The organism is Marinobacter sp. DSM 26671 (assembly GCF_900112835.1).
Taxonomy (GTDB): domain Bacteria; phylum Pseudomonadota; class Gammaproteobacteria; order Pseudomonadales; family Oleiphilaceae; genus Marinobacter; species Marinobacter flavimaris.
This window is the reverse complement of record NZ_FONF01000013.1, coordinates 57,151-114,821: the sequence shown is the minus strand read 5'-3', so window position 1 is coordinate 114,821 and position 57,671 is coordinate 57,151. Positions and strand designations below refer to the sequence as shown.

At 57.2% G+C, this 57,671-nt stretch carries 46 protein-coding genes and 2 tRNA genes (1 of these 48 running past the window's edge); 18 read left to right on the top strand and 30 right to left on the bottom strand.

What is annotated here, in order from left to right; translation table 11 throughout:
* Window positions 1-156 precede the first annotated feature (156 nt).
* The 3 genes from flgA to BM035_RS14935 all read left to right on the top strand — a co-directional run bounded on the left by flgA (window position 157) and on the right by BM035_RS14935 (window position 1,836).
* On the top strand, window positions 157-858 hold the full coding sequence (gene flgA / locus BM035_RS14945; RefSeq protein ID WP_008174432.1) for a flagellar basal body P-ring formation chaperone FlgA: 702 nt from the start codon (window positions 157-159) through the stop codon (window positions 856-858).
* A 173-nt stretch (window positions 859-1,031) separates the two neighbouring features.
* Complete coding sequence (flgM, locus tag BM035_RS14940) at window positions 1,032-1,358, top strand: flagellar biosynthesis anti-sigma factor FlgM (protein WP_008174429.1); 327 nt, start codon at window positions 1,032-1,034, stop codon at window positions 1,356-1,358.
* Between the two features lie 7 nt (window positions 1,359-1,365).
* Window positions 1,366-1,836 (top strand): flagella synthesis protein FlgN, encoded by a 471-nt coding sequence (locus BM035_RS14935; protein ID WP_008174427.1) that lies wholly within the window; start codon window positions 1,366-1,368, stop codon window positions 1,834-1,836.
* A gap of 38 nt (window positions 1,837-1,874) precedes the next feature.
* Here the strand turns inward: BM035_RS14935 and BM035_RS14930 are convergent, their stop codons facing one another.
* Window positions 1,875-2,624, bottom strand: coding sequence for a hypothetical protein (locus BM035_RS14930; RefSeq protein ID WP_053115040.1), 750 nt, complete (start codon window positions 2,622-2,624; stop codon window positions 1,875-1,877).
* Window positions 2,625-2,851: 227 nt separating this feature from the next.
* Between BM035_RS14930 and BM035_RS14925 the strand changes: the two genes are divergently transcribed.
* From BM035_RS14925 to BM035_RS14915, 3 genes are all read left to right on the top strand, one after another.
* On the top strand, window positions 2,852-3,463 hold the full coding sequence (locus BM035_RS14925; protein ID WP_441295080.1) for a peptidylprolyl isomerase: 612 nt from the start codon (window positions 2,852-2,854) through the stop codon (window positions 3,461-3,463).
* Window positions 3,464-3,467: 4 nt separating this feature from the next.
* The gene (gene mnmC / locus BM035_RS14920) at window positions 3,468-5,351 is read left to right on the top strand and encodes a bifunctional tRNA (5-methylaminomethyl-2-thiouridine)(34)-methyltransferase MnmD/FAD-dependent 5-carboxymethylaminomethyl-2-thiouridine(34) oxidoreductase MnmC (protein WP_092032899.1); all 1,884 of its coding nucleotides are present in this window, start codon (window positions 3,468-3,470) and stop codon (window positions 5,349-5,351) included.
* Window positions 5,352-5,424: 73 nt separating this feature from the next.
* Complete coding sequence (locus BM035_RS14915; RefSeq protein ID WP_092032896.1) at window positions 5,425-6,057, top strand: CBS domain-containing protein; 633 nt, start codon at window positions 5,425-5,427, stop codon at window positions 6,055-6,057.
* Between the two features lie 12 nt (window positions 6,058-6,069).
* Here BM035_RS14915 and BM035_RS14910 read toward each other — a convergent pair whose 3' ends face one another.
* The 5 genes from BM035_RS14910 to BM035_RS14890 form a co-directional block, all read right to left on the bottom strand.
* The gene (locus BM035_RS14910) at window positions 6,070-8,820 is read right to left on the bottom strand and encodes a hypothetical protein (protein WP_092032894.1); all 2,751 of its coding nucleotides are present in this window, start codon (window positions 8,818-8,820) and stop codon (window positions 6,070-6,072) included.
* A 145-nt stretch (window positions 8,821-8,965) separates the two neighbouring features.
* Window positions 8,966-11,002 (bottom strand): NAD-dependent DNA ligase LigA, encoded by a 2,037-nt coding sequence (ligA, locus tag BM035_RS14905; RefSeq protein WP_092032891.1) that lies wholly within the window; start codon window positions 11,000-11,002, stop codon window positions 8,966-8,968.
* 73 nt (window positions 11,003-11,075) lie between these two features.
* Window positions 11,076-12,089 carry a cell division protein ZipA gene (zipA, locus tag BM035_RS14900; RefSeq protein ID WP_092032889.1) on the bottom strand — a complete coding sequence of 338 codons (1,014 nt, stop codon included), beginning with the start codon at window positions 12,087-12,089 and terminating at the stop codon, window positions 11,076-11,078.
* A 122-nt stretch (window positions 12,090-12,211) separates the two neighbouring features.
* Window positions 12,212-15,706, bottom strand: a complete 3,495-nt coding sequence (gene smc / locus BM035_RS14895; protein ID WP_092032887.1) for a chromosome segregation protein SMC — start codon at window positions 15,704-15,706, stop codon at window positions 12,212-12,214.
* A 1-nt stretch (window position 15,707) separates the two neighbouring features.
* A complete protein-coding gene (locus tag BM035_RS14890; protein ID WP_092032883.1) occupies window positions 15,708-16,391 on the bottom strand; it encodes a GntR family transcriptional regulator in 684 nt (227 codons plus the stop codon).
* Window positions 16,392-16,675: 284 nt separating this feature from the next.
* On the opposite strand from BM035_RS14890, the gene BM035_RS14885 reads away from it, so the two are divergent.
* Window positions 16,676-17,602, top strand: coding sequence for a GGDEF domain-containing protein (locus BM035_RS14885; RefSeq protein ID WP_092032880.1), 927 nt, complete (start codon window positions 16,676-16,678; stop codon window positions 17,600-17,602).
* A 3-nt stretch (window positions 17,603-17,605) separates the two neighbouring features.
* Here BM035_RS14885 and rluB read toward each other — a convergent pair whose 3' ends face one another.
* From rluB to sdhC, 13 genes are all read right to left on the bottom strand, one after another.
* On the bottom strand, window positions 17,606-18,589 hold the full coding sequence (gene rluB, locus BM035_RS14880) for a 23S rRNA pseudouridine(2605) synthase RluB (protein WP_092032877.1): 984 nt from the start codon (window positions 18,587-18,589) through the stop codon (window positions 17,606-17,608).
* Between the two features lie 39 nt (window positions 18,590-18,628).
* Entirely contained in the window at window positions 18,629-19,267 is a 639-nt protein-coding gene (scpB, locus tag BM035_RS14875; RefSeq protein ID WP_008174401.1) for an SMC-Scp complex subunit ScpB, read from the bottom strand.
* Between the two features lie 42 nt (window positions 19,268-19,309).
* On the bottom strand, window positions 19,310-20,143 hold the full coding sequence (locus BM035_RS14870) for a segregation and condensation protein A (RefSeq protein ID WP_092032874.1): 834 nt from the start codon (window positions 20,141-20,143) through the stop codon (window positions 19,310-19,312).
* Between the two features lie 59 nt (window positions 20,144-20,202).
* Window positions 20,203-21,417, bottom strand: coding sequence for a tryptophan--tRNA ligase (locus tag BM035_RS14865; RefSeq protein ID WP_075267709.1), 1,215 nt, complete (start codon window positions 21,415-21,417; stop codon window positions 20,203-20,205).
* A gap of 120 nt (window positions 21,418-21,537) precedes the next feature.
* Window positions 21,538-22,410 (bottom strand): succinate--CoA ligase subunit alpha, encoded by an 873-nt coding sequence (gene sucD / locus BM035_RS14860; protein WP_008174394.1) that lies wholly within the window; start codon window positions 22,408-22,410, stop codon window positions 21,538-21,540.
* Window positions 22,410-23,576 carry an ADP-forming succinate--CoA ligase subunit beta gene (sucC, locus tag BM035_RS14855; protein WP_092032871.1) on the bottom strand — a complete coding sequence of 389 codons (1,167 nt, stop codon included), beginning with the start codon at window positions 23,574-23,576 and terminating at the stop codon, window positions 22,410-22,412. The genes sucD and sucC overlap by 1 nt, the downstream gene beginning before the upstream one ends.
* A 36-nt stretch (window positions 23,577-23,612) precedes the next feature.
* A complete protein-coding gene (gene lpdA / locus BM035_RS14850; protein ID WP_092032868.1) occupies window positions 23,613-25,055 on the bottom strand; it encodes a dihydrolipoyl dehydrogenase in 1,443 nt (480 codons plus the stop codon).
* A 35-nt stretch (window positions 25,056-25,090) separates the two neighbouring features.
* A complete protein-coding gene (gene odhB, locus BM035_RS14845) occupies window positions 25,091-26,320 on the bottom strand; it encodes a 2-oxoglutarate dehydrogenase complex dihydrolipoyllysine-residue succinyltransferase (RefSeq protein WP_014576927.1) in 1,230 nt (409 codons plus the stop codon).
* Window positions 26,321-26,345: 25 nt separating this feature from the next.
* Window positions 26,346-29,183 carry a 2-oxoglutarate dehydrogenase E1 component gene (locus BM035_RS14840; protein ID WP_092032865.1) on the bottom strand — a complete coding sequence of 946 codons (2,838 nt, stop codon included), beginning with the start codon at window positions 29,181-29,183 and terminating at the stop codon, window positions 26,346-26,348.
* Between the two features lie 312 nt (window positions 29,184-29,495).
* A complete protein-coding gene (locus BM035_RS14835) occupies window positions 29,496-30,200 on the bottom strand; it encodes a succinate dehydrogenase iron-sulfur subunit (protein WP_092032863.1) in 705 nt (234 codons plus the stop codon).
* A 14-nt stretch (window positions 30,201-30,214) separates the two neighbouring features.
* Complete coding sequence (sdhA, locus tag BM035_RS14830) at window positions 30,215-31,987, bottom strand: succinate dehydrogenase flavoprotein subunit (protein ID WP_092032860.1); 1,773 nt, start codon at window positions 31,985-31,987, stop codon at window positions 30,215-30,217.
* Between the two features lie 3 nt (window positions 31,988-31,990).
* Complete coding sequence (sdhD, locus tag BM035_RS14825; RefSeq protein ID WP_092032857.1) at window positions 31,991-32,335, bottom strand: succinate dehydrogenase, hydrophobic membrane anchor protein; 345 nt, start codon at window positions 32,333-32,335, stop codon at window positions 31,991-31,993.
* Entirely contained in the window at window positions 32,329-32,703 is a 375-nt protein-coding gene (gene sdhC, locus BM035_RS14820; protein ID WP_092032854.1) for a succinate dehydrogenase, cytochrome b556 subunit, read from the bottom strand. The genes sdhD and sdhC overlap by 7 nt, the downstream gene beginning before the upstream one ends.
* A 545-nt stretch (window positions 32,704-33,248) precedes the next feature.
* On the opposite strand from sdhC, the gene gltA reads away from it, so the two are divergent.
* Complete coding sequence (gene gltA, locus BM035_RS14815) at window positions 33,249-34,523, top strand: citrate synthase (RefSeq protein WP_092032851.1); 1,275 nt, start codon at window positions 33,249-33,251, stop codon at window positions 34,521-34,523.
* A gap of 116 nt (window positions 34,524-34,639) precedes the next feature.
* Window positions 34,640-35,512 carry an NAD(P)-dependent oxidoreductase gene (locus BM035_RS14810; RefSeq protein ID WP_092032848.1) on the top strand — a complete coding sequence of 291 codons (873 nt, stop codon included), beginning with the start codon at window positions 34,640-34,642 and terminating at the stop codon, window positions 35,510-35,512.
* A 55-nt stretch (window positions 35,513-35,567) separates the two neighbouring features.
* On the opposite strand, the gene topA is transcribed toward BM035_RS14810, so the two are convergent.
* The 3 genes from topA to fadB form a co-directional block, all read right to left on the bottom strand.
* Entirely contained in the window at window positions 35,568-38,210 is a 2,643-nt protein-coding gene (topA, locus tag BM035_RS14805) for a type I DNA topoisomerase (protein ID WP_092032845.1), read from the bottom strand.
* Window positions 38,211-38,482: 272 nt separating this feature from the next.
* Window positions 38,483-39,658, bottom strand: a complete 1,176-nt coding sequence (gene fadA, locus BM035_RS14800) for an acetyl-CoA C-acyltransferase FadA (RefSeq protein ID WP_062784509.1) — start codon at window positions 39,656-39,658, stop codon at window positions 38,483-38,485.
* A 33-nt stretch (window positions 39,659-39,691) separates the two neighbouring features.
* The gene (fadB, locus tag BM035_RS14795; protein ID WP_008174367.1) at window positions 39,692-41,839 is read right to left on the bottom strand and encodes a fatty acid oxidation complex subunit alpha FadB; all 2,148 of its coding nucleotides are present in this window, start codon (window positions 41,837-41,839) and stop codon (window positions 39,692-39,694) included.
* A 150-nt stretch (window positions 41,840-41,989) separates the two neighbouring features.
* Here fadB and BM035_RS14790 point away from each other — a divergent pair, with 150 nt between their 5' ends.
* The 3 genes from BM035_RS14790 (at window position 41,990) to BM035_RS14780 (ending at window position 43,678) form a co-directional block, all read left to right on the top strand.
* Window positions 41,990-42,205 (top strand): hypothetical protein, encoded by a 216-nt coding sequence (locus BM035_RS14790; protein WP_008174365.1) that lies wholly within the window; start codon window positions 41,990-41,992, stop codon window positions 42,203-42,205.
* 70 nt (window positions 42,206-42,275) lie between these two features.
* Complete coding sequence (locus BM035_RS14785) at window positions 42,276-43,094, top strand: hypothetical protein (RefSeq protein WP_092032843.1); 819 nt, start codon at window positions 42,276-42,278, stop codon at window positions 43,092-43,094.
* 152 nt (window positions 43,095-43,246) lie between these two features.
* Window positions 43,247-43,678 (top strand): universal stress protein, encoded by a 432-nt coding sequence (locus BM035_RS14780; protein WP_008174363.1) that lies wholly within the window; start codon window positions 43,247-43,249, stop codon window positions 43,676-43,678.
* A 61-nt stretch (window positions 43,679-43,739) separates the two neighbouring features.
* On the opposite strand, the gene BM035_RS14775 is transcribed toward BM035_RS14780, so the two are convergent.
* The 6 genes from BM035_RS14775 to BM035_RS14750 all read right to left on the bottom strand — a co-directional run bounded on the left by BM035_RS14775 (window position 43,740) and on the right by BM035_RS14750 (window position 48,903).
* On the bottom strand, window positions 43,740-44,408 hold the full coding sequence (locus tag BM035_RS14775) for a DUF6901 family protein (protein ID WP_092032840.1): 669 nt from the start codon (window positions 44,406-44,408) through the stop codon (window positions 43,740-43,742).
* On the bottom strand, window positions 44,405-46,357 hold the full coding sequence (locus BM035_RS14770) for an ATP-binding cassette domain-containing protein (protein ID WP_053115028.1): 1,953 nt from the start codon (window positions 46,355-46,357) through the stop codon (window positions 44,405-44,407). The genes BM035_RS14775 and BM035_RS14770 overlap by 4 nt, the downstream gene beginning before the upstream one ends.
* Before the next feature lie 8 nt (window positions 46,358-46,365).
* Window positions 46,366-47,160: an MOSC domain-containing protein gene (locus BM035_RS14765; RefSeq protein WP_053115027.1), complete on the bottom strand. Its 795-nt coding sequence runs from the start codon at window positions 47,158-47,160 to the stop codon at window positions 46,366-46,368.
* Window positions 47,161-47,294: 134 nt separating this feature from the next.
* Window positions 47,295-47,370 (bottom strand) — tRNA-Gly (locus tag BM035_RS14760).
* A 58-nt stretch (window positions 47,371-47,428) separates the two neighbouring features.
* A complete protein-coding gene (locus tag BM035_RS14755; RefSeq protein ID WP_053115026.1) occupies window positions 47,429-48,145 on the bottom strand; it encodes a murein L,D-transpeptidase catalytic domain family protein in 717 nt (238 codons plus the stop codon).
* Between the two features lie 155 nt (window positions 48,146-48,300).
* Window positions 48,301-48,903: a DUF924 family protein gene (locus BM035_RS14750; RefSeq protein ID WP_053115025.1), complete on the bottom strand. Its 603-nt coding sequence runs from the start codon at window positions 48,901-48,903 to the stop codon at window positions 48,301-48,303.
* Window positions 48,904-49,003: 100 nt separating this feature from the next.
* Between BM035_RS14750 and BM035_RS14745 the strand changes: the two genes are divergently transcribed.
* From BM035_RS14745 to BM035_RS14735, 3 genes are all read left to right on the top strand, one after another.
* Window positions 49,004-49,378 (top strand): sirohydrochlorin chelatase, encoded by a 375-nt coding sequence (locus BM035_RS14745; protein ID WP_053115024.1) that lies wholly within the window; start codon window positions 49,004-49,006, stop codon window positions 49,376-49,378.
* A gap of 54 nt (window positions 49,379-49,432) precedes the next feature.
* Complete coding sequence (locus tag BM035_RS14740) at window positions 49,433-50,350, top strand: TIGR01777 family oxidoreductase (protein ID WP_053115023.1); 918 nt, start codon at window positions 49,433-49,435, stop codon at window positions 50,348-50,350.
* Between the two features lie 86 nt (window positions 50,351-50,436).
* Window positions 50,437-50,512: transfer RNA gene (locus BM035_RS14735), tRNA-Glu, on the top strand.
* A 50-nt stretch (window positions 50,513-50,562) separates the two neighbouring features.
* Here the strand turns inward: BM035_RS14735 and ccoM are convergent.
* Window positions 50,563-50,715 carry a cytochrome c oxidase subunit CcoM gene (gene ccoM / locus BM035_RS23285; protein WP_175497402.1) on the bottom strand — a complete coding sequence of 51 codons (153 nt, stop codon included), beginning with the start codon at window positions 50,713-50,715 and terminating at the stop codon, window positions 50,563-50,565.
* Between the two features lie 239 nt (window positions 50,716-50,954).
* On the opposite strand from ccoM, the gene BM035_RS14730 reads away from it, so the two are divergent.
* Genes BM035_RS14730 through pta form a run of 3 tightly spaced genes read left to right on the top strand, consistent with a single transcriptional unit; the run spans window position 50,955 to window position 56,780 of the window.
* Entirely contained in the window at window positions 50,955-53,366 is a 2,412-nt protein-coding gene (locus BM035_RS14730) for a bifunctional diguanylate cyclase/phosphodiesterase (RefSeq protein ID WP_053115570.1), read from the top strand.
* A 27-nt stretch (window positions 53,367-53,393) separates the two neighbouring features.
* Window positions 53,394-54,590 (top strand): acetate/propionate family kinase, encoded by a 1,197-nt coding sequence (locus tag BM035_RS14725; RefSeq protein WP_092032837.1) that lies wholly within the window; start codon window positions 53,394-53,396, stop codon window positions 54,588-54,590.
* Window positions 54,591-54,617: 27 nt separating this feature from the next.
* Window positions 54,618-56,780, top strand: a complete 2,163-nt coding sequence (gene pta / locus BM035_RS14720) for a phosphate acetyltransferase (RefSeq protein ID WP_053115021.1) — start codon at window positions 54,618-54,620, stop codon at window positions 56,778-56,780.
* Window positions 56,781-56,801: 21 nt separating this feature from the next.
* On the opposite strand, the gene der is transcribed toward pta, so the two are convergent.
* Window positions 56,802-57,671, bottom strand: the 3' portion of a protein-coding gene (gene der, locus BM035_RS14715) for a ribosome biogenesis GTPase Der (RefSeq protein ID WP_053115020.1). Its footprint extends 552 nt past the window's final position; the window shows 870 of its 1,422 coding nt (coding positions 553-1,422); its start codon lies beyond the right edge, outside the window; it ends in the stop codon at window positions 56,802-56,804.

Genomic DNA, 57,671 nt, shown 5'->3' with positions numbered 1-57,671 from the left:
GCATATATCTTGCTGTTCACTGAATAATAGCCTGATCGACGGAAACCCGTCATATCAGGGGTGGGTCAGCCCATTTAACGGCCACTTTTACCGAATCCTTAGCCTGATTCGGGCTTTTCTGCCCTGTTGTTGACAGCATAGGACAAACTGATACGTATGCGCATCACGAATTTCGCCCTACTACTGCTAATGTCTGGCCTGAGCACGCCGCTCCTTGCTGGAACGACGGCTGAACAGATTCAGAAAGCAACCCTGGCGTTTCTGGACAGCTTTGCGTCTGAACAGGCCGAGCATGGCTACACCGTTTCCTTCGAACCCGGTTCCATCGACAGCCGCCTCGCTCTCGCCGAGTGCGAAAAGCCTTTGAGTGTAGAGTTCAGCGGGGATCCATGGAAAAGCACCAGCCCGTCGTTGCAGGTAGCCTGCGAAGGAACCCGCCCATGGCGAATGTTTGTTACCGCTTCAGTCTCTATCCATGGGCCAGCCCTGGTGGCAGCGAGGCCACTCACACGTGGAGAGCGAATAACCGAAGGGCTGCTTGCGAAGCAGTCTGTTGAAATCAATTCATCCAGACGGGGCGTGATTACCGACTCGAAGCAGGCGATTGGCATGGAAGTGCGGCGCGCAGTGAATGCCGGATCGCTCGTTACACCAGACATGCTTTCGGCCCCGAATGCGGTCGAACGAGGCGATCATGTTATCATCACCGCCAAAACCGGTGGATTTTCAGTACGTTCCCGGGGCAAAGCCCTGGCAAGCGCCAGCGTTGGCGAACAGGTTCTGGTTGAGAATCTGCGCTCATCGCGCACGATAAGAGCCAGCGTTGTCGCGCCGGGCCACGTGGAGATTCCGATGTGAGCCGCGTGCGGCAGAGGCTTGCCGGAGCGGCAAGTGAATGCCGCAAAACCGGTCGTAAAAGCAGATGAAAAAAAGTGCTAAAAGTACTAAAGGTTTTCGCGGCGCCGCCGTTAAGAAGACATAAACTCGAGTAAGCGCCGCATTCGTGGCGCGACAGGCAAGCAGGTACAGATATGTCAGTTGACTTAAATGGAATTGGCCCCGGCCAGGTCAACACCCAGAGAACCACGGCCGACAAAAGCTCCGGCGCACAGAATACCCAGCCGGCATCCAACGAACAGGCGAAGACACAGGCCCAGGGGGCCCGTGGTGAGAACGTCAGCCTGAGCAATCAGGCAAAGAATCTGAAGCAGCTCGAACAAAAGCTGGGCGATTATCCGGAAATGGATGACGACCGCATCGAGCAGATCCGTTCCGCCCTCGAAAATGGCACGTACAAGATTGACGCCGAGAAGCTGGCCCAGAAAATGCTTGAGATGGATGAAAGCATTTTCGGGTGAGTAGACCATGGCCGCAATTGATGATTTGAAGACCCTTCTTTCCCAGGATATCAGCCAGCTTGAAACACTGGCTGACGTTCTCGGCAAGGAAAAGACCTGCCTTGCGAATTCCGACCTCCGCCAGCTGGACGCCCTGACCAGAGAGAAGAACGATCTCCTCGGTGCAGTCCGCGAACGCGCCAAACAGAAAATCCGAACGCTCGTACAAATGGGATATCGCCCCGAAAGTGGCGAGCCTTCCCGCTTTATTCGCAGCGCCGGATTCTCGGATCTCTTCGAACTCTGGCAGGAAGCGGACCAGAAGCTGCGAACCTGTCAGACGCTGAACCAGACCAACGGTCGCGTAATCAGCCACTTGCAAAAGCGTTTGTCGAGGCTCACAGATATTTTCCGCGGCGCCACCGGCCAGCAAAAGCTGTACGGTGCACAGGGTCAGCAGACCACGGTATCAAGCAGCACGGTGCTCGCCAGCGCCTGAGCCCGGACGCATGGCTCTGCCGAGCCATGCTTTCCACTTCATCGGGTGTAGATGGTCATCTGGGAGTCGGGATGAAACCGGATGTCGTGAATGCTCACGTTGCCCATTGAAGCTCCCTGGCCTCCCGTAACCCGTATATTGTCCATCCGAATTTCCTCGATGCGCTCAGGGAACGCCAGCATCAGGGCGCCATCTTCTCTTACCCGATAACGTGGCTCCCCTTCACGATAATGCACACCGGAAATGCTGAGATCTGAATCCAGGAAGTTCAGAACCGGCACGAAGATATTGGCGGAAAGCTTGAGACCTTCAATAACATCTGCGGATGCCTCGGAGCCCTGCTCCCCATTTCCTGCGGGGTTCTCCGCCATCTTGCTGACAATACCAATGCGCTGCAGCAAGGTCGGATCGCCCTGACCGGAAATCGCCGCCAGCTCGGCTTCGCTCATGGGGGCAAGATTGCCTCTGTCATAAAGTTCGCCGGCTTCCAGTATTGCCTGTGACGCCTCGGCCGAATTGCTGGCCGCAAAGGTTACCAGGGGCTGGAATGGCAGCGTGACCGCTGTTACCAGGGCGGCAGCGTTGCGATAGCGGGACTGGTGCTTGAGGACACGGTGCAGCTCCTTCTCGCTGATCCAGCCCGCCTGGATAAATACCTCACCCAGGCGCTGTCCCGATTCGCGCTGAAGCCTGAGGCCTTCGTTAACCTGCCCCTCAGACAGATACCCACGATTGATAAGCAATCGCCCGAGGCGTGATTTCTCTTCAAATCCCTGACGGATTCTCACCCAGTGTCTCCTTTTAAACAGTGAAAACCGTACAACCCGGCCCGGCCAGTGTGATCCATGACTTCCGATATCGGGAAGGTTAGCCGATCACACAACAATGTGCGTGGATGCAGTGCCCGTTTTACCATCACCATCTGGTAAGATCTGGCACCTGATAACAGAATTCGCCGAATTGTCGCAGGAAACACACCTGCTAATAACACGGAGAACGGCTGCAAATGACAAACATGGTAAAACCCCTGAAAACTGTGACACCCGTATTGCTTATGGCACTCGCCCTGCTCATGCCGACTGCCGCGGTGCAGGCGCAAACCAATGAGCAACTGGCCAGTGATCCTCTTCCGAAGGTCCGCATGGTGACCAGTGAAGGCGCTATCGAGCTTCAGCTTCGCCCGGATGTTGCGCCCGAAACGGTCGACAATTTCCTGCAGTACGCCGAAGACGGTTTTTTCGACGGCACCATCTTCCATCGTGTTATACCCGGGTTCATGATTCAGGGCGGCGGTTTCACCCGGGATCTCTCCCGCAAGTCCACTCGGGCCCCTATCCGCAATGAAGCGAAAGAAACACTGCTGAACCTTCGTGGAACCATTGCGATGGCTCGCACCAGTGCGCCTGATTCCGCCACGTCCCAGTTCTTTATCAACCTTTCCGACAACGGGTTCCTGAACGCCGGAGTTCGCGGCCCGGGTTATGCGGTTTTTGGCAAGGTGACCGAGGGCATGGGCGTTGTCGATGCCATTGCCCGCAAACAGACCACCCGGAAACAGGGGATGGCCGATGTGCCGGTTGAACCTGTGATCATCGAAACCGTCACCGTGGTCGACCCCGAAGGCTGACACCGTGGACCGTGCTCCCCTGCCGCCCGGAATAGAGCCCGCTGAACTGGCTTGGCACGACGGCGTCCCGGAGTCCATCCGGTTCGGCGATGTCTATTTCAGCCCTGACAATGGTCTCGAGGAAACACGCTACGTTTTCCTGCAACACAACCAGTTGCCCGAACGTTTCGCACAGATTCCCGAGGGCGGCAATTTCGTTATTGCCGAAAACGGCTTTGGAACCGGCCTGAACTTTCTCGCTGCCTGGCAAGCCTGGCAGCGACACGCTCCGGCCCATGCGGCGACGCTGCACTTCGTTTCCGTTGAACGTTTCCCCCTCACCCATGAGGACCTCGCCCGGGCCCTGGCAAAGTGGCCCGAACTGGCGGCGCTGGCCGACGAACTGCTTCTGCATTACCCACCCCTGGTGCGCGGGGTACACAGGCTGGTCCTGGCCGGGGGGCAGGTTCGACTGACGCTGTTTTTCGGCGACATTACCGACGCCTGGCAATCCCTGGATTTTCAAGCCGACGCCTGGTTTCTGGACGGGTTCGCTCCGTCCCGCAACCCGGATATGTGGCTGGAAAACATCATCAACAAGATCCGTGCACACAGCAGGCCGGGCACAACTCTGGCGACCTTTACCTCCGTTGGCCGGATTCGTCGGGCCTTGATGGAGGCCGGATTCCGGATGGAAAAAACCGTCGGATACGGTCGCAAACGGGATATGCTGAAAGGCGTTCTTGTCTCGGAGAACCCGGCACCCACCGAACAACAGGAATCGATCGCAATCATTGGCGCAGGTGTTGCCGGCTGCGCACTGGCAAGAAACCTGGCAGACCGGGGCTACCCGGTAACACTGATCGACGCCCATGGCCCGGGTACAGCGGCCTCCGGCAACGCCCAGGGCGCCCTGTATGTGAAGCTGGGCGTAGAGTTCAACGACCAGACCGAGCTGGCGCTCACATCCCTCACGTTCGCACAGCGCTTCTACCACAACTGGCGCGACCAGCACTGGCATCCGACCGGCCTGCTACAGCTGGCCCACAATCCCCAGGAAGCGGACCGGCAGCGGAGGTTTCTCCAAAGGAACGACTACCCCCGGAGTATCTTTTACCCGGTGACCCGGGAACAGGCCAGCGCCCTGACAGGCGTGCCAACGGAATCGGGCGGGCTCTGGTTCCCCGGCAGTGGCTGGCTCGAACCCGCACACCTTTGCAAGGAACTGGCGAACCACCCGCTGATATCCACACTGTTCCATAGCGAGGTCAACAATCTTCGGCGTTCGGCCGGAACATGGAGCATTTCGACGGAAAACAACAGATCGATCACCGCTGACCGGGTGGTCATCTGCTCGGGCCATCTCAGCCCGGAGCTTATCCCGACAAAGGGTCGTTTCCGGCTGAAAGCCATTCGTGGCCAGGTTAGCCACCTGCCAGCCACAGCTCTCAGAGGCCCAACGGCCGTTATCTGTGGGAACCGGTACCTGAACCCTGCACTGGGCGAGTTTGCCGTAACCGGCGCAACCTTCGATCTACGCGATAACAACCCATCGCCCACGGTGGAAAGTCATAACGAGAACATCGACGAACTCGGCTCGATGCTGCCTGCGGTGTTTTCCAATGAAAGCAATGCGCTTCGCGGCGAGGAACTGAATGGCCGGGTTGCCTTCCGATGCACCACCCATGACTACCAGCCGGTGGCCGGACCCGTTTTCGACGGCGAGACCGGCGATCTCGATAGCCTTTACCTGCTTACTGGCCTGGGCAGCAAAGGACTAACCTACGCACCGCTCCTGGCCGAATATCTAGGTGACTTGCTTACCGGACAACCTCCCTGCCTTCCCGCGAACCTGGCCAAACGCCTTGAAACGCGACGCCTCTATCAGACGAATGTGGTGGTTTCGTAATAAACTCCAGCTGAAGTTTCCGGTCAGACTGCCGATAACCACTGAAATAGTGGCATAGTCACGGAGAGAACCCATGTCCATTTATGTCAGCGAGCCCGGCCGCCCGATCGGAACCAGGCTACCGGAAACATTCCGGGCAAGGCCCGTGGGTGATGTTACAGAGCTGGCAGAAACCCAGAGCATCAATCCTGGCCGAAGTGAGGCAACGGACGCCGAGTTCCAGCAGGCCGCCAATGCCGGTCGCTACAAAGCACTGGAGGAATACGGCGCGGCGGCCGCTGGCGAGCGCCGTGAAGACCGCCCGTATCTGCCGGTATCCAGCATCTCGTCTCAAACCCTGTATTCCGTTCCGGCGTCTGCAACGATTTCTGAGGCTTTAACCGTCATGGACGAGCACCAGGTGCACCACCTTGTGATCATGGCGGACAACAACGTTGCCGGCCTTGTCGACCTGCGTTGGCTCCTGGGCTGGCTTCACGAGAATGAAGCCGATGCCATGAGCCAGAGCCTGGTTCACATCGAGTTGCCCGCCTTCCTGACAGCCTCACCCGAAACCGATGCCCACCAGCTTGCCAGACTTATGCTGGCCCACCAGCTCAATGCAGCCCTGGTGGTAGATGCGAAAGGCGCCGCCTCCGGAATTGTGACCAGCACGGACTACCTGCGACTCTACGCCAGCTCAGGCCGCCATCAGGGAACGGTGTAGCCCCCACGTTCCCTAATTCAGAGGCGTCAACAGTTCTCCCTCTGGACTGAAGAGAAGCACATACCAGTTGTTGCCTATTCGGGTTAATGCCGGTATTTCGTCATCCCGGTAGTTTTCCAGATCCAAGATCGCAGAGTCATCCGCTGCAAGCTGGTATCGCCAGTTGTTTCTGAATTCCGACTCTTCATCTTCCGTCTCGGGTTCTGGAACCAGCGATACCCGGGCAGCGATGCCCTGCTCCATTCCGGACACCACACCGCCGCTGGCGAAGTCGCCGTTCGTGGTACCAGCCACAACCATGTCGCCATCGAAATTAGCCAACCCAAGAAATGCCTCGCTGGACTGATCGTCTTCGTCATTCAGGGTGAAGGCCCGACTGACATTCCCGGCGGCTGAATATCCCAGCAGGAACCCGGCCGCACTGGAAAGCGCCTCCCTCTCCAGAACGGGGTCTTCCTCGTCCTGCTCCAGCACAGAATAGGATCCATCACTGGCACCAATCAGCCAGAGCGTGCTACCGGTATACAGTCCGTTGGAAACCGGTTCATCGCCAGTGGTGCCAACCTGTTTGACATCAAGTTCGCTGGTGGCACTGGAGGCGTTAAAGAAGAAGGCATCAATGCCGCCGATAACTGAAGCGCCTTCCACAGATCCCGCGGCCGAACCAAACAACCCGGGGTTCACAGATTCTGTGCTGCCGCCGGCAACACGGTCATCGGCTGCTGAGCCGGCCTGGCGGGTCCAGGCAACCGCAGGCTGCTGCGTGTTGCCGTCCAGTTCAGTATCAATTCGCTGCAGGAAGCTGTCCCTGCCGCCCGATCCCTGCTGCTGATCAAACACACCTTCCGTTTCCCCGGCCAGGATGACATAGCCGGTGTCACGGTTGATTCCGGCCCAGCGAACCTGATCATCAGCATCCGTTCCGGTCCGGATGGTCCAGGTGGGAACGTATTCGCCACCGTTGGTGGCGGAATCAAACCAGTAAAGCGATGTCACTGAATCCAGGCGGCCCAGACCGGACGTTCCCGCCACCGACTGATCGGTGCTGTAGGCCACGACAAATTCGAACCGGTCTACCTTGGTCCCACCCTCGGTCACCTTCCGCTGCACCACGTTTATGACCGGATCCGGAGCGCTCAGGCTGTCGCTCGCAGAGGATATGTCAACCTGCTGCAACTGAGTGCCTCGTTGGTCAAAAATCCGCACCAGCACCCGGTCGTTATCCTGGGTGTCGTAGCCGGCAACGAACAGCCTGCCGTCATGGCCCATCGAGATGTCTGTGGCCACAAAGCCGTCGCCAGGGTTCAGAGCAAGCGGAGACGTCAGCTCGTTGAGGCTGACCCGGATCAGGTTTTCAGCCTCCGCCCGGGCATAATCCTCTCGACCGGCCTGGAAGTTCTCGTTGAGGCCCAGCAGGATAAACCGGTCACTGAAGGCCGGGTTGGCATAGCCAGCCTCCGGTACCCGAATCCGGAAAGGCACTTCATCGGTCCCTTCTGGAAAAATCAGTTCGTCATTCTCAACCCAGTTTCCGTCTTCCAGTCGCTCGATAACGAACTCGGATTCGAGACGTGCGGTGGAGTCTTCGGTGTGGCTCAGCTTCGCAAAAATATCCCGGTCTCTGTCTCCAGAGAGTCTCGCGACGTATTCGCGCACAGCACCCACGTTCAGCGTATCCCTGCCGCCACCGTTTACAGTTTCCAGCGACAGAACCGGCTCGTTGTCCTGAATGGACAAATTGGTAACGACACCACCGTTACCGCTGCCAAGACCGGCCAGACCGGATCGCACTTCTGTCAGTGCCAGGCGAAGGGACTCGACGGGCTCGGCAAAGCTGTCCTCGACCACCTCCAATGGCAGATAACACTCGGTAATACCCGGCTCAAGTGTGATCACACCGCGCGTATAGAAACCCTGTTCGTCAAGCTCATAGTCGATATAGTCCAGCTCGCTTTCCCCCGTCTCATCGGGAGGCAATGAACTGTTGCTGCCCAACCCGACAATGTCCGTGCCGAGGATGGCATCTCCCGCATTGGAGGCACTGTGATCGCAGTTCTGGTGTGGAGGCGAGAATCCGACGTCGCAACTGGATGCGTCATAGTCAGACAAAAGCTCAAAGGCTACCGCTACCCGGGTTACCGACGGTTGATCCAGGGTAACCGTGACGAAGACGCGGCGCGTCGGAAGTGTCAGATCCCTGGTGCCCGATACGGAGCCGTCATCGTTGTAGAGATTGATGGTAACGCTGTGCTCACCCTCGGTTTCAAGATCGGGCAAGGTGCATTGTTCACGGTTACTGGCAGGGATTTCCGGGCTTTCACCTTCCGTAAACGGCTCTGCATCCAGAGACATGACATTGTATTTCACATCAATATCGAACGGCTGGGCGCCAGCCATGCGGCCGTCGGTTGTTACCAGATTGATGCCTTCGGTCTTGCCAAGGTCCGCTTCTCCTCGACTACCGCCGGTGAGACCGGGGACGCCGCGCATAATGATGCCCTGGCGGGCCTTGTTACTGGTGTCCTCGAGCGCAAGCCAGGACGGCGCATTGGTCAGGGAATAATCAAGGATATCTTCGCCACCGTAGGCCCCGAAGTTGTAGGAGTATTCAACACCGAGATAGGCGAACACCGGGGGTACACCAAGGATTGTGGGCTGGTCGGGATCCTTTTCCGTCTTGCACGCAGCAAGGCCCAGTGAAAGCAGGGCCAGAACGGCAAGTTGGCGAACAGGATGAATGCGGGAGTGAAAATCGGCGCCCATGAAAAAAATCCGTTTCTATCGTTGTTGTTATGGTAGCGACCGCCCGGATGAAACATGAACACCGGGCGGTTTACACACCGTTACAGAACAACGCCATGGTAGCCAATTTGATACGCAGGGGATCTGCGCGAGTTCTCAGATTCGGTTAGCCCGCGCCCAGGCCGTGCTCTTCCAGCAACGCCACCAGCCCGGCTTCATCAAGAACAGACACATCTAACTGTTCAGCCTTGGCCAGTTTGGAACCGGCGGCCTCGCCAGCCACCACGCAGGCCGTCTTTTTAGAAACGCTTCCGGCCACCTTGGCTCCAAGGGATTCCAGCTTCTCTTTGGCTTCGTCCCGTGTCATTCCGGAAAGCGTACCGGTCAGCACCCAGGTCTGGCCTTTCAGAGGCTTCTCTCCCTCCCGGACTTCCTCTTCCTGCCACCTCACACCGGCTTCACGCAGGGCATCCAGGGTTTCGCGATTGTGGGTCTGCTCGAAAAAGCTACAGATATGACCCGCAACGATCGGCCCGACATCCGGAACCGTTTGAAGGCTCTCTTCATCCGCTGCAGCAATGGCCTCCAGAGTTCCGAAGTGGCCCGCCAGGGCTTTAGCGGTGGCCTCCCCCACCTCCCGGATGCCAAGGGCATAAAGGAACCGCCAGAGCACGGGGTTTCTGGCCCGATCAATGGCAGCCACCAGATTGGCCGCCGACTTTTCTCCCATTCGCTCAAGTTTCACCAGGTCGTCGGTGGTCAGGCGATACAGATCGGCAACGGTTTCCACCATGCCCTGATCCACCATGATATCTATCCACTTGTCTCCAAGGCCCTCAATATCGAGGGCTTTGCGGGAGGCATAGTGGCGAATGGCTTCCTTTCGCTGCGCGGGGCAGAACAGGCCCCCAGAGCAGCGGGCAACGGCTTCACCTTCGATCTGGATAACATCCGAGTCGCACACCGGGCACTGTCGGGGCAATTCTACTTCCCGGGCGCCTGAGGGGCGTTTTTCGGCCACCACTTTGACTACCTGCGGAATCACATCTCCGGCGCGGCGAATGAACACGGTATCGCCGATATGAACATCCAGTCGGCGAATTTCGTCCATGTTATGGAGGGTGGCGTTGCTCACCGTTACACCGCCCACGAACACGGGTTTTAACCTCGCAACCGGGGTAACCGCGCCAGTACGACCGACCTGGAATTCCACGTCCTCGATAACCGTGAGTTCCTCCTGAGCCGGAAACTTCTGGGCAATCGCCCAACGAGGGGCCCGGGATACAAAACCCAGGGCCTTTTGCTGGTCAAGCCGGTTCACCTTGAAGACGATACCGTCGATTTCGTAGGGGAGTCCGTCCCGTTTGTCCATCAGCTCGCTGTAGGCTTCAAGGCATTCCTCCGCGCCCTTGGCCTTGCGCATCTCGGGATTAATACGGAAACCCCAGCTCTGGACTCTCTTGAGCCCCTCCCACTGGGTATCCGGCAAGAGGCTTTCGTCGGTTACCGCAACGCTGTAGGCGCACATTTCGAGAGGGCGTCTGGCGGTTACCGTCGACTTTTTCTGCCGGAGGCTGCCGGCCGCCGCATTACGGGGATTAACGAAGGTCTTCTCGCCACGCTCCGCCAGGCGGCGATTAAGCTGCTCGAAACCGTCCTTCGGCATGTAGACTTCGCCGCGAACCTCCACCAGATCGGGCACGTCGTCGCCACGGAGCTTCAGCGGCACCGAGGGAATGGTTCGGATATTGGCGGTTATGTCCTCCCCGGAATAGCCATCCCCCCGGGTGGCGGCGGTAGTCAGGGCGCCATTCTCGTAGTGCAGGCTCACCGCCAGCCCGTCCAGCTTCGGTTCACAGACATACTCCACGTCCTCAGTGATACCGAGCCGATCTTTTACCCGCCGGTCAAAGTCACGAAGTTCGTCCTCGCTGAACGCATTATCCAGCGACAGCATGGGCAGCCTGTGCACTACCTCCTCAAAGCTGGTTTCCGCGGCGCTGCCAACCCGCCGCGTGGGCGACGTGTCCGAAGCCAACTCTGGATAATCGGTTTCCAGGCCCTGTAATTCCCGGAACAGCCGGTCGTATTCCGCATCTGGAACACGCGGGTCATCCAGCACGTAATAGCGGTAGTTATGGTCATCAATCGCCGAACGCAGTTCTTCAACACGCTGAATGATGTCGGGCGTGGCTTTGCTCATGGACTGGCACTCTCGTCTCTCAAAAAAATGCCCGGAACAAACCGGGCATCTGGCCTTCTTTTACCGCCTGGTTTCAGACTCGCTGGGAACGTTGCTTGCGCTCGAACTCCCGAATCCTCTGGCGGCAGTGCTCGATTGTTTGAGGGGTCATCACGCTCCGGCGCTCATCCTTAAGCTCGCCACCAAGGTTACGAACCACGGCCTGGGCTGTCTCAAGCATGAAGTCAAACGCCTGCAGCGCATTGGTGGGCCCGGGCATACTCATGAAGAAACTGATACCGGGCGTGGCCAGGGTCGGCATATCGCCCGGCTTGAACGTGCCGGGTTCCACGGCATTGGCAACACTGAACTGGACCGGGCTGGTGGTATCGGACTCCTCGTGCCGGTGATAAATGTCCATATCACCGTGCTCCAGACCACAGGCTTCGAACAACTTCTTCAGGGCCACCCCCTTGAAGTCTTCACCGCTCTTGGCCAGGACATTGATCACAATCACTTCCCGGGCTTCAGGGCGATTCGCACCTGCCAGCGGCTGACCACTGACCGCTCGGGAAGGTTCACGCCGTGCCGTGTCTTCCTCTACTTCGGTTGTTACCGTAGGCGGGACTGCTTCCGCCTCATCTTCGATGGCCCCCCAACCTGATTCGAGCTCGGTTTCTTCAGGCTCATGACTGGACAACCTGAAATCGGGATCCGACTCAACGGGTTCATCGTGATACCCGGCAGCCGGCTCGCTTTCCGGCTCCGGATGCAGATCCGGTTCTGGCGACTCCCGATGTTCTTCCCTGGCAGCAGCTGTTACCGGGCGGGTCGGTTTGGGTTTCGGAGAACCAAATCGGCTGGGCTTTTCACGCTTTACATAGCCACGTTCTTCGAGTGTGTCGCGGGAGATGGTTCGTGCGCCGCCGTTGGGCAACTCCGGGTTGTACTCGTCATCGAGTGGCGAATCCTCGAGCTCATCGGCGCCCATGCCCGATGAGATTGCCATGGATTCCTTCCGGGCACGCCGCATGCGGCGCACGCCATCAATGACAATGCCGATAATAACCAGGGTACCGATGGCAATTAACCATTCCCTAAGTGACATAGTGCTGCTGTCCTGTTTGCAGATCCCGTAACGTTGCTACTCTAAGAAAAGCCCGTAATGAATACAACGCACACCCGGGCCAGATGGCGTTTTTGTCATGGTTGCCCGATTTCTGACCAGCCTCAAGCCTCCGCCAGCGCCGCAGCCTCGTCCACGTCCACCGACACCAGGCGCGAGCAACCCGGTTCATGCATGGTTACCCCCATCAACTGATCCGCCATCTCCATGGCAATCTTGTTGTGGGTAATGTAGATGAACTGAACCTGTTTCGACATTTCCTTGACCATGTTGGCATAGCGACCCACGTTGGCATCATCCAGCGGCGCATCTACCTCATCCAGCATACAGAAGGGTGCCGGGTTCAGCTGGAAAATCGAAAAAACCAGGGCGATAGCCGTGAGGGCCTTTTCACCACCTGACAACAGGTGGATGGTGCTGTTCTTCTTGCCGGGCGGCCTGGCCATGATCGCAACGCCGGTTTCAAGAAGATCCTCGCCGGTTAGCTCCAGATAGGCGTTACCGCCTCCGAAAACCTTCGGGAACAGCGCCTGCAGACCGCCGTTCACCTGGTCAAAGGTTTCCTTGAAGCGTTGCCGGGTTTCCCGGTCAATCTTCCGTATGGCGTTGTCCAGTGTTTCCAGGGCTTCCATCAGGTCTTCATGCTGGGAATCCAGGTAGGTCTTGCGCTCACTCTGAACCTGATATTCCTCGATGGCCGCCAGGTTAATCGCGCCCAGGCGCTGAATTCGGTTGCCGATTCGCTCCAGTTCGTCTGCCCAGTCTTTTTCATTCGCACCCTCGGGCAACTGGGCGAGGATATCCTGAAGTTTTACGTCCAGCTCCTTGAGCTGATCGACATGGTTCCCGGAACGGATTTCCAGGGCCTGGGACTCCATTTTCAGTTTTTCGAGTCGGGACCGGACTTCCTGAATGCGATGATCGGTTCCGCTTCTGCCCTGTTCCTTTTCCCGCACTTCCCGATCAATCTCTTCCAGCGCGTCGCGAGCAGCGCCCAGCTTTTCCTCTTCCGCCAATCGCCGGTCCAGCAGCCCTTCGAGCTGCATCTGCAGGTCTTCGATGGGCTCTTCGGCGCTTTCCCGGGACTCCCTCAGAATCTCCAGGCGCTCGTCGATACGCTCCTTCTGCAACTGCATCCGATCAATCGTCTGCCTGAGGCCGTCACGTTGACTGTGCAGGGTCTGCAGCTGGAGCTGCAGCTGATGCGCGTGGTCGCGGTCGTGCCGGGCCTCCTGGCGAAGCCGATCCAGGCTTTCGCGCAAGGTATCGCGCTGCTCCAGCAACCGCTCTTTCTCTTCATCGCTGTCTTCGGTGGAAGCCAGCGCCAGTTGCCAGTCTTCCCGGGCATCCTGAAGACTCTCTTTCTGGCCCTCGAGGTTTTCGGACACGTCCTGGATATCGTCCCGGATTCGCTGCAGACGGGCATCAATCTGCTCGGCACGTGCTCGTAGGCCGCTGACCCTGGACGCCAGGGTGCTCAGTTCACGATCTGCCTCGCTCAGACGGGTCTGGGCCTCATCCCGGGCTGCTTCCGAACGCTCTGCCCGTTCCTGGAGCTCTTCCAGCCGTTCGGTAGCCGCCTCCAGCGACTCCTCCGCCTCGGCCAGTTGCGCGGTCAGTTCGGTCACCTTCTTCTGCCGCTCAATCACCCCGACCTGGCCGGCGTCAGAGTCCGGCATCAGGACCCACTCCCGGGATATCCAGACGCCCTGGTGTGTCATCAGGCTTTGACCGTCCCGAAGCCCCGATCGCATACCCATGGCGTCAGAGACGGTTTCCACGGTATCAATGCCGCGAAGCAGCGAGGCGATTCCCGGCACGCCGGATACCTTGGCCGCCAACCCGGAACGCTCACTGCCATCTGTGGCTTCTGCCTCCACCAGCGCCAAGCCCTTTGGCGCTTCTTTCATGGCGGATGAGAGCTGATCAATATCGGGAAGGCAGAGACCCTGGGTAAAACGCCCGATAACCTGTTCGACAGCAAACTCCCAGCCATCGGTAATCTGAAGCTGGCTGGCCACCCGGGGCATATCGCTGAGGGCGTTCTGTGACAGCCAGGATTGCAGAACATCATCCCCGGCCCCCATCTGCTCATCCAGAAGGGATTGCTGGGACTCCAGGGACGCACGAAGGCTCTGCACCCGTTGGCGTTCTTCAGAGAGCGCCTGCTCGGCATCACGCTGTTGCTGCCGGGCTTCGTAGAGCTCGTCCTGAACTGAAGCAATCCGTTCGGCCGCCTCTTCGCGCTTCAGCTCCAGCGTTTCCTGCTGTTCCAGCAGCTCTTCGAGCTCGGCGCGGTCCATCTGACCTTCCAGCAATTCCTGTTCGTCCTGAAGCTTGCGTTGGCGGGCCAGCAGTTGCTCAATGGCATCCTCAAGCGAGCGGATTCTGGACTGGGCCAGCTCTGCCTGGCGCCGCGCGTCCGATGAACGGGCACTGAAGTCTTCCCACTGGTGCTGCCAGTCACTCATTGCGTCTTCGGCCTGCTGCAACTTCTCACCAGACTCCTCGGAGCGAATTGCCAGCGCTTCCTGCTCCGGCTCCATCATGTCGAGTTCTTCCTGGATTCCCGCAAGCTTGTCCTCATCCTGCTCCAGCTCGCGGGCCAGTTCTCTCTGGTTCGCCATGGCCTGGTCCAGCTCAGCCGCCATTTGCCGGCTGCGTTCACGCTGGTGTTCGAGGCTCTGCTCAATACGGGCGATATCGGCCCCGGCTTCGTAATAGCGTGCCTGTGCCCGGTTGAAATGCTCGGTCCGTTCCTGGTGATTGTCGCGCAGGGATTCCAGGGAGGTCTCCAGGCTGACCCGCTCGGTGAGGTATTTCTCAAGCTCGAGCTCGGTATCCCGGATCTTGCCTCGCCAGGCTTGCAAGTCATTGTCGAGGGATTGCCAGCGCAGCACCGTCAGTTCGGCTTTTTTCTGGCGCTCTTCCTGCTTGTAGGCCTTGTACTTCTCGGCTGCGGCTGCCTGACGCTCCAGGTGTTGCAGTTGGCGGCCCAGCTCTTCCCTCAAATCGGTCAGACGCTCCAGGTTTTCCTGGGTCCGGCGGATACGGTTCTCCGTTTCCCGGCGCCGCTCCTTGTATTTTGAAATGCCGGCCGCTTCTTCAATATAGATCCGAAGCTCTTCCGGTTTGGCCTCAATCAGCCGGGAAATCATGCCCTGTTCAATGATGGCATAGCTCCGCGGGCCGAGACCGGTGCCGAGGAACAGGCCTGTAATGTCGCGACGCCGGCACTTGGAGCCATTCAGGAAATATTCGGACTGCCCTTCCCGGGAAACGCGGCGGCGAACGGAGATTTCGTTGAATTTCACGAATTCACCGGGCGCGGAACCATCGCTGTTATCAAACACCAGTTCGATAGAGGCCTGTCCCACAGGCTTTCTTGCACTGGAACCATTGAAAATAACGTCTGTCATGGATTCGCCGCGCAGGTACTTGGCGGAGCTCTCGCCCATGACCCAACGCACCGCATCGATGATGTTGGACTTGCCGCACCCATTGGGGCCGACCACGGCCGTCATGTTGGAGGGGAACGGAACCGTGGTGGGATCTACGAACGATTTGAAGCCGGACAGTTTGATGGACTTCAGACGCATATCAGGCGCTCGCTTCCTGCCGGAGGATCGTCAACACCTGCTGCCGCTGGTGCTCCCCAAAGGCCTGGATAACGGCTTGCAGCCGATCAGTGTCGTCGTTGACGGCGGCATCCGCCAGTTGCCGAAAGAAGGTAGCAGTTTCACCGATTTCTTCCCGGAAGTGTTCCAGCGCCACAAAATAGGTGCGGCTGATGGCCGGTCTGAAATTCTCGAGGGTTTCTTCCAGAAACGGGTTTTCGACCAGGCCGTAGGCGTAACGCATAACCCCGAAACCCGCATCAATAACCTGCTCGGCGGCGTCGGCACTGGTGGCGTTAAGGGCATCAATGACTGCCTGTAATTCACGGACCTGGCCCATGACACCGCCGAGCTCCCTGCCAGACCAGCGCTCAAGTACCTTGCGCCCAAGCATGCAGAGGAGGTCGATATAGATGTCGTAGAGGCTGTTGACGCTTTCTGGCGTCAGGCTGGACACCACCGCACCCCGCCGGGGGAAAATCTCGATCAGATGACGGCGTTCCAGAATGAGCAGTGCTTCCCGAACGGAGCCACGGCTGACATTCAGTTCTCCCGACACCTTCAATTCCTGAATGCGTTCGCCGGGCTTGAGATCTCGCGTGATGATTCGTTGACCCAGATGCTGGGCAATTTGTTCAGACAGACTTTCCGGGGCCTGAAACCTCATAAAGTTGGTCACTCATTCCTGAAGACGGCACGATTTCAAACGCAGAAGTTTACCACAGGGAATCTATAGCCCCACCCCTTGTCTGACATTTTGCACAGCCCGGGAACATCGCGGCAAATCACTGCCGGTTTTTTGACGGCAAATCAGGAACGACAGCCGAAAAATCAGAAACCAAGTGATTTTAGCCTCGTTACTCGCTGTTTTTGTTCAATTTTAATGACTGGGCACGGTTTCTGCTTTGCATACGCAAAGCACTGTAAACTTCTGCGACAGAGTGAACCGTAGTGAAAAACATACCGTCGATCCATCAGTCTCCTTCCCAGCCCCAGAAACTGGCCGCGCTGCGTCAGGCACACCAGGACTGGAACAATACGCCGGATGTACTCACCAGGCTGACGCGCCGGCTGTCCACCACCCTGTCGCTGGAACAGCAGCTGGCGATCCTGGCCGAAGAGCTGGTCGCTATTGTTCCATTCAGTGCGCTCAACTACCGGCACCGGATCGGGAAACAGGATTTCGTCTATGCCACAGGCATGGGGGGCCCACACCGCTGCGAGTACCGGCTGAGTCTCGAAGGTGTCAATTATGGGACCCTGGTACTGCAACGTCGGCAGAGGTTCTCGGAACAGGAGCTGGAAGGCGTCGAAATGGTTCTGAGTGCGGCGATCTGCCCGATTCGCAACGCCTGCCAGTACGTGGCCATTGAGCAGGCATCTCTGACAGATTCCCTGACCGGCATACCCAACAAACGCGCCCTGGACGACGCTCTGCAACGCTCCAGCCTGTTATCAGAGCGCCATGGCGAGCCCTACTCGCTCGTCCTCTGCGATCTGGACCACTTCAAGACGGTGAACGACACTCACGGCCATGTGGTTGGAGACCATCTTCTGCAATTGGCCGCATGCGAGATCGAAAAGTCGATCCGAACCTCGGATTCAGTCTACCGCTTTGGCGGCGAGGAGTTTGCTATCCTGCTCCCGCATACCTCGGAGCAGGATGCCAGGGATGTTGCAGAGCGCGTTCGCGAGGCGATCGCCGCTATCCGGGTTGATGGCGGAGAGAAGGAACTGAGGGTCACAACGAGTTGTGGCGTTGCCACCTTCCTGCCCAAGGAGGCACCCCAGGCCTGGCTGGCAAGGGCGGACGAGGCCCTCTATCGTGCCAAACACCAGGGCCGTAACTGCACCCGGGTGTTTGCCACTATTTCGTAACGCTCAGCCCCGGGGCGTCTTGCTTCGGGCTCTATCTGGCCGGGGAGCACGCCCGGCTGGTTTGGCAGGTTTGGTGTCGCTGACAGCCCATTTGTTACCGGGTGTTTTCTTACCGGACCGGCCAGGGCTTTTCCGCCTCTGACGGTCGTGGGCCGCTTTCTCATTTGGTGTTTTCTGCGGAATTTCAACCGCTTCGAGACCAACCGTGCGGCTCAGGGTGTCTACTGCGCGCTGATCCAGCTCTTCCCATTTTCCTACGATCAGCCTGCTCGGCAGGAAGATCGGCCCGTAGCGCACGCGCTTCAGCCGACTGACGCGAACACCCTGGGATTCCCAAAGACGACGCACTTCCCGATTGCGCCCTTCCAGCAAGGTCACGTGGAACCAGCGATTTATACCGCTACCGCCGGCCGGAGAGATATCGGTGAACTTGGCCATGCCATCTTCCAGGAGAACGCCCTGAAGCAGGCGCTCGATCATCGCATCGTCCACTTCCCCGAAGATCCGTACCGCGTATTCCCGATCAATCTGGTTGGACGGGTGCATCAGGCGATTCGCCAACTCGCCGTCTGTGGTGAAGAGCACCAGACCCGTGGTATTGATATCCAGCCGTCCGATGGAAATCCACCGGTGCTCCTTGAGGCGTGGCAAACGATCAAACACCGTCGGCCGCCCCTCAGGATCCTTTCGAGTGGTAACCTCACCCTCCGGCTTGTTATAAATCAGTACCCGGCGCATCACTTCCGCCGCACCGGACACTTCAAGTCGCTTGCCGTCGAGTTCGAAGCGATCCTCAACAGTCGCTTTTTGCCCGGGCGCCACAGGTTGCCCGTTGACCAGCAGGCGGCCGGCTTCCATCCAGCCTTCAATTTCCCGGCGCGAACCGATGCCCGCGCGGGCAAGCAATTTCTGAATACGCTCTGGCCCATCCTGGCTCGCGTTGTCCTTGGCTGGTCTGGCTGGTTTGTTGGGGCGTTCTGCCGCCATGAAATCAATCCTTAGTATCTGACTGACACCCGAATGGCGTCAGTGAAGTGTCTGGCTCGAAGATTCGTCGTCGTTCTCGGCAGTCGTTGATTCGAACTCGATCTCCGCCTGCATGTTCTTTTCAATTTCCCGGCCGATCTCTTCAAGATCGCGGACTTCATTCAGGGGCGGCATCTGATCCAGGCCCGTGAGGTTAAAGTAGTCCAGAAACTGTTTCGTAGTCGCATACATGGCCGGACGGCCGGGAACATCCCGATGCCCAACGACGCGAACCCACTCTCGCTCAAGCAGGGTGCGAATGATATTGCTGCTTACCGTAACACCCCGAATATCCTCGATTTCACCCCGGGTGATGGGCTGCCGGTAGGCGATCAAGGCCAGGGTTTCAAGCAACGCCCGGGAATAGCGCTGGGGCTTTTCCTCAAACAAACGCCCGACCCAGGGCGCGAATTCCTCGCGCACCTGAATACGGTAGCCGCTGGCAACCTTCTTCAATTCAAAACCGCGCCCTTCGCAGGCCGCTTCCAGAAGTACCATGACATGTTCCATTACCTGGCGTGCGGGGCGCTCCTCTTCACTGAACAGGTCCCGGAGCTGGTCGAGAGACAAGGGTTTGCCCGCAGCCAGCAGGGCAGCTTCGGCGATCGCCTGTATTCTCAGCAGGTGTTCTTCGTTCATGGTGTCTGATCCGTATTTCCGTGCTTTGAACGTTGGGAGGCCCTAGCTGGCTGCCCTGGCTCGAACATGAATCGGGCCCAGAACCTCGGCCTGAACAACCTCGATCAGCTGCTCTTTGACCAGCTCAAGCGTGGCCAGGAAGGTCACCACGACGCCGAGCCGGCCCTCTTCAATCGTAAACAGGCTTTCGAATGTCACAAAATGATCGTCCTGAAGCACCGACAGGATTGCGGACATGCGCTCCCGGGTCGAAAGCCTTTCCCGTTCAACATGGTGACTGGTAAACAGGTCTGCCCGCTGAAGCACGCCTTGCAGAGCCAGCAGCATTTCCCGCAAGTCTACATCCGGATGGGGCTGACTGGAGGGCATCTTCGGCAGCGCGGCGGAGGCGGCAAAGGTATCGCGTTCCAGGCGCGGTAATTCATCAATGTCCTCGGCAGCCTGCTTGAACCGTTCGTATTGCTGAAGCCGGCGAATCAGTTCGGCCCGGGGATCAACCTCTTCCTCATCGTCGCTTTCCTGTCGAGGCAACAGCATCCTCGATTTGATCTCCGCCAATGTGGCGGCCATCACCAGGTATTCCGCAGCCAGCTCGAACCGCATGGCCTCCACGGCACCGATGTAATCCATGTATTGCCGGGTAATTTCGCTAACGTCGATGTCCAGAATGTTCATGTTCTGGCGACGGATGAGATACAGCAGAAGATCCAGCGGCCCTTCGAACGCCTCAAGGAAGACCGCAAGGGCGTCCGGCGGAATGTACAAATCCTTGGGAAGATCCACCACCGGCTTGCCGGACACCCGCGCCAGGGGCGACTGCTCCGGTGCAGCGTCCTCGGCTTCGGGCGTGGCCTGATCGGTGGATTCTTCAGTCATAACCTTTCACTCCGGGTCGGCGCACTGGCTGTATGCTCGTGGCACCGACTCCTGCGGATTCAGCGGTAATGAAGCCCCATGGCGGCCCGGACTTCCTCCAGGGTGTCGCGGGCGGCGTCACGGGCGTGTTCGCGACCTTCCTGGAGAATGGAATGAACCAGATCCGGATTGCCCTCATACTCCCGCGCGCGTTCGTGGAGCGGACGCTGCTCCTCGACAATCGCGTCAATCAACGGCTTCTTGCAATCCAGGCAACCGATGCCGGCACTGCGACAACCGGTCTGCACCCACTCCTGAGTGTCAGCATCGGAATAGATCTTGTGCATTCCCCACACCGGGCACTTTTCGGGCTCACCCGCATCGGTGCGCCGGACCCGTTGGGGGTCGGTCTGCATGGTGCGAACCTTCTGGGCTACGCTGTCCGGCTCTTCCCGCAGACCGATATAGTTGTTGTAGGACTTGGACATTTTCTGCCCATCCAGCCCCGGCAACTTGGATTCCGGCGTCAGCAGCGGTTGGGGCTCCGGCAAAATCACCTTACCGCCACCTTCAATGTAACCGTAAAGACGCTCACGATCGCCCAGGGAGATATTCTGTTGTTCTTTCAACAGAGCACGGGCCGTTTCCAGAGCGTCCATGTCGCCCTCTTCCTGGTAACGCCTCTTGAGATTGCGATAGAGCTTGGCGTTTTTCTTGCCCATCTTCACGATGGCACCTTCCGCCTGCTCTTCAAAGCCTGGCTCACGACCATAGATGTGGTTGAACCGGCGCGCGATTTCCCGGGTGATTTCAACGTGGGAAACCTGATCTGCACCAACGGGCACTTTTCCTGCCCGGTAAACCAGAATATCTGCACTCTGAAGCAGCGGGTAACCCAGGAACCCGTAAGTCGCCAGATCCTTCTCCCGCAGCTTCTCCTGCTGATCCTTGAACGTCGGCACGCGTTCCAGCCACCCGAGTGGCGTGATCATCGAGAGCAGCAGATGCAGTTCGGCGTGCTCGGGCACCTGAGACTGGATAAACATCGTGGACGAGCCCGGGTTCACGCCGGCCGCCAGCCAATCGATGACCATATCCCAGACGCTTTGTTCAATGCCGGAGGGGTCATCGTAGTTGGTGGTGAGTGCGTGCCAGTCCGCCACAAAGAAAAAACATTCGAATTCATGCTGGAGTTTAACCCAGTTTTTCAGCACACCGTGGTAGTGGCCAAGGTGAAGCTTGCCGGTCGGACGCATGCCGGACAAAACCCTTTGCTGGGAATCTACAGAACTCAAAGCACGAACTCCTTATTTGGTATTGGAACCGCCATCATAGTTCAGGCGACCCGCCATTATAAATAAAAAACCCCCGCTCTGCAGGGCAGAAACGGGGGTTTTTACTGAAAGAAGGCCAGCTTACCAGCCAGTGACTTCCTTCAGGGCCTGACCGATCTCGGCCAGACTGCGTACGGTGCGAACACCAGCGTCTTCCAGGGCGGCAAACTTATCGTCTGCTGTACCCTTGCCACCGGAGATGATGGCGCCCGCATGGCCCATGCGCTTGCCCGGAGGCGCAGTAACACCAGCGATGTAGGAAACCACCGGCTTGGAGACGTTCTGCTTGATGTAGGCCGCAGCTTCTTCCTCGGCGGTACCGCCGATCTCGCCAATCATCACAATGGCTTCTGTCTCGGGATCTTTCTCGAGCAGGGCCAGAATGTCGATGAAGTTGGAGCCCGGGATCGGGTCACCACCGATACCGATACAGGTGGACTGACCGTAGCCGAAGTCAGTGGTCTGCTTGACCGCTTCGTAAGTCAGGGTGCCTGAACGGGAGACGATGCCAACCTTGCCCTTCTTGTGGATGTGGCCAGGCATAATGCCGATCTTGCACTCGTCCGGAGTGATAACACCCGGGCAGTTCGGACCAATCATGCGAACGCCTTTGCGATCCACGTATTCTTTGGCGTACAGCATATCGATAGTCGGGATACCTTCAGTGATACATACGATCAGCTGAATGCCGGCATCCGCCGCTTCGATGATGGCGTCCTTACAGAACGGCGCAGGTACGTAGATAACGGTAGCTTCAGCGCCGGTTGCTTCAACGGCGTCACGCACGGTGTTGAACACCGGCAGACCCAGATGCTCGGTACCGCCCTTGCCGGGGCTGACGCCACCAACCATCTTGGTGCCGTAGGCGATCGCCTGCTCTGAGTGGAAGGTGCCCTGTGCGCCGGTAAAGCCCTGACAGATAACCTTGGTGTCTTTGTTAATCAGGATGCTCATTATTTACCCCCTGCGGCTTTAACAACTTGCTCTGCCGCATTCGACAGACTGGTAGCGGCAATGATGTTCAGACCGCTCTCGGCGAGTACCTGAGTACCCTTCTCCGCGTTGTTGCCTTCAAGGCGAACCACAACAGGAACCTTGACGCCGACTTCCTTCACGGCACCGATGATGCCCTCTGCAATCATGTCGCAGCGAACGATACCACCGAAGATGTTGACCAGAACCGCCTTCACATTCGAGTCAGACAGGATGATCTTGAATGCCTCGGAAACACGCTCCTTGGTTGCACCGCCGCCAACGTCCAGGAAGTTGGCAGGCTGGCCGCCGGACAGCTTGATGATGTCCATGGTACCCATGGCCAGGCCGGCACCGTTGACCATGCAGCCGATGTTGCCTTCCAGGGCCACGTAGTTGAGCTCCCACTTGGCCGCTTCCGCTTCCCGGGAATCTTCCTGGGAGGGATCGTGCATCTCGTGGATCTTCTTCTGACGGTACAGCGCGTTGCCATCAACGCCCACTTTGGCGTCCAGGCAGTGCAGGTCGCCTGCAGGCGTGATAACCAGCGGGTTGATTTCAACCAGTGCCAGATCGCACTCTTCGAACAGCTTGGCCAGACCAACGAAGATCTTGGTGAACTGCCCGATCTGCTTGCCCTCGAGGCCCAGCTTGAACGCCAGCTCGCGGCCCTGGTATGGCTGTGCGCCAACCAGCGGATCGACTTCAGCTTTCAGAATCTTCTCGGGAGTTTCTTCTGCAACCTTCTCGATCTCAACACCGCCTTCGGTGGAGGCCATGAATACGATACGACGTGTACCACGGTCGACAACCGCGCCCAGGTACAGCTCCTGGTCGATGTCGGTGAGGGATTCAACCAGAATCTTGCTGACCGGCTGGCCATTCTCGTCTGTCTGGTAGGTTACCAGGTTCTTGCCCAACCACTTCTCGGCAAACTCACGGATCTCTTCTTTGCTCTTGACCAGCTTTACACCGCCAGCCTTACCACGGCCACCTGCGTGCACCTGGGCCTTAACAACCCATGCATCACCGCCGATTTCACCAGCTGCGTCGACAGCTTCTTTCGGAGTATCACAGGCAATGCCCTTGGATACTGGCAGGCCATATTCAGCGAAAAGCTGTTTGCCCTGATATTCATGCAAATTCATAGTTAATGTCCCGAATTAAAAAATTCCTGGTTTGCGTTACTTCTTCTTGCGGCGGTTGGCGATGTGAATCGCGCCACCACCGACGGCCAGAGCTGCTTCATGCACGGACTCGGACAGAGTCGGATGTGCAAAGCAGGTCAGGGCCAGATCTTCGGCGCTGGAACCGAATTCCATGGCGATTACGCCCTGGGCAACGATTTCAGAGGCCTGGGGACCCACTACATGGAAACCGACGATGCGGTCGGTTTTCGCGTCAGCGATGATCTTGACCAGACCAGATGCCGAGTTTGCAGCCATGGCACGTCCGTTGGCTGCAAACGGGAAGGTACCCACGTTGTATTCCTCACCCTCGGCCTTCATCTGCTCCTCGGTTTTACCCACCCAGGCAATTTCCGGGAAGGTGTATACAACGTTCGGGATGCAGTCGTAGTTGACCTGAGGCTTGTGCCCGGCAATACGCTCCGCAACCATGATGCCTTCTTCAGACGCTTTGTGGGCCAGCATCGGACCGCGGACCACGTCACCGATCGCCCAGACACCCGGGGCTTCGGTTTTACAGTTGTCATCAACGAAGATAAAGCCACGCTCGTCCATCTGGACGCCCGCATCTTCGGACAGCAGGTTATCGGTGTAGGGCCGACGGCCAACCGCGACAATCAACTTGTCAAACTTGGCTTCCTGCTTGCCCTTGGAATCTTCATAGGTGACGTTGACCAGCTTCCGCTTGACTTCAGCGCCGGTCATACGCGCACCCATGACGATGTTCAGACCCTGCTTCTGGAACTGCTTGAGGGCGTCCTTGGCAACCTGCTGGTCCACCGCCGGCAGGAAAGTATCCACGGCTTCCAGGACCGTCACCTCGGAGCCCAAACGCGCCCATACACTGCCAAGCTCCAGGCCGATAACGCCCGCGCCGATCACACCCAGACGCTTGGGAACCTCGGTAAACTCAAGGGCGCCCTCGGAATCCACGATGTGGTCGCCGTCGAAAGGTGCGGGCGGAATCTGGATCGGCTTGGAGCCGGTCGCCAGAATCACGTTGTCCGCTTCGTAGGTCTTGGAATTGCCGTCCTTGTCGGTCACTTCCACCTTACGGTTCGCCAACAACTTACCGTGGCCGTGAATGGAGGTAACGCCGTTGGACTTGAACAGTCCCGCAATACCGCCAGTAAGCTGCTTAACGATGCCGAGCTTGCGCTCCATCATCTTGCCGATGTCCATTTTGACATCCTTGGCGATGATGCCCTGCATCTCGTAGTCGTGGGTGGTTTCCTCAAACTTGTGGGAAATCTCCAGCAGTGCCTTGGAAGGTATGCAGCCGACGTTCAGGCAGGTACCACCGAGCACCTGTGACTTACCGTCTTCAGAGGTCCAAGATTCAACACAGGCGGTCTTCAGACCAAGCTGTGCTGCTTTGATGGCGGCTACGTACCCACCGGGGCCTGCGCCAATGACAATGACGTCGTACTTATCAGACATAGTTTATCCCGTTTTCCGATTCGTTAAGTGTCGGCTCAGACGTCCAGCAGAATACGTGCCGGGTCTTCAAGCATTTCCTTGATGGCAACCAGGAACTGTACCGCTTCCTTGCCATCAATCATTCGGTGGTCATAAGAAAGTGCCAGATACATCATTGGCTGGATTTCCACTTTGCCATTCACCGCCATTGGGCGCTCCTGGATCTTGTGCATACCCAGAATTGCAGTCTGCGGCGGATTCAGGATCGGCGTGGAAATCAGTGAACCGAAGATACCACCGTTGGTAATAGTGAAGGTGCCGCCAGTCATATCTTCAATGGCCAGCTTGCCCTCTTTGGCCTTGGTGCCGTACTCGACGATCTTCTTCTCGATGTCGGCCAGCCCCATGGCGTCGGAATCACGAAGTACCGGAACCACCAGACCACGATCCGTGGATACCGCCACACCAATATCCTGGTAGCCGTGGTAAACCATGTCGTTACCATCGATGGACGCATTCACCGCCGGGAAACGCTTCAGGGCTTCTGTGGCCGCCTTGGTAAAGAACGACATGAAGCCCAGCTTGATACCGTGACGCTTCACAAAGCTGTCCTGGTACTGCTTGCGCATCTCCATGATCGGGCCCATGTTCACCTCGTTAAAGGTGGTCAGCATGGCTGCGCTCTGCTGGGCATTAACCAGACGCTTGGCGATGCTCGCACGCAGGCGGGTCATCGGTACGCGCTTCTCGGGACGTTCGCCCTGGCTGACGTTGACTTCCGGCATACCAGCCGCAGGCTGGGGTGCGGCAGCACCGCCGGAGGACTTGGCGCTGTCTACGTGGTTCTGAACGTCTTCCTTGGTTACGCGGCCATCTTTACCGGTACCCTTGATGCTGTTCGGATCGACGTTATTTTCCTCAGCCAGCTTTCGGGCCGCCGGGCTCAGGATGGCTTCGCCGGAAGATGCCTCACTCTTGGCTTCTTCCTTCGGAGCCTCTTCCTTGCTTTCTTCTTTCTTACCCTCGGCAGGCTTGGATTCGCCCTTGGCGCCTTCCTTGAACTTGCCGACTACCTCACCACTTTCAACGGTATCGCCTTCGTTCTTGATGATTTCCTCAATCACGCCATCAGCAGGCGCAACAACCTCAAGAACAACCTTGTCGGTCTCGATATCGACAATCAGCTCGTCACGGGAGCAGGCTTCACCCGGCTGTTTGTGCCAGGTCGCGACAGTACCTTCCGCGACCGACTCCGGGAAAACGGGGGCTTTAATCTCAGTTGACATTACAGATCCTTAGTTCGGTAGCTCGTCAAATTTCAAACGCGTCGTTAACCAGTTTCTTCTGCTCTTCAATGTGGACCGACATGTGTCCACAGGCAGGAGCAGCCGAAGCGTCACGACCGGCATACTGAAGGTACAGCTTGGGGTTCAGGCGGTGCAGCGCATTTCGCATATGATGCTGGCTGCAGTACCAGGCACCCTGGTTCATCGGCTCTTCCTGACACCAGACAACGTGCTTGAGCTTGGTGTAATGGCTCAGCAGTTCGTCAAGGTCATCCCCCGGGAACGGATAGAGCTGTTCGATGCGCACGATGGCGACGTCGTCACGCTCATCCGCCTTCTTCCTTTCGAGGAGATCGAAATACACCTTGCCGCTGCACATGATCAGGCGCGTTACCTTCTTCGGATCCGAAGGCTCCTTCTCGGGCAGAACCGTCTTGAAAGTCCCTGTGGTCAGGTCATCCAGATCGGAGGTGGCCTCCTTGTGCCGCAGCAGACTCTTCGGCGTGATCGCCACCAGCGGCTTACGCAGCGGGCGTTTGACCTGGCGACGCAGCATATGGAACACCTGCGACGGCGTTGTCGGCACACACACCTGAATGTTGTGCTCGGCACTCAGCTGAAGGAACCGCTCCAGGCGCGCGGAACTATGCTCCGGCCCCTGCCCCTCATAGCCATGGGGCAGCAACAGGGTCAGCCCACAGAGGCGGCCCCACTTGTGCTCGCCACTGGTGAGGAACTGGTCGATCACAACCTGGGCGCCATTGGCAAAGTCGCCGAACTGGGCTTCCCAGACCACGAGACCGTCGGGCGCTGTGGTGGCATAGCCATATTCAAACGCCATTACCGCTTCTTCAGACAGCAACGAGTCGTAGATCTCGAATTTCGGCTGGTCTTCGGACAATTGCTCAAGCGCAATGTGCGTCGACCCGTCCTTCTGATTGTGCAGAACGGCATGACGGTGTGAGAAGGTGCCGCGACCAATATCCTGGCCAGTGAGGCGAATCGGGTGCCCCTCGTTCAGCAGGGTCGCGTAGGCCATGACCTCGCCATACCCCCAGTTGATCGGCAGCGCACCCGCGGTCATCTTTTCACGGTCCGAGACGATCTTGGACACCTGACGCTGAACACTGAAACCTTCGGGAATCGACGTCAGCTGCTTGCCCAGCTTCTGAATTGTCTTCAGAGGGACGCTGGATTTGCACTTGGCAGTCCACTCATGGCCAAGATAGGGAGTCCAGTCTACGTAGAGCTCCTTGTTGGGCTCTTTGACCAGGGATTTGACCACGTGCTCGCCGTTATCCAGCGCATCACGGTAGTCGTTCTCCATCTGCTTGGCGTCGTCCTCACTGATCACACCCGCTTCCAGCAACTGATCTGCGTAGATGTTGCGAGTGGTCTTCAGCTTACGGATCTTTTCATACATGACAGGCTGGGTCGCGGCGGGCTCATCAGCCTCGTTGTGACCGCGACGACGGTAGCAAACCAGATCAATAACGACGTCATTCTTGAACTCGTTGCGATAGTCCATGGCCATCTGGGTGACGAACATCACCGCTTCCGGATCGTCCGCATTCACATGCAGAATCGGAGCCTGGATCATCTTGGCAACGTCGGTGCAGTATTCGGTAGACCGTGCGTCTTCCTGCTTGCTGGTGGTAAAACCAACCTGGTTGTTGATCACGATATGAATGGTGCCACCAACCCCGAAGCCACGGGTCTGTGACATCTGGAAGGTTTCCATCACGACGCCCTGGCCGGCAAAGGCAGCATCGCCGTGCATGATGATGGGAACCACCTTGTTGCCCTCATCATCTTCGCGACGGGTCTGGCGTGCGCGGACAGAGCCTTCAACCACCGGAGACACGATTTCCAGGTGAGACGGGTTGAACGCCATGGCCAGGTGGACTTCCCCGCCGGGGGTCATCACGTTGGATGAAAAGCCCTGATGGTATTTCACATCACCGGATCCGGAATCCGCCAGCTTCTTGCCTTCAAACTCGTCAAAAAGCTCTTTCGGGTTCTTGCCCAGGGTATTGACCAGAACGTTCAGGCGGCCCCGGTGGGCCATACCCAGAACGATCTCCTTGGCGCCGTAGGAGCCAGCGCGCTGAATCAGCTCATCAAGGCAGGGAATCAGGCTCTCAGCGCCTTCCAGGCCAAAACGCTTGACGCCCGGATAGCGGGAACCGAGGTATTTTTCGAGGCCTTCGGCGGCGGTGAGGCGCTCGAGAATGTGCTTGCGGGTCTTGGCTTCGTATTCCGGCCGTGAGCGAACCGGCTCCATACGCTGCTGGAACCACCGCTTGATACGGGTATCGACGACATGCATGTACTCTGCGCCAATGCTCTCGCAATAAGTCAGGCGCAGACCTTCGACGATGTCGCGAAGCTTCATGGTCTCGGAACCCAGGTTCAGGGAACCGGTCTGAAATTCCAGATCGCTGTCGGAATCCGAGAGTTCATGAAACGAGGGGTCCAGATCTTCAACCTTGGGACGCTGCCATACGCCCAGCGGGTCAAGCTTTGCTTCCTGATGACCGCGGAACCGGAATGCGTTAATCAGCTGGAGAACACGAATCTGTTTTTTGTCTGCATCAGATGTTGCACTGGCGGGAACACCGCCACTGGACAGAAAACGCTGATTACGGGAAATGTGTTCAAACTGTTCGCGGATGGAAGAGTGGACGATGTCGCGGCCCTGATAGCCATCGACACTGGGGAGCTTGTCGAAATAGCTCCGCCACTCTTCGGGAACGGCATTGGGGTCTGTCAGGTAGGTTTCAAAAAGCTGTTCAACATAGGCGAGATTTCCACCCTGAAGGTGGGAAGTCTGCCATAACTGCTCCATTATGCTTTCGTGCATCTTGAATAGCTCACCTTGGGCTGGTGCGGGGAGCCCGATATGGTCGGCCAGGGGTATATCTCAGTCAATACGGGTTTTTACGGGATCGACTTTGGCCACCACACCCGACATGGATGCTTTCCATTCCCCGGTGGTTTTTATACTCAGCAAAACAGGGAGAAAACTTTATAAGTTCCCGCCACGGCTTGCGTAGTGTGCACCCGGGTAAGACTTTTGACTATAAGCCTTTGGTTGAAGGCCCCGCAAACTTGCGAGGCCTTCCGGGTACTAACCTGATCAGAACAGTATAGCGTCTGAGTGAAATCCTGCTGCTTAAGTCGCCCGCTGCAGCAGAAGATTCCGAATATGGCCGATAGCCCTTGTGGGGTTCAGACCTTTCGGGCAAACACTGACACAGTTCATGATGCCCCGGCAGCGGAATACGCTGAACGGATCATCCAGGTTGGCAAGCCGCTCGTCCTGCGCCGTATCCCGGCTGTCAGCCAGGAAACGGTAGGCCTGCAGCAGGCCGGCAGGACCGATGAACTTGTCCGGATTCCACCAGAACGACGGGCAGGCAGTGGAGCAGCAGGCACAGAGGATACACTCGTACAGGCCGTCCAGCTTCTCGCGATCTTCCGGAGACTGCAGGCGTTCGATCGCAGGCGCGGGCTTGTCGTTTATCAGGTATGGCATGACTTTCTCGTACTGCTTGTAGAAGAGGCTCATGTCGACAACCAGATCCCGAATAACCGGCAGACCCGGCAGCGGGCGCAACACCAGCTTGTCGCCTTTCACCACCTGGGAAACAGGAGTGATACACGCCAGGCCGTTCTTGCCGTTCATGTTCATGCCATCCGAACCGCATACCCCCTCACGACAGGAGCGACGGTAGGCCATGGAAGGGTCGCCTTCCTTGATCAGGTTCAGGACGTCAAGGACCATCAGATCCTTGCCTTCCGGAATCTCGACATTCACGTCCTGCATATAGGGCGCGTTGTCGGTTTCCGGGTTATAACGATAAAGGCTTACTAACATTTTCGGCGTCCCCCTTAGTAAGTCCGGACCTTCGGCTCAAACGTGTCCACAGTCTTCGGCGCGAAATTGACATCTCGCTTACCAACACGCTTCTCCAGCGGGAAGTACATGGAATGCTTGAGCCAGTTTTCATCGTCACGCTCGGTGAAGTCGTTCCTGGCGTGGGCGCCACGGCTTTCCTTACGCTCAAACGCGGAAATCGCTGTGGACAGAGCAACCTCATACAGGTTGTCCAGCTCGAGCGCTTCAATGCGGGCCGTGTTGAAAGCGTTACTGGTATCGGCCAGCTTGGTGTTGCGAACACGCTCGCCAATGGCTTCCAGCTTCTTCAAGCCCTCTTCCATGCTGTTGCCATCACGGAATACACCGAAGTAAAGCTGCATGCAGTTCTGGAGATCCTTACGAACCTCAGCCACGCTCTCGCCCTCGGAGGCACTGTTCAGGCGATCAAGCCGCGCCATGGCACGCTTGATGTCCTCTTCGCTGGCAGCGTCGACTTCAAAGCCGCCGCGGAGCTGTTCTTCGATGTGCAGACCCGCCGCGCGACCAAAGACCACCAGATCCAGAAGCGAGTTACCACCGAGGCGGTTGGCACCGTGCACGGAGACGCAGGCAGCCTCACCACAGGCAAACAAGCCTGGAATCGGCTTGTCCTTGCCGTTTTCGTCCTGGGTCAGCGCCTGACCACCGACGTTGGTCGGGATACCACCCATCATGTAGTGACAGGTCGGCACTACAGGGATCGGCTCTTTAACCGGATCGACGTGCGCAAAGGTACGGGACAGCTCACAGATGCCCGGCAGTCGCAGATTCAGGGTTTCTTCACCCAGGTGATCCAGCTTCAACAGCACGTGATCCTTGTCGGGACCACATCCGCGGCCTTCGAGAATCTCGATAACCATGGCCCGGGCAACAACGTCCCGGCCCGCCAGGTCCTTCGCGTTCGGAGCATAGCGCTCCATGAAACGCTCACCTTCGGCATTAATCAGGTAACCACCCTCACCCCGGCAACCTTCGGTCACCAGTGTACCGGCACCGTAGATACCGGTCGGATGGAACTGCCACATTTCCATGTCCTGCATCGGGAAACCGGCGCGCAGCGCCATGCCAATGCCGTCGCCGGTATTGATCAGGGCGTTGGTTGTGGAGGCGTAAATACGGCCTGCACCACCGGTAGCCAGAACGGTTGCCTTGCACTTGATGTAGGCAACTTCGCCAGTTTCCACCTCAATGGCAACCACACCTACAACTTCGTCCTTGCTGTTCTTGACGAGATCTACCGCGTACCACTCATTAAGAAAGGTAGTACCGCCCTTGATGTTCGCCTGGTAAAGAGTGTGAAGAAGCGCATGGCCAGTACGGTCAGCCGCGGCACACGTACGTGCAGCCTGAGTCGGGTTATCCGGACCCTTGGACTGACCACCGAACGGACGCTGATAAATGCGGCCCTGCTCGGTACGAGAGAAAGGAAGACCCATGTGCTCAAGCTCGAATACCGCCTGAGGCCCCACGGAACACATGTACTCAACGGCGTCCTGGTCGGCAATGTAGTCCGAACCTTTTACCGTGTCATACATGTGCCAGCGCCAGTCGTCGTTAGGATCGGCACTTGCGATCGCGCAGGTGATACCGCCCTGGGCAGAGACCGTATGAGACCGCGTAGGAAAAACTTTGGTGATACACGCGGTATTGACGCCGGACTCGGTCAGCTGAAGCGCGGCACGCATGCCGGACCCGCCGCCGCCGATAACAATCGCGTCAAAAGACATGGTCTTGATATTAGCCATCGATTAAAGCCCCCAAAGAATCTGAATGCCCCAAACCACATATACGAACATGGTCAGCCCACAAGCCGCCTGCACGATAAACCTGGGACCCATGGCCTTGATATAGTCCGTGGTCACCGTCCAGAGCCCTACCCAGGCATGAGCACCAATTGAGAGCAGTGCCATCAAGGTAAAGATACGGAACCAGGTCTGGTCAAACAGCGCGTTCCAGGTGTCATAGTTAACTTCAGTCGTCAACATATAACCGAGCAGGAAAATTGTATACAAAGCAAGTACGTAGGCGGTTACCCGCTGGATCAGCCAGTCGAAGACACCACTGCGACCCAGGTTTGTGACGCTGTTTACCATACCCAGACTCCTGCCAGAACGATGAGAATGACGGAAACCACAATCGTGATCTTCGAGGCGAGGCGGCCGCTCTCGAGCTCTTCACCAATGCCCATGTCCATGAACAGGTGCTTGATACCCGCAACCAGGTGGTACAACAGAGCAGACAAGATGCCCCAGATAATCAGCTTGGCAAGGAAGCTGTCCAGCAGTTCATTGACGCGACTGAAGCCCTCTTCCCCGGACAGGGAAAGCTGAAGTCCGTAAAGCATGAACGCAACACCAACAAAAATGATGATGCCGCTGATACGGTGCAATATGGACGTAATGGCTGGCAGCGGAAAATGAAACTTGCCGAGATCGAGATTTACTGGTCGTTTGCTATTCACAGCGCTCTCACACTCTCTCTTGGTTCCGCGGGACCGGAAAACCGGATGCGGATGGTTGGTATGTAAGGATCGGCGTGCAGATACGAAACCGGCACACGATTGGCTCAGAAGGGAGGCAACCTCACCGGCAACCCGCTATTTACAGGCAGCGGGAAAAGGTTTATCCCCGATTCCGGGCTAGGGATTATAAGGAGTACCCTAACCAATTACAAACCTGCAACGTCGCCCAGGCCGCGTATTTCAGGGGCTTAAGCAAGCTATAAGGATGATTGACAAATCCTTTTCCACCCCCAATCCGTTGTTATTCGGGATATCCCTGATTTACAGCGAATGTCAAATTATGGCTTTTCCGGACTCTTCCATTGACAAAAAAAGCCAACGCCCTATATTTTGCCGCCAGTTTTGCGATAATACGCGCCTTCCAGGACTCTGCGCGGCAGAAATCGCACCAGGCGATCACAGTGGTGCGACTTTCTACCGCGCAGACTCCAAGCGCATCTATAACTGTAGATAAAGCTGTCAAAGCTGATAAATAGGAGAGCACCATGACCGACAGGAAAGCCACGCTCTCGGTGGGGGACAAGTCCATTGAGCTACCGGTTTATTCCGGCACCGTCGGCCCTGACGTTATCGACGTACGAGGCCTCGTCCAGGAAGGCGTTTTCACATACGATCCCGGGTTCGTATCCACAGCAGCCTGCGAATCGGCCATTACCTACATCGACGGTGCAAACGGCGTTCTCCTGCACCGCGGCTACCCGATTGAACAGCTGGCCGAGCATTCCGACTACCTTGAAGTCTGCTATCTGCTCCTGCACGGTGAGCTTCCGAGCGCGGAAGAGAACAAGCGGTTCCACGACACCATCAAGAACCACACCATGCTGCACGACCAGATGCGGAACTTCTTCCAGGGTTTCCGTCGTGACGCACATCCGATGGCCATCATGTGCGGCGTCGTAGGCGCGCTGTCTGCGTTCTACCATGACCAGATGGACGTAACCAACCAGGAGCAGCGGGAAATCACTGCGCATCGCCTGATCGCAAAAATGCCCACAATTGCCGCCTGGTGTTACAAGTACAGCATCGGCCAACCGTTTGTATACCCGCGCAACGACCTCTCCTATTCCGAGAACTTCCTGCAGATGATGTTTGGCGTTCCCTGCGAGGAATACAAGCCGAACCCGATCCTGGCCAAGGCCATGGACAAAATCTTCATCCTGCACGCGGATCACGAACAGAACGCGTCGACGTCCACGGTACGCCTGGCCGGCTCAACCGGTGCCAACCCCTATGCGTGTATCGCCTCCGGGATTGCAGCTCTGTGGGGACCTGCTCACGGCGGCGCCAACGAGGCAGTGCTGGATATGCTGGCCGAGATTGGCGACGAGTCCAATATCGAGAAATTCATCGCCAAGGCCAAGGATAAGGACGATCCGTTCCGCCTGATGGGCTTCGGCCATCGGGTTTACAAGAACTTTGACCCGCGGGCCAAGGTGATGGCAGAAACTGCTCACGAGGTTCTGACAGAGCTGGGTCTGGAGAACGATCCGCTGCTGAAAATCGCCCAGCGTCTCGAGAAAATCGCGCTGGAGGACGAATACTTCGTTAAGCGCAAGCTCTACCCGAATGTGGATTTTTACTCCGGCCTGATCCTGAAGGCAATTGGAATCCCCACTTCCATGTTCACCGTTATCTTCGCCCTGTCGCGGACCATTGGCTGGTTCTCGCACTGGAACGAAATGGTCAGCGGCGACTACCGCATCGGCCGTCCGCGCCAGCTCTACACTGGCTCGGATTCCCGGGACTATCCGACAAAGTAAAACCCAATTACCGGGTAAGACATGCAAAGGCCGCTGATTCAGCGGCCTTTTTTATTCGCTCCAGCCCCACTCTTCTGTGCTAAGTTAACCCGACGAAAACACGAGAGGAGAAAGCAATGACTACAGCAGCATTTATCGGCCTTGGCGTGATGGGCTATCCGATGGCCGGCCACCTTGCCAAGGCCGGCCTCCCCGTCAGGGTCTGGAACCGGACCTCTGCCAAAGCCGAGCAGTGGGCGACCGAATACTCCGGAACCAGCTGCACCACCATTGCCGAAGCCGTTGATGGCGCCGATATCGTGCTGACCTGCGTTGGCGCCGATACCGACCTGAAAGCCGTCTACGAAGGCGACGCCGGGATTCTCGCCAATGCGTCCGAGGGCGCGGTCCTGATCGACCATACCACCGCCTCCGCCGGCATCGCCGAATACCTGGCCACTGTCGCGCGCAAACACAATATGGGATTTGTCGATGCCCCCGTTTCCGGAGGACAGCAAGGCGCTGAAAACGGCAAACTGACCATCATGTGTGGCGGCTCCGAACAGGACTACGCCAAAGCCGAGCCGATCATGGAGCACTATGCGCGGGCGCTCAACCGGATGGGCCCGGCCGGCAGTGGCCAGAAAACCAAGATGGTAAACCAGATTGCCATTGCCGGCCTTGTCCAGGGGCTCTCAGAGGCCCTGCACTTTGCAGAGCAGGCCGGACTCGATGTGGCGAAAGTGGTGGATGTGATTTCCAAAGGCGCGGCCCAGTCGTGGCAAATGGAAAACCGCTCGGGAACCATGATGGCCGGAGAATTCGAGCACGGCTTCGCCGTTGACTGGATGCGGAAGGACCTGGGAATCTGCCTGGAAGAGGCACGAAAAGTGAATGCCTCACTGCCAGTCACCGCACTGGTGGATCAGTTCTATGCGGATGTGCAGTCGATGGGCGGAAAACGCTGGGACACATCCTCTCTCATTCAGAGGCTGAGGAAGTTCCGGTAAGTCTCTGACGCCGGGGCCAGATGAACGCGTTCATCTGGCCCCGATTCCATGAAAATTACTTTTTCTTGTCCTGTGGCTGCCACTTCCCGTTGACGTACCACGCAGACCAGCCCGTCGCCTTGCCATCCTTTTCAGACATGACGTACTGCTCCTTGCTCTTACGGCTGTAGCGAATCACCGTTGGATTACCCTCGGGATCACGCTCGGGCGCATCCATCAGGTAATCGTACTTCGGATCAATCTCCTTGCGGTGCGGTTTAATCTCCATCACCAGCGGTGGCCGCGTTTCCCGGTTTTTCGGGAATTTGCTGGCAGCCAGGAATAAACCGGACGCACCGTCCCTGAGAACGTAAGTATCATCAACTTTCTGACATTGGAGCTCGGGCATTGGCACCGGGTCCATTTTGGGCGGAGCGGGCTCGCCATTTTTCAGCAACTTGCGGGTATTCTTGCACTCGGCATTGGTGCATCCGAAATACTTGCCAAAACGCCCGGTTTTAAGCTGCATCTCGGAGCCACACTTATCGCACTCAAGAGTCGGCCCATCGTAGCCCTTGATGCGGAACGTGCCCTTTTCTACCTCGTAGCCAGAGCAATCCGGATTGTTACCGCAAACATGCAGCTTGCGGGTTTCGTCCACCAGGTAGCTGTCCATGGCGGTGCCACACTTGGGGCAGCGACGTTTCTTGCGCAGCAGACGGGTCTCGCCCTCACCCTCGACGTCATCGTCGGCGCTGACAACCTCATCACCGGACACGAGGTTAATGGTAGTCTTGCAACGCTCTTTCGGTGGCAAGGAATAGCCAGAGCAACCCAGGAAAACACCGGTGCTGGCCACCCGGATCTGCATGTTCCGGCCACAACTCGGGCATGGAATGTCCGTTTCAGTCGGCGTGTTGGCCCTCATGCCGCCGTCTTCACCACTCTCGGCTTTTTCCAGCTGCTGCCGGAACCGACCGTAAAAATCATTCAGGACTTTCTTCCACTCGACCTCGCCCTCGGCAATCTCGTCGAGCTCATCTTCCATCCTCGCGGTGAAGTCGAAGTCCATCAGGTTCGGAAAAGATTCCGACAGGCGCTCGGTAACGATCTCGCCCATCTTCTCGGCGTAGAACCGACGGTTCTGCAGCCTCACATAACCGCGATCCTGAATCGTGGAAATAATCGATGCGTAGGTCGACGGACGGCCAATGCCCTGCTTTTCGAGCTCCTTGACCAGGCTGGCCTCGGTGTATCTGGGCGCCGGCTTGGTAAAGTGCTGCGTAGGATCCAGTTTCTTGAGATCCAGCACTTCATCCACCTTAATGTCAGGCAGAGCAATGTCTTCGTCTTTCTTGGCGGCCTGGGGTGCTGCCTTCAGGAAGCCATCGAATTTGATGATCCGGCCCCGGGTACGGAGTTCATAATCGCCGTTGGCCACCACAATGGACGTACTCAGGAATTCGGCGTCGGACATCTGGCAGGCAATAAACTGACGCCATATGAGGTCGTAGAGCTTCTCGGCATCCTTCTCAAGGCCACTGATATCCGCCGGACGACGGCTGACTTCGGTTGGGCGAATGGCCTCGTGGGCCTCCTGGGCACCCTCTTTGCTGCCGTAGACACGGGGCTTTTCCGGCCGGTATTTGTCGCCGAACTGCTTTTCGATATACGCACGGCAACTGTTGATCGCATCCTGACTCAGGTTGGTGGAGTCCGTACGCATGTAGGTAATGAAACCGGCCTCATAAAGACGCTGGGCCAGCATCATCGTCTTCTTGACGCTGAACCCCATCCGGTTACTGGCAGCCTGCTGCAGCGTAGACGTAATAAACGGCGCGGACGGCCGCGAACGGGTCGGCTTGTCTTCCCGCTTGGCAACCTTGAACGTACCCGCCTTCAGCCGGCTGACGTGGTCACTGCTCTGCTGCTCATTGACCGGACGATAGGGCTTGTCCTCGTGGCGAGTCACCTCGAAACGAACCGGTTGATCGGCCTTGACAGACGCCAGATCGGCGTGCAACTGCCAGAACTCCTCCGGAACGAACTTCCGGATTTCACGTTCACGCTCGACTATCAGCCGCACCGCAACGGATTGAACACGGCCGGCGGAGAGGCCGCGGGCAAGTTTGGCCCAAAGCAGGGGCGACACCATATAGCCAACAACCCGGTCGAGGAAGCGACGGGCCTGCTGTGCGTTAACCCGGTTATTGTCGAGAGTGCCTGGATCCTTGAACGCTTCCTGAATCGCACGCTTGGTGATTTCGTTGAACACCACGCGCCGGTACTTTTCAGGTTCGCCACCAATGGTCTGCTGAAGGTGCCAGGCGATGGCCTCCCCTTCGCGGTCCAAATCCGTTGCCAGATAGATATGGTCTGCTGATTTGGCCAAACGCTTGAGTTCGCTGACCACCTTCTCTTTGCCGGGAAGGATCTCGTAACGGGCACTCCAATCCTGGTCCGGGTCGACACCCATCCGGGCAACCAGCTGCTCGCGGGACTTGCGCTTTTTATGAACCGCCTTCTCTTCAGGGCTCATCTTCCGGGTGATAGCAGCCTGCTTGGCACGCTCTTTGGGATCGGACTGGGATCCGCTGCCACTGACGGGAAGATCACGAATGTGCCCGACGCTCGATTTGACGATGAAGTCAGAGCCCAGGTACTTGTTGATGGTCTTCGCTTTCGCTGGTGACTCGACAATTACGAGACTTTTACCCATATCGGAGTTCTGTATCCTTGGCGATAAATCGGTCAATAAATCAGCAAACCGTAAACTCGCTGTAAAATCAGTCGGCTAGAAAACACAAATACGCCGCTATTTTGTATAGGCTCACTGTTTTACAGGGTCAAGAATAGCAAGACAACCCATTCTTTGGTTTCAATCCTGCTTTTTTTCACATTCGGGAACCCTGTTGGGCCCGCCTGCTGAAACAGAAAGGCCCGGCATTTGCCGGGCCTTCTGAAACCGCGAAATGCAATCCGGTTACTGGATTACAGACGCTCCCAGACCGTTGCAATGCCCTGGCCCAGACCGATACACATGGTGGAAACACCAAGTTTACCGCCTTTGGCCTGCATTACATTCAGCAGGGTTGTAGAGATACGTGCACCAGAGCAGCCCAGCGGATGGCCCAGGGCAATCGCGCCGCCGTTCAGGTTCACTTTTTCTTCCATAACGCCCAGAAGCTTCAGGTCCTTCAGGACAGGCAGGGACTGGCCGGCGAAAGCCTCGTTCAGTTCCCAGAAGTCGATATCCTCGACTTTCAGGCCTGCGCGCTTCAGGGCTTTCTTGGTGGCCGGCACCGGGCCGTAACCCATGATCGCGGGATCACAGCCGGCAACGGCCATGCTGCGAATCTTGGCAATCGGCTTGAGACCAAGTGCCTCTGCACGCTCTGCAGACATCAGCACCATCGCTGCCGCACCGTCGGTCAGCTGGGAAGACGTACCGGCTGTTACGGTACCGTTCTTCGGATCGAACGCCGGCTTGAGCTGGCTCAGGGACTCGGCCGTGGTCTCGGGACGAATGGTCTCGTCTTCCTCGATCAGCACCTTGAAGCCGTTCTCGTCGTGACCTTCAATGGGCACGATTTCGTTCTTGAAACGGCCTTCTACGGTCGCTTCATGGGCCAGACGGTGGGACCGAGCACCGAACTCGTCCTGCTGCTCACGGGTAATCCCGTGCATCTTGGCCAGCATTTCCGCGGTCAGGCCCATCATGTTGGACGCTTTTGCGGAGTACTTGGACGCAGCCGGGTTGTGGTCGAAGCCTTCGGTCATGGGTACGTGCCCCATGTGCTCAACACCACCCACGAAGAACACATCACCGTTGCCGGTCATGATGGCCTGGGCTGCAGTGTGAATCGCGCTCATGGCAGAGCCACACAGGCGGTTCACGGTCTGAGCGGCAGACTCGTGGGGAATGCGGGTCAGCAGGGAAATCTGACGTGCCACGTTGAAGCCCTGCTCCTTGGTCTGGTTTACACAGCCCCAGATAACATCTTCAACTTCTTTCGGGTCGAGCTTCGGGTTGCGCTCAAACAGTGCTTCGATCAGATTGGCGGACAGGGTCTCTGCACGCACGTTCCGGAAACAACCGTTTTTGGCACGACCCATCGGAGTCCGCACGCAATCGACGACGACAACGTCTCTCGGATTAAGGCTCATAGATCTTTCTCCGTTCGGAAATCTCGTTCAGGGTTAGCCAAAGAACTTTTTGCCAGTCTTGGCCATTTCACGCAGCTTCTCGGTCGGGTGATAAAGAGGACCAAGGTCTGCAAACTTGTCTGCCAGTTCGACGAACTTGTCTACACCCATATCGTCGATATAGCGCAGGGCACCACCACGGAACGGCGGGAAGCCGATACCGAAAATCAGGCCCATATCAGCATCTGCCGGATCTTCGACAATGCCGTCTTCCAGGCAGCGAACGGTTTCCAGGCAAAGAGGAATCATCATACGGGCGATGATGTCTTCTTCGCTGAACTCGTTCTTACCCTGAACAACAGGCTCGAGCAGCTTGTAGGTCTCTTCGTCGACAACCTTCTTCTGCTTGCCCTTGCGGTCCAGTTCATACTTGTAGAAGCCCTTGTCGTTCTTCTGTCCGTAACGGTTGTTATCGAACATCACGTCAATGGCGGTTGTACCTTCGTGCTTCATCCGATCCGGGAAGCCGTCTGCCATTACTTCGCCAGCGTGCTTGCCGGTATCCATGCCGACCACGTCCAGCAGGTACGCAGGACCCATGGGCCAGCCGAACTTTTCCATAACCTTGTCAACGTGCTGGAAGTCAGCACCGTCACGTACCAGGCCGATAAAGCCGCCGAAGTACGGGAACAGAACACGGTTGACCAGGAAGCCCGGGCAATCGTTTACAACGATCGGGGTCTTGCCCATGGCCTTGGCGTAGGCAACCGTGGTTGCAATGGCGCGATCACTGGTCTTCTCGCCACGGATTACCTCAACCAGCGGCATCATGTGCACCGGGTTGAAGAAGTGCATGCCGCAGAAGTTTTCCGGACGCTTCAGGTTCTTGGCCAGCAGGTCGATGGAAATAGTCGAGGTGTTGGAGGTCAGGATGGTGTCCTCGCGAACCGCATCTTCGGTTTCACGCAGAACGGCATCTTTCACCTTCGGGTTTTCAACAACCGCTTCAACCACCAGGTCTACATTCTTGAAGTCGCCATAGTTCAGGGTCGGCGTGATGCTGTTGAGCACGTCGGCCATCTGATCCGGCTTCATCTTTCCTTTTTCAACACGCTTGGACAGAAGCTTCTTGGCTTCTTTCAGACCCAGGGCGATGCCGTCCTGGTTGATGTCCTTCATGATGATCGGCGTGCCTTTCAGGGCAGACTGGAATGCAACACCACCACCCATGATACCGGCACCCAGAACGGCTGCCAGGTTCACGTCGTTAGCTTCTTTTTCCCAGGCCTTGGCCTTCTTCTTCAATTCCTGATCGTTCAGGAACAGGCCAACCAGGCAGGCCGCCACATTGGTCTTGGCCATCTTGGCGAAGCCTTTGGCTTCGACTTCGATTGCCTTGTCGCGGGTCATGCCGGCATGCTTCTGCATGACCTTGATGGCCTCGACAGGAGCCGGGTAGTTCTTGCCAGCCTTGCCGGCAACAAACGCCTTGGAAATCTCGAATGCCATCATGCTTTCCATGGCATTGAGCTTGATCTTGCCCTTCTTCTCTTCGCGACGGGCTTCGTGGTCCAGCTTGCCTTCGTTGCACTGGTTAATAATGGCAACAGCAGCATCGACCAGCTTGTCGGACTCGAGCACGGCATCGACAGCGCCGACTTTCAGAGCGACATCAGCACGGTTCTCGGTACCACCGCTGATCCACTCGACGGCATTGTCCACGCCAACCAGACGGGACAGACGCACGGTACCGCCAAAGCCCGGGAAGATGCCAAGCTTCACTTCCGGAAGACCAACCTTGGCCTTCTTGTCCATCACGCGGTAGTCGGTTGCAAGACACATTTCGAAACCGCCACCCAGCGCCATACCGTTGATCGCGGTAACGGTGGGGAACGGCAGATCTTCAACAGCGTTGAAGACTTCGTTGGCCTTGAGGTTGTTGGCTACCAGATCCTCTTCCGAGCCTGCAAAAAGCTCGGTGAATTCGGTAATGTCGGCACCAACAATGAAGCTGTCCTTGGAGCTGGTGACTACCAGACCCTTCAGGTTCTTCTGCGCTTTCAGTGCGTCAGTCGCGGCGCGGAGCTCTTCAATAGTAAGACGGTTGAACTTGTTTACTGACTCGCCCTGCAAGTCGAAGTTCAACTGAGCGATCCCGCCTTCGATCTCTTTAACCGTGATGGCTTTACCTTCGTAAATCATCAACTGATCTCCAGTCTGTGTTTGGAACTGCTTCCAACCGGGCGGTACTTTTGATTTACCGGCGCGGCTGTTTGTGCAGCGAGATTTCGGTCACTGCCCGATCATCCGATCCAAAAATTCATACAGTCGTTTGAATCGTGAGGGCACACGATGAAAAAAAACGGCGCATTTGTCAATTTGTTTCTTTCTGGAGGGCTGCAAAAGTCCCCGAAATACCGGGGGCAACCGAAGAAAATTGGAGCGGAATTGTTATGTTTCAGTGAACTGGAAGCCACTGCTCAGAAAAAACCGGAACTTCGTCACGCAAATTTCAAAGTTATTTACATTTACGGGCTACACCGCCGCCAAAACTGCTTGATTGGCTGACGGAGTTACTTTACCTTCGATCTACGACTTTGGTCCACAATAATAAAACCGCATTACGGAGACCCATCCGATGAAAGACGCAAACCTGCGGATACGTTCCCTTGTAGCCGCACTGATTCTCCTTGCACTCACGTCCATGGGTGCCCGCGCTCAGGACAGTGCCGACGGATTTCTCTCCGATCTTCACAATTTCCGGGTCAGCAACTACATGGCTCTGGACGCCTACTACCGTTTCAGCGGAACCGGTGATACCGGCACTTTGAACGAGATTGTGCAGGGCATCAACTCGGCCAACGATTCCATGAACTCCATCGCGGGCAGCGATTCAGGCGTACTGTCAGCCGAGGAAGTTGAGGGGCTGAACCAGGAATTCGACAAGTTCAAGAACCTGATGCGGGACAACATCAACGATGTGCGCAACCAGGGCTACCCCGATTTGCGGCTGGTCTCAGACATGGCCAACCAGGCACTCACGATGAACGAGAAGGCCACCGAGCTATACAAGGTGGCCCAGGAAAGCTCACAGACCGAGACCAACCCAAGGGTAGAAGCCGCCCGTTCGGCGGCCGTAAAAATGGCCCAGATGATGGCGAAATACTCGGTCAGGACAAACTCTTCTGTCGCCCAGACCTTCCAGGGCTCCTCAACCGAGACCCCGCTGGATGAACAGGCCCGGGAGCTGGACCAGTTGCTGGCATCCGTAATACAGGGCGAGGGAACACCGGAGCTCAAGGACGCGCTTAACGACATTTCCGCCAAATGGCAGTTTATCCGTGGCTCCTACATTAACTACAACGAAAACAACGTGGGCTTTGTAATCGATCGCTATTCCAAGGGTATCCTCAAAGGACTTGCGACAACCATTGAGCTGCTCAAGGGCAACGCCTGACCGCCCTGCTCTTTCTGGCAGGCCTAATTGCCTGCCAGAAAAGCACTTTTCCGCCTCTGTTTTTGATACCCGTCAGTTTCCCGCTACACTTTCCCGACCCGATTTAAGGTACTATCCTCAGAATAATATCCCGTGTGCGAAGGAGCGATACGATGTCTGCCTATAAAAAGATGCTTGTTGCGATTGACCTGACAGAAGAAGCCCCACAGGTACTGGACAAGGCAAAGGCCATAAGCGAAGCCCATGGTGCGGAGCTGATGCTGGTTCATGTGGTTGAGCCTGTCGGCTATGCCTATGGTGGCGATATTCCGATGGATCTGACCGAGCTACAGGACCAACTCGACAAAGCAGCTCGCGAGCAATTGGGAACCTACGGCGACAAATACGGTGTGGCCAAAAACAACCAGGTGGTGACAGTCGGGCGCCCCGAGTCCGAAATCCACAGGCTTGCGAAGGAACAGGAAGTAGACCTTGTGATCGTTGGCAGTCATGGCCGGAAGGGTTTTCAGCTTTTGCTGGGCTCCACCGCAAACGGGGTTCTGCATGGAACCGAATGCGATGTTCTGGCCGTTCGCATTCACTAAGGCTTGACCAACAAAAAGGCCCGGGGTGTGGACCCGGGCCTGCTGAGAACGAAAGCCGCGATCAGCCCCCTTCCCCCTCCATTTTCGCCTCAAGTTTGCGAAGCTGACTTTCCAGCGAGAAACTGACACTCGAGGCCATCGAGAAGAAGTTCAGTAGTGCCTTCAGATTGCTGTCACCCTTGCAGACTGAGTGTATTCTCTGCCACAGGGCCTGATTCACCAGTTGTAGCCTCTGATTCCTCTCCACCAGCCCCTTCAATTCCCAGTCTGGGGTCTGATGATTCCGTTTCGCGAAGTATTGCTGCAACAGGTAATGGGAAACGCTGCGCATAATGAATTCATCGGTGTTTGCAAACGGCAGGTGATGAACCGCCATGGGCTTGAGCTCTGACAGAACCGGGCACCCGCTGGTCGCCATTTTCAGCCCGAGCAACGATCGAAGTGCCTCCTCAAGCGCCGTCTGCTTCTCATAGCTTCGACGATCATCGGTTACCTTCACTTCCACCTTCTGGTAGGCATCCTCATCCCGAAAGGCCTCCACAACCGGCAATATCTCGGTTGCCGCGGGACAGTGGGAGGATTCGGAAACCTTCAAAGGACAGTTGCTACACTGGCAATGTTCCAGCTGTGTCCAGGACGGAAGTTTTCCGGAAGGCCGGGACGGCTTGTCCGTTACTTTAAACTCAACCCTACGGCCGTCCTGAAATCTGAAATCGTAATGTACATTCATTGATTTGCCTGTTCTTCCAGCTCCATCCACCGCTCAATGACCTGCTCCAAACGGTTTTCCTTTTCCGTCAATGCTTCCAGAGTGGCCGAGACTTCATCCGGTGGGCCTGAATAAAAATCAGCCTGGGAAATTCTTTCCTGCAGGCCGGCGACTTCCTGCTCGAGTGCCTCAATCTGCCCCGGCAACTGCTCAAGCTCGAGTTTGAGTTTGTAGCTCAGCTTAGCGGGTTTGCTTTTCTCAGACTGCGTTCCCGCTTTTGTGCCATCCGCGACTTTCTGTGATTCGACCTTGCCAGTATCAACAGAGGTTTTACTGGATTTATCCTGCTTGTCCGGTCGATTACCGGTGGCTTCAGACGGGAAACAGCCGCCCTGTCGACGCCAATCGGTGTAGCCACCCACGAACTCCCGCACTTTGCCCGATCCATCCAGGAAAACCGTTTCGGTGATCACATTATCAAGAAACTCACGGTCGTGACTGATCACGATCACGGTGCCGGCAAATTCCGCCAGCTGTTCTTCCAGCAATTCCAGCGTTTCCACATCCAGATCGTTGGTTGGCTCATCGAGCACCAGAATATTGGCGGGCTTGCTGAACAGTTTCGCCAGTAGCAGCCGGGCACGCTCACCACCGGAAAAGACGCTGACCGGAGATCTGGCGCGCTCCGGGGTAAACAGGAATTCCTGCAAATAGCCGAGCACATGCTTGCTCTGGCCATTAATGTCGATGAACTCCCGGCCCTCGGACAGGTTATCCAGTGCGTTCCGTGTCAGATCCAGCTCGCCTCGCAGCTGGTCGAAGTAAGCAACCTGCAGATTGGTTCCCAGACGAACAGAACCCTCGGTTGGTTCCAGGTCTCCCAATAAAAGCCGAACAAGGGTGGTCTTGCCCGTGCCGTTCTCGCCAACGAGCCCGATCTTGTCCCCGCGAAGGATGGTAAGATTCATATCTCTTATTACCGGGGTGCCATCCGGATAGGCAAAGCCCGCGTCCCTGGTTTCAACCACCAGCTTGCCAGACCGCGCCGCGTCCTCCACTGCAAAGCTGGCGGTTCCACCCCGCACCCTGCGCTGCCGGTGCTCCTCACGCATGGCTTTCAGGGCCCGAACACGCCCCATATTACGAGTCCTGCGAGCCTTGATGCCCTGACGAATCCAGGCCTCTTCCTGCTTCAGTCGCTTGTCGAACAACGCGTTCTGCCGCTCTTCCTCCTCCAGCGCTTTCTCTTTCAGATCGAGGTAGCGATCATAGGTGGCCGCAAAACTCACCAGCTTGCCCCGGTCCAGCTCCACGATGCGGGTCGCCATGCGCCGTATGAACGCACGATCGTGGCTGACAAACAGCATGGCGCCTCGGAACTGGCCAAGGGCCTCCTCCAGCCAGGCGATTGCCGGAACATCCAGGTGGTTCGTGGGCTCGTCCAGCAACAGTATGTCCGGATCGGCAACCAGCGCCTTGGCCAGCAAAACCCGGCGCTGCCAACCGCCGGACAGAGTATTCAGCGTCTGGTCCGGATCAACGCCGTACTGACCGAGAATGGTGGTGACTTTCTGGTCAAGGCGCCATCCGTCCAGAGCCTCCAGGCGCTCCTGAACCTTCATCAGCCGGTCGAGACTCGCCTCATCGGCCTGCTGGGACAGCTGATGAAATTCAGCGAGCAACTGGCCCGTTTCCGGAAAGGCACCGGCGACAACTTCATAGGCGGTACGGGTATCTTCCGAGGGCAGGTTCTGCGGAAGCACCGCCAGCACGGCCCCGTCATCGAGACGAACAACGCCACCGTCGGGTATCACTTCCCCACTGACAATCTTGAGCAGGGTCGATTTTCCCTCGCCGTTTCGTCCCAGCAAACACACGCGCTCGCCGGCATCGATAACCAATGAGGCCTGATCCAGCAGCGGGTGCATTCCATAAGCCAGGGAAACTGAGTCCAGCGTTAACAGTGGCACGTTTGGTTCTACTCCGATTGGTTGGCAGTAACGGGATCACCCACCCGAATAATGCCCGGTGATTCATGAATGGCGTTCTGGCCGAAGATGACGCCCTCCTGGGTTCTGCGATAGCCGGAGAGCGTCCTCAGGGGCTGCAGGGCAGCATCCTTCTGGCCCGTGGAAGGATCCACGGTGGTCATTACACAGCGCGAACAGGGCTTTACGATGCTGAGATGGTTGTCGCCAACGCTCAGGCTCTGCCACATATCTTCATCCCAGGCCCCTGCCCCCTCAACCACAATGTTGGGGCGGAATCTGCGCATCTCCACGGGCGCCTCAAGCCGGGTATTCAGCTCTGCCAGGGAGGCGGTATTGGTCACCAGAAAGGGGAACCCGTCGGCGAAACCCACCCGGCGGTAGTCGTTGACCCGGCCTGCATCAACGCGGCGAAAAGAGCTGTCCGGCATAAAAACCAGGCGAACAGGCTTACCGCAGAAACGGCTCAGGGCAGCATTCGCCTCGGGCAACCCCGCCAGGGCCTTGACCCAGTCTCTCCAGACCAGAACCCGAACCTCTTCATCTGAGACACTCAGGACAAACTCGCCCTCATCGGGAATGCTGATCGCGACCCGGTCACCTTCCAGACGGGTTCCGACACGGGCAAGTTCCGGGTGCTCCCTCTGGGTAACAAACCGGCGGTCGTCATCCACGATCATCCATCGACGATCCCCAACCGGCCCGAAATCATCGGTATTAAAACTGGTCACTTCAATTCCAGACAGGGATTTGACGGGGTACACGAACAGCGAATGGACCTTCATGGCGGGCAGCCTCCCAAAGAATCAGGATACGCAACAGGCTGCTGAGTATACCTGACCACACACCCTGGCGCCGAGTTTGGAGATGCCCGAAAACGAAAAAACCCGGACCTTTTCAGGACCGGGTTTTCTGAATCTGGAGCGGGAAACGAGATTCGAACTCGCGACCCCAACCTTGGCAAGGTTGTGCTCTACCAACTGAGCTATTCCCGCAATGCTGATCGGCTGTTACCGACAACGGAGGCGTATTCTACGGATCCCGACGAAGCCGTCAACCACTTTTTTGCAGGTTTTTTCCAGCCAGTGTCTTGTTGTCACATTTCAGGAAACCGGAACTGTGCAGCCACTCCTGGTCTGGGTAGTACTTGAACACCAACTGCCCGCCTTTCAGGTTGTCCACCACACGCTTGACGATCTGGTTATCCACCGCCGGGCAACCATGACTGCGGCCTATACGTCCGTACTTGCTGACCCAGTCCTCATTCACATAATCGGCGCCATGAATAACGATGGCCCGCTGTCTGGCGAGATCGTTGATGCCCGGTTCCAGACCATCCAGTCTGAGTGAATATCCATGCCGCCCGTAATAGGATTCCCGGGCCTGAAAAAGCCCGATACTGGACTGGTGGCTGCCCTCAGTATTGGAGAAGGCGGTGGATTCGAAATTCCCCGAATTCTTGCCGTGCGCAACCAGGTCCCGAAGCAGCAACTCCCCCTTTTCAAGGTCAAAGATCCACAGCCGTTCCTGGCTGGACGGCAGGGAGAAATCGATAACCGCGAGCCGCTCGGGCATCTCTACACCATTCGAGACAGCGCAGCGAGACGCACTGATGGCTGTCTTGAGAACTTCGGCATCAAGCTTTGGAGCGACTGTGCGCAGGCGGTCGACAAGCTGATCATCCAGCGAATCGCCAAGTGATGAGAGAGGAAGCGCTGCGCATACAGCCAGAAGTAAGCCGGCGGGCAAAAAACGCCGCATCTTTTGCATTATACGTCCCCGATAAAATGATTGCGGGTGGTAACCAAACGCCGCCACCCGGTCGAAAGTAAGTGTTGCGCATTTTATCAGGGAATTTTGCTAACCCCGTCAGAATGTACGTTTTTCATACAAAACTTTAAGAAACCACCGCGTACCTTTCTACCTTACTGGCCAAATCGGCGGCCGCCCTCAAGGTAAGCCTCTTCGTCTGCGGTCGATATCCTTCCCAGTGCCTTGTTTCGATGGGGAAAGCGACCGAACTGCTGAATAATGGCCCGGTGATCGCGGGCAGACTGAAGAAAGCTGCCCATAAAATCGGCGAGAATTCCCTGGGTCGAGCGCGCAAGCTGTTCGTAACATTCCACAGAGACGTCCTGATCGTCCCTGAGCTCGGAATGCTGCAGTGGCATGTAGAGGAAAGCCCTGTGGACCGGCGCAAGCATCATATCCTGCCCCTTCTGCATGGCTTCCCGACAGAGTTTCCGGGCCTGACGGTCCTGATCAAACGCCATGGCACTGCCGCGGAAGATGTTCCGGGAAAACTGATCCAGCAGGATGATTTCGGCGAGTGTCCCACCGGCCTCACGGCGCCAGTGGTCCAGACCCTGCTCAGACGCGAAAAGCACCATGGACAGGAAACGCCGGCGAATCTCCTGATCGAACTTGCGGTCTGACCGGAACCATTTGTTCCGATGGTCGCTGTCTGGCAACCCATTTTCGTCAAGTTCACCAAACCAGAAATCCAGAATCTCTTTCCAATCGAACATTCAGCGTCACCCTGTTACTTTAGAGACTGCCGGCCCTGACAATGGGCGGCACCCCGGATTTACGACAGGCCCTATCAAATTGACTACTCCAGGAGCGACAATGACGAGTCCCCGCATTATTCTGTTGGCACATGGAAGCAGTGACAAGCGCTGGTGTGAAACCTTTGAAAAGCTCGCCGAGCCAACCCTCAAGTCCGTGGACAACGCCCGGGTTGCCTACATGGAACTGGCGGAACCATCCATGGACACCGTCATCAGTGAAGCTGTTGCGGAAGGCGCCAGTGATTTTACGATCATCCCCCTGTTCCTGGCAGCCGGACGTCACTTGCGCAAGGACGTTCCCGCGATGATCGAAGAACTCGAAAAGGCACATGGCGCAACCATCAGCCTTGCGCCACCGATTGGAGAAAACCCTTTGCTGGGGCAGGCGATCCGGGATGTTGTTATGCTTCAACTGGAACAGACGCCAGCCTGAGCCGGGTATTTTGGAAACCGATCCGGCGGGTAGCGCGCAACAGGAGCAACAATTATGTCGAAAAGGATTCTGATTACCGGTGGTACCGGATTTATCGGCCATGTTCTGTGCCGTGAATTGCTGGCACGAAACTATGAACTCACAGTGTTCAGCCGGCAACCGGCAGAAGCGGTCAAGTCCAGTTGCGGTCGGGTCGAAGCAATTCGCGACCTGCAGCAGCTTCGCTCCCACCCTGGATACGATGCTGTAATCAACCTCGCAGGTGAAGGCATCGCCGACAAACGGTGGTCTGAAGCCCGCAAGCAGGAACTGCGGGACAGCCGGATAGGTGTAACCGAAACGCTGGTGGAGGTTATTCGCAGTTGGGAACGGGCACCGGAGGTGCTGGTCTCAGGGTCAGCTGTTGGCTTTTATGGGGATCAGGGGGCTACAACCGTAACCGAAGATACCAGCCCCAACGATGAATTTACCCATCGCCTTTGCCGCGACTGGGAAAACGCCGCCAAACCCCTCGCCGACGATGGCGTGAGGGTGTGCTTCTCCCGAACCGGTGTGGTGGCAGGCCCTGACGGAGGGTTCCTTGAACGGATGATTCTACCCTTCAAGCTGGGACTTGGCGGGCGTCTGGGAAGCGGCAAGCAGTTCATGCCCTGGGTACACCGCGACGACGTCGTTGGCGCCCTTATCTGGATGATGGAAAACCCGAGCGCCTCAGGCCCGTTCAATGTGGTGAGCCCTAACCCGGCAACCAACGCAGAGTTCACCCGAAGCCTGGGTAAGGTTTTGCACCGTCCCACGCTTTTTCCGGCGCCAGCGCCGGTACTCAAGATTGCGCTGGGAGAAATGGCGCGGCTTCTTCTGACTGGCCAGAAGGCGGTTCCGGAAAAGCTGATCAACCAGGGTTTCCAGTTCCGGTATCCCGATCTGGAGCCGGCACTGGCTCAATCCATTGCTCCCGGAGCATCCCGGTGACTTTTTTCAAAAAAGACGTTGACAGGGTTTCGAAGCTTTCTTAATATACGCGCCACCTCGACGAGGCAAGGTGTTGAAAACGTTGCGTCCCCTTCGTCTAGTGGCCTAGGACTCCGCCCTTTCACGGCGGCAACAGGGGTTCGAACCCCCTAGGGGACGCCAATTTTTCCGCGTTGAAATGTCAGGGAAACCGAAGTTTCCCAATGACATTGTCAGACCGGCTTTTGGCCTTGCTTCCCTTCTTTTCTGTCCTGGTGTCCGTGCTCCTTCTGATCTTTCATCACGAAGATGCCAACACCCACGAAAAAGCCAACCATCAGCAGTACAGTAGCAATACCCGCGATTACAACGGCGTCCATATACATGCTGTTTCCCCTTCCGGCAATTAACTTGATTAAACTCAGGTTACGCCCGGGCTGCCCGCAAGGTATTGATCCAGGTCAACGTATTTGTCAGACCAGCTGTACGCATAAATACTGAACCACAACACATTTCCTTCGATTTTTCCTGCATTTGCAAGGCATTTGAAAGAAACTGCTGCTATAGTCGGAAACAAAGGAAGTGTCCGATCTCCTAACCGGTCTGGGTGGCTGAAGTTCAAGACATGCCAAAACTGTCGACGCGTCTTCAACGTTTTCGCACAGGCTCGCCCCTGTCTTTCAGGCTGCTGGCCTGGATTCTTCTGTTCAGCTCCGCCTTTACACTGGTAGCCTCCGCGCTCCAGATCTACTCCGATTATCGAAAAGACCTCTCACAAATAGACAACCGCATGCAGGTGGTTGAAGCCGGCTATGCATCCAGTCTGGCCCGCAGTCTGTGGGCCCTGGACCAGAAACTGCTGCAAACCCAGATGGAAGGCATACTCAGTTTGCCCGATGTGGTTCATCTGCGGCTGAGGATCGAACCCGATTCCGAGCTGGTTATGGGAGAAATCCCGCGGGACGCCAAAACCACCTCCCACAGTTTCAATCTCGTTCATCAGGGCGATGAAATGTTCAAACTGGGTGAGCTGACGGTGACCGCAGACCTGGACCGGGTCTACGATGAGCTCAAGCGGAAGGTGGGGGTCATTCTCCTGACCCAGTTCCTGAAGACGTTCTTTGTATCGATCCTCATTATCTGGATATTCCAGCATTTCGTGGCACGCCATCTGACTACCATGGCGAATTACGCCCGGGACTTTTCGCTGAAAACCACCTCGAAGCCACTAACACTGGATAGGCCCAACACACCATCCAACCGGAACGACGAATTGGGTCGCGTCACGGACGCCATTAACCAGATGCGCGAGCGACTGAACGCGGATATGGAGCGCCAGCAAAAAGATGCGGCGGAAATCCGGAAGTTTTCCAAAGCCATTGAACAAAGCCCCTCCTCGGTCCTGATCTGCGACCGGCAGTGGCGCATCGAATTTGCCAACCAGAAATTTACCCAGTTAACCGGCTACGAGGCTGCTTCGATCATTGGCAAACACCCTGGCGCACTTGGGGACAATGATATTGAAAACCGTGAAAGCCGACACCTGTGGCAATCCATCCGCCTGCAGGTGCAGCGCGTCGGGGTCTGGCAGGGTGAAGTGAACAGCGTGCGCCGTAATGGTGAACGCTTCTGGGAGCAACTGATTGCCACCCCTATCAAGGACGAATCCGGCGGCACCACCGGTTACCTCATCCTGGGTGAAGACATCAGCATCCGCAAACGCTATGAACAGCAGCTCCTGCGCCAGGCCAACTACGACATCCTGACCGGGCTGCCCAACCGGATGCTGGCCCTGGACCGTCTGAAACTGGCACTGGCCCAGGCACGTCGGGAAAGTACCCTCGTGGGCGTGATGTTCCTCGATCTCGACAACTTCAAGCACATAAACGACACCCTCGGCCACGATGCCGGAGACAACCTGCTGATTGAAGCGGCCCGTCGAATTTCCAGCTGCCTCCGTGGCACCAGTACCGTTGCACGGCTGGGGGGCGATGAGTTCCTGGTCATCCTGCCGGGGCTGACCGGCCCGGAGGCTTCGTCGCAGGTGGCAGAGCGTATCCTGAAAACCTTCTCACCGCCCTACATACTCAATGGTCAGGAGGTTTTTGTAACCACGAGCATCGGCATCGCTATTTTCCCGACGGACTCTGACAACAGCGGCACGCTGCTGCAGCACGCCGATGCCGCCATGTACCAGGCCAAACACAAAGGCAAGAGTTCCTTCGCGCATTTTGCCCCGGAAATGACCGAGGTCTCCCACGAGCGCCTGAAGATGGAATCCAGCATGCGCAGGGCTCTGGAGCTGAAGGAATTCGAACTGTATTTCCAGCCGATCGTGAATACCGATTCCGGCACCCTTTGCTCGGTGGAGGCACTGCTGCGCTGGAACAACCCGGCCATGGGCATGGTGATGCCCGATCGGTTTATTCCCCTGGCCGAGGAAACCGGCCTGATAACACCCATCGGAGAGTGGGTTCTTGAAGAGGCTTGTCGGGCCGCCGTGGGATGGAGGCAGGCCATCGGAAAAGACATCGGTATTTCCGTGAACGTGTCCCCACGCCAGTTCCGGGATCCCGGGTTTACCGAGGCCGTGATGCACGCCCTCTCTACCAGCGGTCTGGCACCGGAACAGCTGGAACTTGAAATTACCGAACGACTGATTCTGGACAACTCCATTGAAACCGCCGAAATCCTGCGCCAACTCGACAAAGCCGGGATCCGGCTGTCAGTAGACGATTTTGGTACCGGCTACTCGGCCCTCAGCTATCTGAAGAGCTACCCGTTTGATACCCTGAAGATCGATAAATCGTTTGTTCAGGATGTCATGAAGGAACCTGAAGATGCTTCACTGGTGCGGGCCATTATCAACATGGCCCACAGCCTGGGCCTGCGGGTGATCGCTGAAGGCGTGGAAGAAGAGGCTCAGACCCACTTCCTGAAAAAGGAAGGTTGCGACTTCTCTCAGGGTTACTTCTACAGCCGCCCCCTGCCGGCACCGGATTTTGAAGCCTGGCTGGCCAGCAATCATCGGGTATAGATCGAAAACCGTTGGAACCTGACTCCCATGGAAGACACCGTACTTGTCGTGAACTGCGGCAGCTCATCCCTGAAACTCGCCTTATTCGATGACCAACACAGAAAGCTGGCATCCGCTCTCGCTGAGCGTCTCGGTCAAAACGACGCATTTGCTCGCGTTGAAGGCCAGGAAGGAACCATTCCTCTGGACCCGGGCGCCAACCATGATCAGGCGCTGACTGCACTGGTTACAGCATTCCGGGATCAGGGGCTGATGGCGTCCGCCCCGACGGCCGTTGGTCACCGGGTGGTTCATGGTGGCGAGACTTTCCGTGAAGCTGTACTGCTTGATGACGATGTCATCAATGCTATTGAGGACTGCGCTGGTCTTGCACCACTGCACAATCCGGTCAATCTGTCCGGTATTCGAGCAACCCTGGCCCAGTTTCCCGGGGTGCCCCAGACTGCCGTTTTCGACACCGCCTTTCACCAGACCCTGCCCAAAAGGGCATTCCTCTATGCGCTACCAGAGGCCTGGTATCGCGATTGGGGCGTCCGCCGTTATGGGTTCCACGGCACCAGTCATGCCTTCATGGCCGCCGAAACTGCCCGTTTGTTGGGAAAAACACCGGCAACCACCTCGGTCATCTCGGCGCACCTGGGCAATGGATGCAGCATTACGGCCATCCGGGACGGCATCAGTGTCGATACCAGCATGGGCCTTACGCCACTGGAGGGACTGGTAATGGGAACCCGCAGTGGGGATGTCGACCCTGGCCTGTTCGACTTTCTAAGCGGCAAAGGCTTCGCCGCCGATGAGGTTCACCGGATCCTGAACCAGGAAAGTGGCCTTCTCGGCCTGTCCGGCCAGACCAATGACATGCGCTCGCTCTGTGAACTCGCGGATCATGGCCATGAGCCATCACAAACCGCCATTGATGTTTTCTGCTTCCGGCTCGCCCGTTACATTGGGGCCATGATGGCGTCCCTTAGCCACCTCGACGCGCTGGTTTTCACTGGCGGCATTGGGGAAAACAGTGCCCGGATCAGAGCCGAAACCATCAACCATCTCAAGCTCATGGGGTTTGAGCTCAGTCCGGACCTCAACAACCATCATGGCGAGTTCAGCGACGGGCGGATCGAAAGCCCCGACTCCAGGTTTCCCGTGTTGGTGATCCCCACCAACGAGGAACTGGTTATTGCACGGGAAGCATCCCGGCTTGCCGGCTCGGTCGCCCCGGCCTGACCCACGCGCATCATCAGGAATACCACCATGGCAAAGAGTCTCTTTTTTGCACCGACATCCATAGATTCAGGGCTCACGTCAGTTTGCCTGGGTCTGCTGCGCGCCCTGGAGCGAGTGGGCGTGAGTGTCGGCTTTTACAAACCTTTCTGCCAGACCGTCCACCGGGCGGAGTCCAGGCACAATGCCGGCCAGGACTCCTCCGTGGCGTTCGTGCGCGCCAGCAGCCATCTGAATCCACCAGATCCGATTGCCCTGAGGGAAGCCCAGCAACTGCTCAACAGGGGCAAATCGGATTACCTGCTGGAGACGGTGGTCGGCGAATACCAGAAGGTTGCCCGGGACGTGGACGTGGTGATCATCGAGGGCCTGGTGCCGGACCGCAGCGAAGCCTATATTGCCAGGCTGAACGTGGAGGTCGCCCGCAACCTGGGCTCCGAGGTTATCCTTGTGAGTACCCCAAAGAACCTGAGCGCCCAGCAAGTGGATGAAGAGATGGACTTCTCATCGCGCCTGTTTGCCAATCCAAGCGACCCGAATGTCATAGGCGTCATACTGAACAAGGTGGGAGAACCCGAGCAGGCGGGGCTTGAGCCCCGATCCAGCAGCAACCACCCTGCCCCGAGCGTCATCGATTACCAGACCCAGTGTAAGGTCTTCAGCGATGGCCGTTTTCGGCTGATTGCCGAGATCCCCTGGCAGCCAGAGCTGCTTGCACCGCGAGTCTCCGACATCGCGAGGGAACTGGGGTTACCGGTTCTCAATGAGGGCCAGATGCACGCGAGGCGGGTCCAGAAGGTGTCGTTGTGTGCCCGAAGCATTCGGAATATGACCGAGACTCTGAGACCCGGCACCTTGCTGGTGACACCGGGCGATCGGGAGGACATTGTGGTGACCACGGCCGTTGCCGCGCTGAACGGAGTGCCGCTGGCCGGCCTGATGCTTACCGGCGGCCTGATGCCGGATCAGCGTGTGATTGATCTCTGCCACCGGGCGCTGGAAACGGGTCTGCCGGTACTGGGCTCGGATGCCAATACCTATGAGACGGCGCACATGCTGGCCAACCTCTCGTCCGCCATTCCCATTGATGACCCCAAGCGGATCGAAAAAGCGATGGAGGCAGTCGCCACCCGCATAGACACGGACTGGTTGCAGCAGCATCTCAAGGTCGCGCGACAGGGTCGGCTTTCTCCGCCGGCGTTCCGATACCAGCTTTCAGAACGTGCCCGGGCTGCCAACAAGCGCATCGTCCTGCCGGAGGGCAGCGAACCACGAACCGTACAGGCAGCCATCATCTGTCATCAGCGCAAGCTGGCACGGTGTGCCCTGATAGGTAATGCGCAGGAGATACGGCGGGTTGCGGATTCCCAGGACCTGGAACTGCCGGAGGATATCGAGATCATTGATCCTTCGGAGGTGCGTCAACGCTATGTCGGCCCGATGGTGGACCTGCGCAAGCACAAGGGCCTGACATCGGACATGGCCGAGGCCATGCTCGAGGACAATGTTGTCCTCGGCACCATGATGGTGGCTCTGGATGAAGCAGATGGCCTGGTGTCGGGGGCCGTTCACACAACGGCCAATACCGTGCGCCCCGCTCTTCAGCTGATCAAGACCCATGACCATGCGAAAGTGGTCTCTTCCGTGTTCTTCATGCTACTGCCGCAACAGGTGGTGGTGTATGGAGACTGTGCCATCAATCCGGACCCGAACGCCGAGGAACTGGCCGACATCGCCATCCAGAGTGCGGAGTCTGCGGAAGCCTTTGGTATCGAGCCGCTGGTCGCCATGATCAGTTACAGCACCGGAGAGTCCGGCAGCGGCCAGGATGTCGAGAAAGTCAGGGAGGCGACGAGGATCGCTCGCGAGCGCAGGCCGGATCTGCTGATAGACGGACCACTCCAATACGATGCAGCGGCCATCGAAAGCGTCGCAAGAAGCAAGGCGCCGGACAGCAAAGTTGCAGGCAAGGCAACGGTCTTCGTATTCCCGGATCTGAACACCGGCAATACCACTTACAAGGCGGTTCAGCGAAGTGCCAATGTGGTCAGTGTCGGGCCAATGCTTCAGGGCTTGCGGAAGCCGGTGAACGACCTTTCACGTGGGGCTCTGGTGGAGGATATCGTGTTTACGGTTGCGTTAACCGCTGTGCAGGCCAAGCAGGTGGAAAGTGCGGGGCCGGACCATGAATAAGTCCTGAGCCCGGCCACTCACTCAGCGCTTGAGGCTCTTCTGACGCTGTTTTTTCGGACGACGGCCTTTCTTCTCGTCGTTGTCCTTCTTGACCTTCTGACGCGGAGTCAGCCGATCCACTTTGCCGGCAAACGGATTTTCACCCGATTTGAACTCGAAGCGGATTGGTGAACCCGTTACCTTCAGAACCTTACGGAAGGTATTCTCAAGATATCGTTTGTATGCGCCAGGCAGGGAATCCACTTGGTTACCGTGAACCACAATCACAGGGGGGTTGGAACCGCCCTGGTGCGCGTAACGCAGCTTGATCCTGCGACCGTGCACCATGGGTGGCTGATGCTGGGCAATAGCATCCTGCAGAATCGCAGTCAGGCGGTTGGTTGGCCATTTCGCCATCGCGGACTCATAGCAGGCTTGCACCGACTCATACATCACGCCGACGCCGGAGCCGTGAAGCGCCGAGATATAGTGCTTATCAGCGTAATCCAGAAAGTCGAGGCGACGCTGAACCTGTTCTTTCACCCGGGCGCGGTCTTCCGGGTCCATGCCGTCCCACTTGTTGACGGCAATGACTAGCGAGCGGCCGGCATCCAACACAAACCCGATCAGGTGAAGATCCTGATCAACCAGACCTTCCCGGGCATCAATAACCAGGATAACCACGTGGGCGTCATCGATCGCCTGCAGCGTTTTTATGATGGAGAACTTCTCCACCACTTCGCTGACATTCTTTCTTCGACGGACACCGGCGGTATCAATCAACGTGTATTGGCTGCCCTGGCGCTCGTAGGGTATATAAACGCTGTCCCTGGTAGTGCCAGGCATGTCATAAACCACCACACGGTCCTCACCGAGCATGCGGTTGACCAGTGTGGACTTGCCCACGTTCGG

Coding starts and splice junctions, on each gene's coding strand:
- flgA (WP_008174432.1), top strand. CDS start 157: ATGCGCATCACGAATTTCGCCCTACTACTGCTAATGTCTGGCCTGAGC.
- flgM (WP_008174429.1), top strand. CDS start 1,032: ATGTCAGTTGACTTAAATGGAATTGGCCCCGGCCAGGTCAACACCCAG.
- BM035_RS14935 (WP_008174427.1), top strand. CDS start 1,366: ATGGCCGCAATTGATGATTTGAAGACCCTTCTTTCCCAGGATATCAGC.
- BM035_RS14925 (WP_441295080.1), top strand. CDS start 2,852: ATGGTAAAACCCCTGAAAACTGTGACACCCGTATTGCTTATGGCACTC.
- BM035_RS14915 (WP_092032896.1), top strand. CDS start 5,425: ATGTCCATTTATGTCAGCGAGCCCGGCCGCCCGATCGGAACCAGGCTA.
- BM035_RS14910 (WP_092032894.1), bottom strand. CDS start 8,820: ATGGGCGCCGATTTTCACTCCCGCATTCATCCTGTTCGCCAACTTGCC.
- ligA (WP_092032891.1), bottom strand. CDS start 11,002: ATGAGCAAAGCCACGCCCGACATCATTCAGCGTGTTGAAGAACTGCGT.
- zipA (WP_092032889.1), bottom strand. CDS start 12,089: ATGTCACTTAGGGAATGGTTAATTGCCATCGGTACCCTGGTTATTATC.
- smc (WP_092032887.1), bottom strand. CDS start 15,706: ATGCGTCTGAAGTCCATCAAACTGTCCGGCTTCAAATCGTTCGTAGAT.
- BM035_RS14890 (WP_092032883.1), bottom strand. CDS start 16,391: ATGAGGTTTCAGGCCCCGGAAAGTCTGTCTGAACAAATTGCCCAGCAT.
- rluB (WP_092032877.1), bottom strand. CDS start 18,589: ATGGCGGCAGAACGCCCCAACAAACCAGCCAGACCAGCCAAGGACAAC.
- scpB (WP_008174401.1), bottom strand. CDS start 19,267: ATGAACGAAGAACACCTGCTGAGAATACAGGCGATCGCCGAAGCTGCC.
- BM035_RS14870 (WP_092032874.1), bottom strand. CDS start 20,143: ATGACTGAAGAATCCACCGATCAGGCCACGCCCGAAGCCGAGGACGCT.
- sucD (WP_008174394.1), bottom strand. CDS start 22,410: ATGAGCATCCTGATTAACAAAGACACCAAGGTTATCTGTCAGGGCTTT.
- sucC (WP_092032871.1), bottom strand. CDS start 23,576: ATGAATTTGCATGAATATCAGGGCAAACAGCTTTTCGCTGAATATGGC.
- lpdA (WP_092032868.1), bottom strand. CDS start 25,055: ATGTCTGATAAGTACGACGTCATTGTCATTGGCGCAGGCCCCGGTGGG.
- odhB (WP_014576927.1), bottom strand. CDS start 26,320: ATGTCAACTGAGATTAAAGCCCCCGTTTTCCCGGAGTCGGTCGCGGAA.
- BM035_RS14840 (WP_092032865.1), bottom strand. CDS start 29,183: ATGCACGAAAGCATAATGGAGCAGTTATGGCAGACTTCCCACCTTCAG.
- BM035_RS14835 (WP_092032863.1), bottom strand. CDS start 30,200: ATGTTAGTAAGCCTTTATCGTTATAACCCGGAAACCGACAACGCGCCC.
- sdhA (WP_092032860.1), bottom strand. CDS start 31,987: ATGGCTAATATCAAGACCATGTCTTTTGACGCGATTGTTATCGGCGGC.
- sdhD (WP_092032857.1), bottom strand. CDS start 32,335: ATGGTAAACAGCGTCACAAACCTGGGTCGCAGTGGTGTCTTCGACTGG.
- gltA (WP_092032851.1), top strand. CDS start 33,249: ATGACCGACAGGAAAGCCACGCTCTCGGTGGGGGACAAGTCCATTGAG.
- BM035_RS14810 (WP_092032848.1), top strand. CDS start 34,640: ATGACTACAGCAGCATTTATCGGCCTTGGCGTGATGGGCTATCCGATG.
- topA (WP_092032845.1), bottom strand. CDS start 38,210: ATGGGTAAAAGTCTCGTAATTGTCGAGTCACCAGCGAAAGCGAAGACC.
- fadA (WP_062784509.1), bottom strand. CDS start 39,658: ATGAGCCTTAATCCGAGAGACGTTGTCGTCGTCGATTGCGTGCGGACT.
- fadB (WP_008174367.1), bottom strand. CDS start 41,839: ATGATTTACGAAGGTAAAGCCATCACGGTTAAAGAGATCGAAGGCGGG.
- BM035_RS14790 (WP_008174365.1), top strand. CDS start 41,990: ATGAAAAAAAACGGCGCATTTGTCAATTTGTTTCTTTCTGGAGGGCTG.
- BM035_RS14785 (WP_092032843.1), top strand. CDS start 42,276: ATGAAAGACGCAAACCTGCGGATACGTTCCCTTGTAGCCGCACTGATT.
- BM035_RS14780 (WP_008174363.1), top strand. CDS start 43,247: ATGTCTGCCTATAAAAAGATGCTTGTTGCGATTGACCTGACAGAAGAA.
- BM035_RS14775 (WP_092032840.1), bottom strand. CDS start 44,408: ATGAATGTACATTACGATTTCAGATTTCAGGACGGCCGTAGGGTTGAG.
- BM035_RS14765 (WP_053115027.1), bottom strand. CDS start 47,160: ATGAAGGTCCATTCGCTGTTCGTGTACCCCGTCAAATCCCTGTCTGGA.
- BM035_RS14755 (WP_053115026.1), bottom strand. CDS start 48,145: ATGCAAAAGATGCGGCGTTTTTTGCCCGCCGGCTTACTTCTGGCTGTA.
- BM035_RS14750 (WP_053115025.1), bottom strand. CDS start 48,903: ATGTTCGATTGGAAAGAGATTCTGGATTTCTGGTTTGGTGAACTTGAC.
- BM035_RS14745 (WP_053115024.1), top strand. CDS start 49,004: ATGACGAGTCCCCGCATTATTCTGTTGGCACATGGAAGCAGTGACAAG.
- BM035_RS14740 (WP_053115023.1), top strand. CDS start 49,433: ATGTCGAAAAGGATTCTGATTACCGGTGGTACCGGATTTATCGGCCAT.
- ccoM (WP_175497402.1), bottom strand. CDS start 50,715: ATGTATATGGACGCCGTTGTAATCGCGGGTATTGCTACTGTACTGCTG.
- BM035_RS14730 (WP_053115570.1), top strand. CDS start 50,955: ATGCCAAAACTGTCGACGCGTCTTCAACGTTTTCGCACAGGCTCGCCC.
- BM035_RS14725 (WP_092032837.1), top strand. CDS start 53,394: ATGGAAGACACCGTACTTGTCGTGAACTGCGGCAGCTCATCCCTGAAA.
- pta (WP_053115021.1), top strand. CDS start 54,618: ATGGCAAAGAGTCTCTTTTTTGCACCGACATCCATAGATTCAGGGCTC.